The organism is Kitasatospora sp. NPDC088779 (assembly GCF_040685395.1).
Taxonomy (GTDB): Bacteria; Actinomycetota; Actinomycetes; order Streptomycetales; family Streptomycetaceae; genus Kitasatospora.
Window position 1 is genome coordinate 57,672 of the sequence record NZ_JBFBHW010000023.1, and the last position, 57,671, is coordinate 115,342.

Genomic DNA, 57,671 nt, shown 5'->3' on the forward strand with positions numbered 1-57,671 from the left:
GACCTCGCCCCCGCCGCCGCGATCGCCGGCACCGTCACCGACCTGGTCGCGTTCGCCCGGCTTCACCTGGACGACCGCGACGCCTCGCACGCCGCCCTGCTCGACCAGGAGGCCGTCCGGGAACTGGCCGAACCGCCCTTCGACACCCTGCCGTTCGGCCTGGCCGACGGCTGGGGCCACGGCTGGGCCCGGTACGGCAACGGCGCCGACCGCTGGCTCGGCCTCGACGGCGTGGGCGCGGGCGCCACCTGCTACCTGCGGATCCAGCCGGAACGCGGCACCGTGATCGCCCTCCAGGCCGACTCCGCGGCCGGCCTCGGCGCCTGGCAGGACCTGCTGGCCCAGCTCCGGGCCGAGGGCGTGGACGTCGCCGGCTACGCGCCGGGCCCCGCCGCCGGCGCCGCGCAGGACCTGTCGGACCGCGTCGGGCAGTGGGCCAACGGCGAGACCGTGTACCGGATCCGCCCCGGCGCCGACGCGGCGGACGGCGCGCACCCCGGCGCCACCGTCCTGGTCGACGACGACGGGATGGAGTACGACCTGACCGGCCGAGGCGAGCGCTTCTTCGCCGCCCGGCACCCGCGGCTGCCCGAGGTGGAACACCTCGGCCGCTTCCTGCTCGACCCGGAGACCGGGCGCGCGGACCACATGCAGTTCGGCGGCCGCGTCCTGCGACGCGTCGCCTGAACAGGCTGGAGAGCGAACGTGACGATCACCAACGACAGTGTCCTGTCGCCGGCGCAGCAGCGCCTGTGGTTCCTGAACCGCTTCCAGGAGGGCGCCGCCGGCCACACCCACACGGTGGCGCTGCGGCTGGCCGGCGGCCTGGGTCCGGAGCAGCTGCGCGCCGCGCTGGACGCCCTGGTCCGGCGGCATCCGCTGCTGGGCACCGTGCACCGCGAGGCCGAGGGCCGCTGCCGCCCCGAACCCGCCCCCGACGGCGGGGCGTTCGCCGGGCTGCGGCCCGAGCCGGTCGCCCCCGACGAGCTCGACGAGGCGCTGACCCGGGCGGCCGGCCAGGGCCTGGACCTCACCCGGGAGCCCCCGCTGCGGGCCCGGCTGCTCGCCACCGGGCCGGACGCCCACGTGCTGGTCCTGACGGTGCACGAGATCGCGGCCGACGAGCGCTCGCTCGCCGTGATCGTCGACGACCTGGCCCGGGCGTACGCGGCGGCCACCGCCCCGGCCGCCCCCGGCGCGCCCGAGCCCGCCCCGCAGTACGCCGCGGCCGCCGCCGCCGACCGGGAGCTGAACGGCGCCCCCGAGCGGCCCACCGAGTACGCCGCGGCTGAACTCGCCCACTGGCGCGCCACTTTGGACGGCGCGCCGGCGCAGCTCGACCTGCCCGTCGACCGGCCGCGCCCGGCCGTCACCCGCTACGCCGCCGACGAGTACCGCAACGAGCTGGACGGCCCGCTGACCGCGGCCCTCGCCGACCTGGCCGCCGACTGCGACGCAGGCGTCGAGGCGGTGCTGCACGCCGCCGTCGTGGCGCTGCTCGGCCGCTTCGGCGCCGGCGCCGACGTCCCGCTGATCGGCAGCCTGCCCGGCCGCGACGGCGGGCGGCGCGCCGCCGTGGTCGGCCCGCTGGCCAACCCGGTGGTGCTGCGGGTCGTCCGCCGCCCCGGCGCCTCCTTCCGCGAGCTGGTCGGCGACTGCGCGGCGGTCGCCGCCACGGCCCGGCGCCACGGTGGCGTCCCGTTCGAGACCGTGGTCGGCGAGCTGCGGCCCGAGCGCGCGCTCAACCGCCACCCGCTGGCCCAGGTGGCCTTCGACCTCGCCGAGGACCTGCCCGCCCGGCTCGGCTTCGGCCCGCTCGACGCCCAGGTGGCCCAACTGCCGCGCCAGCACTCCCCGTTCGACCTCCAGCTGCGCTTCCGCAGCGCGCCCGACGGCTCCGGGTTGCGGCTGGCCGCGACCTTCAGTACCGAGCTGTTCGACCCGGAGACCGTCCGGCGGCTCACCGACGCGCTGCCGCGCCTGCTGGCCGCCGCCGTCGCCGCGCCGGACGCCGACCCGGACGGTTACGAGGTGCTGGACCCGGCCGAGCGGCACGCCCTGCTGACCGCGTGGAACGCCACCGACCGGCCGGTGCCCGACTCCGACGTCTCCGCGCTGTTCCGGGCCCGGGCCGCCGCCCAGCCCGCGCGGACCGCCCTGATCGCCGGCGACACCGTGCTCAGCTACGCCGAACTCGACGACCGGGCCGAGCGGCTGGCCGGCGAGCTGCGCCGCCACGGCGCCGCCCCGGGCCGGCTCGTCGCCCTGGCGCTGCCGCGCTCCGCCGACCTCGTCGTCGCCCTGCTCGCGGTGGCCCGCACCGGCGCCGCCTACGTGCCGCTCGACCCCGACTACCCGGCCGACCGGATCGGCTACATCCTCGACCACGCCGCCCCCTCGGCGCTGGTCACCGACAGCGCGACGGCCGGGCGGCTGCCCGCCACCGCCGCCCACCGGGTGCTGCTGGACGACGAGCAGGTGCGCGCCAGGCTGGCGACGGAGCCCGCCGGGCCGCAGGGCCCCGCCGCGACCGCCGCCGACCCGGCCTACGTCATCTACACCTCCGGCTCCACCGGCCGGCCCAAGGGCGTCGTCATCAGCCGCCACGCGCTGACCAACTTCCTGGTCTCGATGGCCGACCTCTTCCCGCTCGCGGCCGAGGACGTCTGGACCTCCGTCACCACGATCGCCTTCGACATCGCCGCCCTGGAGCTCTACCTGCCGCTGGTCGGCGGCGCCACTGTGGTCCTCGCCGACCGCGCGACCGTCACCGACCCCGCCGGGCTGGGCGCCCTGGTCGGCCGCACCGGCACCACGATCATGCAGGCCACCCCCAGCCTCTGGCAGGCCCTGTGCGACGAAGTCCCGCAGGCGCTGCGCGGCCTGCGGATGCTGGTCGGCGGGGAGGCCCTGCCGGCCGCCCTCGCCGAGCGGATGCGCGCGCTCGGCAGCGAGGTCACCAACCTGTACGGGCCCACCGAGACCACCATCTGGTCCACCGCCGCCCGCCTGGACGACCGCCCCGGCGCGCCGACCATCGGCCGGCCGATCGGCAACACCCGGGTCCGGGTCCTCGACGAGGCGCTGCGCCTGGTGCCGATCGGCGCCGCCGGCGAGCTGTACATCGCCGGGGACGGCGTCGGCACCGGCTACCTGCACCGCGAGGACCTCACCCGGGACCGCTTCCTGCCCGACCCGTACGGCGCCGAGGGCGAGCGCATGTACCGCACCGGCGACATCGTCCGCTGGGCCGCCGACGGCAACCTGGAGTACGTCGGCCGCGCCGACTTCCAGCTGAAGGTCCGCGGCTTCCGGATCGAGCCCGGCGAGATCGACGCCGTCCTGGAGCAGCACCCCGCGGTGGCCCGCGCCGTCACCGTCGCCCGCGAGTACGCGGCCGGTGACACCCGGCTGGTCTCCTACGTGGTGCCGGCCGGCGAGGGCGGCGCCGACCCGGCCGAACTGCGCGCGCACGCCGCCGCCACGCTGCCCGGCTACATGGTCCCGGCCGTGGTGGTGCCGATCCCCGGGATCCCGCTGACCCCCAACGGCAAGACCGACCGGGCCGCGCTCCCGGACCCGGGCACCGCAGCGACCGGCAGCGGGCACGGGCCGCGCAGCGCCCGCGAGGAGCAGCTCTGCGACCTGTTCTGCGAGGTGCTCGGCGTCGCCTCGATCGGCGTCGACGACAGCTTCTTCGACCTCGGCGGCCACTCCCTGCTCGCCACCCGGCTGATCGGGCGCATCCGCTCGGTGCTGGACGTCGAGGTGCCGATCCGCACCCTGTTCGAGTCGCCCACCGTCGCCGGGCTGGCCGGCCGGCTGGGCAGCGAGCCCGCCCGCCGGGCCGGGCTGGTGCCGGTCGACCGCGACCGGCCGCTGCCGCTCTCCTACGGCCAGCAGCGGCTCTGGTTCCTGTACGACTACGAGTCCCAGGGCACCGAGTACAACTCGCCGCTCGGCCTGCGGCTGACCGGGCCGCTCGACCGGGACGCCCTCGGGCGCGCCGTCGACGCGCTGGTGGCCCGGCACGAGGCGCTGCGCACCACCTTCGCCACCGAGGGCGGCCAGGGCGTGCAGGTCGTCCACGCCCCCGCCCACCGGCCGGTGCGCTTCACCGACCTCGCGGCCGAGGGGCGCGTCGACGACCTCGACCAACTGCTGCGCACCGAGCTGAGCCGCTCCTTCGACCTGCGCGGCGGCCCGCTGCTGCGCCCCTGGCTGATCCGGCTGGCCGACGCCGAGTACCTGCTCGTCCTCGACATGCACCACGTCGTCACCGACGGCTGGTCCAAGGAGGTGATGGCCCGCGAGCTCGTCGCCCTGCTCGGCCAGGAGGCCACCGGCCGACCCGCCGCGTTGAGCGAACTTCCCCTTCAGTACGCCGACTTCGCCGTGCACCAGCACGGCGAGCGGGGCGCGCGGGAGGCCGCCGACCTCGCCTACTGGAAGCGCCGGCTGGACGGCGTGGTGCCGCTGGAGCTGCCGACCGACCGGCCCCGGCCCGCCACCCGCGCCACCCGGGGCGCCGGCCACTCCTTCGAGCTGAGCCCCGAGCTGGTGGCCGCCCTCACCCGGCTCTGCCGCCGGGAGGGCGTCACCCTGTTCACCGTCCTCACGGCGGGCGTCCAGCTGCTGCTGTCCCGGTACGCGCGCCAGCGCGACGTCGCCGTGGGCACCATCGTCTCCGGCCGCGAGCACAGCGAACTGGAGGACGTGCTCGGCTTCTTCGTCAACACGCTGGTGCTGCGCGCCCGGACCACCCCCGACACGACCGTCGGGGCCTTCCTGGCCGACGTCCGGCAGGGCGTGCTGGAGGCCTTCACCCACCAGCACCTGCCGTACGACCGGCTGATCGACGAGCTCAAGCCGGACCGCGACCCCAGCCGCACCCCGCTGATCCAGGCCGCGCTGATGCTCAAGCGGGCCCAGGACGCGCTGCCCGGCCCGGACGGCCTGCGGGTCGAGGAGAGCGCCCTGCCGCGGATGCACGCGCTGTTCGACATCGGCTTCGAGTTCGAGGAGCGCGACGGGCGGCTCGGCGGCCTGGTCGAGTACAGCACGGCGCTCTTCGACCCGGAGACCGTCGCCCGGATCGCCCGCCACCTCACCGTGCTGCTGGAGGGCATGGCGGCGGCCGACCCGGACCGGCTCGTCGACGAGCTGCCGCTGATGGACGAGCAGGAACGCCGGCTGGTCACCACCGGCTGGAACGCCACCGCGACCGGCGCCCGGTTCCACACGGCGACCATCCACGGGCTGGTCGCCGACCAGGCCCGGCGCACCCCGGACGCCGCGGCCGTCACCACCGAGGACCGCAGCCTGACCTTCGCCGAACTCGACGCGCTGACGGACGCGCTGGCCCACCGGCTGGCCGACCGCGGCGTCGGCCCGGGTACCGTCGTCGGCGTCCGCACCCGGCGCGCCGCCGAGATGACGATCGCCCAGCTCGCCGTGCTCAAGGCCGGCGGCGCCTACCTGCCGCTCGACCCCGAACTGCCCGACGACCGGACGGTCTACGTGCTCCAGGACGCCGGGGTGCCGGTGCTCCTCACCCAGCGCGACCTGCCCGGGCCCGAGGCGCCGGACGGCGTCGAGGTGCTGTACGTCGAGGACACCGGGCCCGGCACGCACGACGGGCCGCCCGAGGTCGCCGTCGGCCCGTCCGACCTCGCGTACGTGATCTACACCTCGGGCTCCACCGGCAAGGCCAAGGGCGTGCTGATCGAGCACCGCGGCGTGGTCAACCTGTGCGACTGGTACCGGGACTTCTTCGACGCCGGGCCCGGCGACCGGGCCACCCAGATGGTGCCGCCCGGCTTCGACCCGACGGTGCTGGAGCAGTGGGGCGCCCTCGCCTGCGGCGTGGAGGTCCGCTTCGCCTCCGACCGCGTCCTGGAGGACCCGCACCTGCTCGCCGGCTGGATCGTCGAGCAGGGGATCACCCTCATCCTCATCCCGGCGCCGCGCCTGGAGGCCCTGCTCGACCAGCCCGCACTGCACCAGGGCCGGGTGCGCCACATCCTCACCGGCGCCGACGTGGTGCGCCGCCGGCTGCCGCGCGGCTCGACGATGGCGCTGTCCAACCTGTACGGCCCGACCGAGACCACCGTGCTCACCACCGGCACGGTGCTGGAGGCGGAGGAGGACGCCCCGGTCGGGCGGCTGCCCTCGATCGGCCGGCCCATCGCCAACACCACCGGCTACGTGCTCGACGAGCACCGCGAGCCCGTCCCGGTGGGCGTGCCCGGCGAACTGTACGTCGGCGGCGCCGGGGTGGCCCGCGGCTACCTGGGCCGCCCGGAGCTCACCGAGGAGCGGTTCGTCCCGGACCACCTCGCCGCCACCGCCGGCGCGAGGCTCTACCGCACCGGCGACCTGGTCCGCTGGCTGCCCGACGGCACGCTCGAATTCCTCGGGCGGATCGACAACCAGGTCAAGGTGCGCGGCTACCGGATCGAGCTGGGCGAGATCGAGACCGCGCTGCTCGACGACGAGGGCGTCGAGCAGACCGCGGTGGTCGCCCGGACCCAGCCGTCCGGGCAGACCGTGCTGACCGGCTACGTGGTGCCCGCGGACGGCACCGCCGACCCGGAGAAGATCCGGGCCCGGCTCGCCGAGCGGCTGCCCGGCTACATGGTCCCGCCGGTCGTCATCGTCCTGGACGCGTTCCCGATGACCACGAGCGGCAAGATCGACCGGCGGGCCCTGCCGGAGCCGGAGGAGCAGCGGCCGGCCGCCGAGCCCACCGCGCCCCGGGACGAGACCGAGGCGGCGCTGGCCGGGATCTGGGCCGAGGTGCTGGGCGTGCCCGTCGTGGGAGCCGAGGACAACGTCTTCGACCACGGCGCCAACTCGGTGCTCACCCTCCAGGTCACCGCCCGGATCCGGGAGGTGTTCGGCGTCGGGGTCTCGGCCCGGCACGTGTTCGCCGCCCGCACCGTGGCGGCCCTCGCGGACCAGGTCCGCAAGCAAGTACTCGAAGACGTGCGCCGGACACCGGCGGACCGGACGACGACGCGCGGTGGCGCGCGGGGGAGCAACCGATGACAGACCAGCGACACAGCGAGGGCCAAGACGCCGACGAGATCCTGCGGCAGCGACTGGCGGCCGCCGGCGGCGGCGACCGCGACGCGATCCGGCCCGGCGGCGACGGCCCGGCCCCGCTCTCCTTCGGCCAGGAACGGCTCTGGTTCCTCCAGGAGTTCGAGACCGACGCGGTCGAGTACACCACCTCCTTCGGCCTCCGGCTGCGCGGCGGCCTCGACCTGGCCGCGCTGCGCACCGCGCTGACCGGCCTGGTCGAGCGGCACGAGCCGCTGCGCACCGTCTTCACCACCGAGGACGGCGTGGCCCGCCAGGAGGTCCGGCCCGCCTACGCCCCGGACACCGAGCCGGTGGACCTGAGCGCGCTGGGCGCCGAGGAGCGGGAGGCCGAGTTCGCCGCGCTGCTGCGCCGCGAACTCGCCACCCCCTTCGACCTCGCCAGCGGCCCGCTGCTGCGCTCCACGGTCGTGCGGCACGGCCCGGACGACCACGCGCTCTTCCTCAACCTGCACCACATCGCCGCCGACGGCTGGTCCAAGGGCCTGCTGACCGGCGAGCTCGGCGAGCTCTACCGGGCCGCCGTCGAGGGCCGCCCGCACACCCTCGCCCCGCTGCCGGTCAGCTACCGCGACTACTCCCGCTGGCAGCGCGAGCGCTGCACCGAAGACCGCCTGTCCGGGCAACTGGACTACTGGCGCGACGAGTTGGCGGACATCCAGCCGCTGGAGCTGCCCACCGACCGGCCCCGCCCGGCGGTGCGCACCACCGTCGGCGCCCTGCACGCCTTCCAGGTCGACGCCGAGGTCGCCGCCGGGCTCGACACGCTCGGTGCCGAACGCGGCACCACGCTCTTCGCCGTGCTCGCCGCCGCCACCCAGGTGCTGCTGGCCCGGCACACCGGCCAGCGCACCGTGGGCCTGGGCACCGTGTCGGTCGGCCGCGACCGCACCGAACTGGAGCCGCTGGTCGGCTTCTTCGTCAACACCCTGGTCCTGCACGGTCGGATCGACCTGGACGAGGCCTTCGGCGACCTGCTGGAGCGCACCACCGACCAGCTCTGGGACGCCCTCAGCAACCAGGACGTCCCCTTCCACCGCCTGGTGGACGAGATCCAGCCCGAGCGCGACCCGAGCCGCACCCCGCTGGTGCAGGCCGCCCTCGTGCTCCAGAACGACCCCGGCGCCCTGCCCGACTTCGGCGGCCCGGCCGTCGAGGAGTTCCGCGCGCCCTCGGTGTCCTCCATCTTCGACCTGACGCTGGAGTTCACTCCGGCCGCCGACGGCACGCTGGGCGGGACGGTGGAGTACAACACCGACCTGTTCGACGCCTCGACCATCGACGCGCTCTGCACCCGGCTGCTGCTCCTGCTGGCGGGCGTCGCCGCCGACGCCGACCGCCCGGTCGGCGACCTGCCGCTGCTCACCGCCGCCGAACTCGACACCGTCACCCGCGACTGGGCCGAGAACCGGGTGCCCTACCCGGCCGACCGGACCGTCCACTCGCTGGTCGCCGAGCAGGCCGCGGCCACCCCCGACGCCATCGCCGTCACCGCCGCCGAAGGTGAGCTGACCTACCGTCAACTTGACAAGCGGGCCGACCGGTTGGCCCGGCTGCTGCTCGACCACGGCGCCCGCCCCGGCCAGCACGTCGCGGTCTGCCTGCCCCGCGGCACCGGCCTGGTCGTCGCCCTGCTGGCCGTGCTCAAGGCCGGCTGCGCCTACGTGCCGCTGGACCCGGACTACCCGGCCGACCGGCTGGAGTTCATGCTCGCGGACACCGGGGCCGCTCTCTGCGTCACCGACCGGGAGCTGCTCGAACGGCTGCCCGACCTGGCCGTCCCGGCCCTGCTGCCCGCCGAGCGCACCGCCGAGCTGGCCGCCCTCCCGGCCGGTCCGCCGGCCACCGACGCGGGGCCGCGGAGCGCCGCCTACGTCATCTACACCTCCGGCTCCACCGGCCGACCCAAGGGCGTCGTGGTCGAGCACCGCTCCATCGTCCGGCTGGTCCGCGGCGCCGACTACGCCCCGCTGGCGGCCGACGACGTGGTGGCTCAGGTCGCCGACGCCACCTTCGACGCGGCGACCTTCGAGTTCTGGGGCCCGCTGGTGGCCGGGGCGCGGATCGCCGTCATCACCAAGGACGTCCTGCTCGACCCGCCGGCCTTCGCGGCCGCACTGCGCTCGACCGGCGCCACCGCGATGTTCCTCACCGCCGGCGTCTTCAACCAGGTCGTCGGCCTGGAGCCCACCGCCTTCGGCGGCATGCGCCACCTGCTGGTCGGCGGCGAGGCGCTCAACCCGCGCCGGATCGCCGAACTGCTGGCCGGCGGCGCCCCGCCGCAGCGGCTGGTCAACGGCTACGGCCCGACCGAGACCACCACCTTCGCCGTCTCCCACCTGATCCGCGAGACCGACGGCGTGCGCGCCATCCCGATCGGACGCCCGATCTCCAACACGGCGGTGTACGTCCTCGACGAGCGCCGCCGCCCCGTCCCGCCCGGCACGCCCGGCGAGCTCTGGATCGCCGGCCCCGGCGTCGCCCGCGGCTACCTGGGCCGCCCGGAACTGACCGAGGAGCGCTTCCAACCCTCGCCGTTCGCGGCGGAGCCCGGCGAGCGGATGTACCGCACCGGGGACGTGGTGCGCTGGGCCGACGGCCTGGTCGAGTACCTCGGCCGCGCCGACACCCAGGTCAAGGTCCGCGGCTACCGGATCGAGCCCGGCGAGGTCGAAGCCGTCCTGGAGGCCCACCCCGCGGTGGCCGAGGCCCTGGTGGTCGCCCTCGCGGACGGCGACCACAAGCGGCTGGTCGGCTACCTGCGCGCCGAGCCCGGCGCCGTCATCGCGCCGCAGGACCTGCGGGCCTTCGCCGAGCAGCGGCTGCCCTCCTACAGCGTTCCGACCGCCTTCGCCACCCTCGACACCTTCCCGCTCACGTCCAACGGCAAGGTCGACGTCCGGGCCCTGCCGGCGCCGGACGCCCCCCTGGAGCGGGAGGACTACCGGGCCCCCGAGGACCCGGCCGAGCAGGCGCTCGCCGAGGTCTGGTCGGAGGTGCTCGGCATCGGCAAGGTCGGCGTCGACGACAACTTCTTCGAACTCGGCGGCGACTCCATCCTGAGCATCCAGGTGGTCGCCCGGGCCCGCCGGGCCGGACTCGTCATCACCTCGAAGGACATCTTCTCCCGGCAGTCGCTCGCCGACCTCGCCCGCGCCGCCCGCCCGGTGGAGGAGGCCCCGGTCGTCCAGGCCGACGCCGACGACCACGAGCCGGCCCCGCTCGGCCCCGTCCAGGAGTGGTTCTTCGCCCACCACACCCGCGGCGCCCACCACTTCAACCAGTCCGTGCTGATCACCCTGGACGGCGCGGTCGACGAGCCCGCGCTGGCCCGCGCTCTGGCCGGCCTCGTCCGCCGGCACGAGGCCCTGCGCACCCGCTTCGCCACCGGCCCCGACGGCCGGCGGGTCCAGACCGTCAGCGCGCCGGACGCCGACGCCGTGCCGGCCGAGGCCCGGATCGAGCGGATCACCCTCGACCAGGCCGCCCCCGGGGAGCGCGCCGCCGCCATGCGCACCCTCGCCGAGGCCGCGCAGGCCTCGCTGGACCCGGCCGAAGGGCCGCTGGTGCGCACCCTGCTGTTCGACCACGGCGTCGGCGAGCCCGCGCGGCTGCTGCTCACCGTGCACCACCTGGCCGTGGACGGCGTCTCCTGGCGGATCCTCCTGGAGGACCTGGAGAGCGCCTACCGGCAGGCCGTCCGCGGCGAGGACGTCGACCTCGGCCCGGCCGGCACCTCGTACCGCGGCTGGGCGCGCCGCCTCGCCGCCTTCACCCAGGACGGCGGCCTGGACGACGAGCTGGCGCACTGGGCCCGCCCGGTGCCGGCCGGCTCCGCCGACCTGCCCACCGACCGGGAGGGCCGCAACAGCGTCGGCGACACCCTCGCCGTCAGCGCCGGCCTCGACGCCGAGCGCACCCGGCAACTGCTCCAGGACGTGCCCGCCGTCTACCGCACCCAGGTCAACGACGTCCTGCTGACCGCGCTCGGCCGCGCGCTCGCCCGCTTCACCGGCCGGGCCCGCACCCTGATCACCCTGGAGGGCCACGGCCGCGAGGAGATCCTGGACGGTACCGACGTCTCCCGGACGGTCGGCTGGTTCACCTCGATCTTCCCGGTGCTGCTGGAGTCCCCGGCCGACCGCCCGCTCGGCCGGCTCATCCGCGACACCAAGGAACTGCTGCGCGCCGTGCCCGGCCGCGGCGCCGGCTACGGTCCGCTGCGCTACCTGCGCGGCGACCAGCCGCAGGCCGCCGCCCTGGCCGCGGCGCCGCAGCCCCAGGTCAGCTTCAACTACCTCGGCCAGTGGAGCGACGCCGCGGCCGGGAGCGAGCTGTTCCGCGCCGTCGAACCCGACTACGGCCTGGACCACCACCCGGACGAGGAGCGGCCGCACCTGCTGGACATCGTCGGCGAGGTCCGGCACGGCGTGCTGACCTTCGACTTCCACTACGCGCCGCAGCGCCACGACCAGGCCACCGTGCAGCGGCTCGCCGACGACTTCGCGGCGGCCCTGACCGAACTCGTCGAGCACTGCCTGACCCCCGGCGCCGGCGGCGCCACCCCCGGCGACTTCCCGCTGCTCACCCTCGACCAGGCGACCGTCGACCGGCTGGTGCCGGCCGGCTCCACCGTCGAGGACATCCACCCCCTGACCCCGATGCAGAGCGGGATGCTCTTCCACACCCTCAACCAGGACGGCGTCGGTGCCTACTCCGACCACGTCGCCTTCCGGCTGGAGGGCGTCCGCGACGTCGACGCGCTGGCCGCCGCCTGGCAGCACGTGGTCGACCGCACCCCCGCGCTGCGCACCCGGCTGGTCTGGGACGGCGTCCCCGAGCCCGTCCAGGTGGTCGAGCGCTCCGCCCGGCTGACGGTGCGCCGCCTCGACTGGACCGGCCTGCCCGCCGCCGAACTGGACCGCCGGCTCAAGGCGCTGATCGACGAGGAGCGCGCCACCGGGATCGAGCTGTCCCGGGCGCCGCTGATGCGCCTCGCCCTCGCCCGCGAGGACGAGCGGACCGTCCGCGTCGTGTGGACCTTCCACCACGCCGTCCTGGACGGCTGGAGCACCTCGCACCTGTTCGCCGACCTCTTCGCCGCCTACCAGGCGCTCACCGACGGCAGGGGCAAGGCCCCGGCGCTGCCCGAGCGCCGGCCGTTCCGCGACTACGTCGCCTGGCTGGCCCGGCAGGACAAGGACGCGGCCGCCGCCCACTGGAGCGCCCTGCTGGGCGACCTGGACGCGCCGACCCAGCTGCCCTTCGGCCGCTCGGTGCCCCAGGGCCACGAGTCCCAGTCCGCCGGGCAGGTCCGGGTGGGCCTGTCCGGCGCCGAGACCGACGCGCTGGTCGCGATGGTCCGCCGCCACCGGCTCACCCTCAACACCGCCGTCCAGGGCGCCTGGGCGATCCTGCTGGCCCGCCACTCCGGGCAGCGCGACGTCTGCTTCGGCACCACCGTGGCCGGCCGCCCGACCGAGCTGCCCGGCGCCGACACCATGGTCGGCAACCTGCTCAACACCCTGCCGCTGCGCACCGAGGTCGACCAGGACGCCCCGCTGGTGGAGTGGCTGGCGGCCCTCCAGGCCGAGCAGGCCGAATCCCGGCGCTTCGAGTACTCCTCGATCGCCGAGATCCAGCGCAGCAGCAAGGTCCCGCGCGGCAGCGCGCTGTTCCAGACCCTGGTGGTGTTCGAGAACTACCCGGGCAACGGGGCCGCCGCCGAACGCCACGGACTGCGGCTCAGCGACGTCCGCGCCGTCGACACCACCAGCTTCACGCTGGACCTCACCGCCTACGACGACGACGGCTCGCTGACCCTGCTGCTCTCCTACGACCCGGCGCTCTACGACCGCGCCCAGGCCGAGGTGCTGGCCGACCAGCTCGCCGTCCTGCTCGGCAGCATGCCCACCGCCCCCGGCCAGCGGGTCGGCGACGTCCCGATGCTGTCGCTGCGCGCCCGCGACCGCGTCCTGTACGAGTGGAACGACACCGGCACCCCGGGCGCCGACGCCTGCCTGCACGAGCTGATCGCCGAGCAGGCGCAGCAGACCCCGGACGCCGAGGCGGTGGTCTTCGAGGAGACCGTGCTGACCTACGCGGAACTGGAAGCCCGGGCCAACCGGCTGGCCCAGCACCTCGTCGGCCAGGGCATCGGCCCGGAGACCGTCGTCGCCATCTGCCTGGACCGCGGCCCGGACACCGTCGTCGCCGCCCTCGGCGTCCTCAAGGCCGGCGCCGCCTACCTGCCGCTGGACCCCACCCACCCCGCCGAGCGGCTGCGCCTGGTGCTGGACGACAGCGCCGCCGCGATGCTCGTCACCCAGCGGGACCTCGCCGAGCGGCTCCCGCTGTGCGACGCGACCGTGCTCTGCCTGGACGCCGACCGCGAGGAGATCGACAGCTGGCCCGCCGAGGCGCCCAGCACCGAGGTGACCCCGGACAACCTCGCCTACGTCATCTACACCTCCGGCTCCACCGGCAAGCCCAAGGGCGTCACGGTCGAGCACCGCAGCGTCGCCCGGGCCGCCGCCGCCTGGCGCGAGGCCTACCGGCTCGACCGTGGCCCCGTCCGCCAGCTCAACCTCGCCAGCATGGCCTTCGACGTCTTCGTCTCCGACCTGACGCACGCGCTGACCACCGGCGGCGCCCTGGTGCTCTGCCCGAAGGACGCCACCACCGACCCGGTGCGCCTGCTCGACCTGATGGAGCGCCAGCGCGTCACCCACGTCGAGACGGTGCCCTCGCTGGCCAACGCGCTGGCCGACGAGGCCGCCCGCAGCGGCCGGGCCTTCCCGCCGCTGCGCTACCTGGCCGTCGGCTCGGACAACTGGCGCACCGACGACTGCCGGCGGCTGCTGAAGAGCGTCGCCCCCGGCACCGTCGTGCTCAACTCCTACGGCGTCACCGAGGCCACCGTCGAGTCCTCGTACTTCACCGTCACCCCGCAGAGCCTGCCGGACGTCGCGTCCGTGCCGATCGGCCGGCCCATCCCGGGCACCCGGATGTACGTCCTGGACGCGGACCTGGAGCCGCTGCCGGTCGGCGTCGTCGGCGAGCTCTTCCTCGGCGGCACCGGCGTCACCCGGGGCTACCTGGGCCGCCCCGACCTCACCGAGGAGCGCTTCTCCGCCGACCCGTTCACGCCCCACCCCGACGGCCGGCTCTACCGCACCGGCGACCAGGCCCGCTTCCTGCCCACCGGCGACGTCGAGTTCCTCGGCCGCGGCGACGACCAGGTCAAGATCCGCGGGTTCCGGGTGGAACTCGCCGAGATCGAGGCCGTCCTGCGCCGCCACCCCGACGTCCTGGAGGCCGTCGCGGCGCTGCGCTCCGAGCCGGGCGCCGTCCTGACCGGGTACGTCGTGCCCCGGCCCGGCACCGCACCGGAGAGCGCCGAACTGCGCCGCTACCTGGAGGGCTCGCTGCCCCGCCACATGGTGCCGCAGGCCTTCGTCCGGCTCGACCGGCTGCCGCTGAACGCCAACGGCAAGGTGGACCGGCGGGCGCTGCCGGCCGCGGCCGCCGACGACCGCCCGGTCACCACCAGGACGGCCCCCCGCAACCCCGCCGAGCAGGCGCTCGCCGGGCTCTGGGCGGAGGTCTTCCGGGTGCCCGAGGTCGGCGTCGACGACAACTTCTTCGACCTGGGCGGTGACTCGATCCTGAGCATCCAGGTCGTCTCCCGGGCGCGGCAGTTGGGACTGCGCCTCAGCTCGCAGGACATCTTCAGCCACCAGACCATCGCCGGGATCGCCGCGGCGATCTCGACCCACGAACCCGAGGAGCCGGCCGGCGTGAACACCGAACCCGTCACCGGAAGGGCGCCGCTGACCCCGATCCAGCGCGCCTTCTTCCACCACCACACCGAGGCCCCCCAGCACAGCACCATGTCCGTGCTGGCCGAGCTGCGCGAACTCCCCGACGAGGCGCACCTGCGCACCGCGCTCGACGCCCTCCTCACCCACCACGACGCCCTGCGCACCCGCTTCCGCACCGTCTACGGCCGCTGGCAGCAGGAGATCGCCGCCCCCGGCGACGGCTGGCCGCTGGAGCGGCTGGACCTCACCCTGGAGGCCGACCCGGAGGGCGCGCTGCTGGCCGCCGCCACCGCCGCCCAGTCCGGCTTCGACCTGGCCGAGGGCCCGCTGGTGCGGGCCGTGCTGGCCGACCTCGGCGGCACCGCCGGCGCCCGGCTCTTCCTCACCGCCCACCACCTGGTGGTCGACGCGGTCTCCTGGCAGACCCTGCTCGGCGACCTGGAGACGGCCTACCGGCAGGCCGCCGAGGGCCGGCCGGTCGACCTCGGCTCGCGCGGCACCTCCTTCCTCGACTGGTCCCGCCGGCTCTCCGAGCACACCGCGGTCGGCGGCTTCGACGAGGAGCTGGACCACTGGTTCGCGGCCGGCCGCGCCGGCGGCGAGCCGCTGCCCGCCGACCTCACCGGCACCCCGACCGTCGCCACCGCCGCCGCCGTCCGGGTCGGCCTGGACGCGGAGAGCACCGACGCGCTGCTGCGCGAGGTCCCCGCGGTCTACCGCACCCAGGTCAACGACGTCCTGCTGACCGCGCTCGCCCGGGTGCTCGCCGACTGGACCGGCCGCTCCGCCGTCCTGGTGGACCTGGAGGGCCACGGCCGCGAGGAGATCTTCGACGACGTCGACCTGAGCCGCACCACCGGCTGGTTCACCACCTCCTTCCCGGTCGCCCTGGACACCGCCGACGGCGCCGACTGGGGCGCCCGGCTCCGCTCCGTCAAGGAGCAGCTGCGGGCCGTCCCCCAGCGCGGCATCGGCTACGGCGCGCTGCGCCACCTCAGCCCGGCCGGGGCGCCCGGCGAGCTGCTCGCCGAAGGCCCCCGCGCCCAGGTCGGCTTCAACTACCTCGGCCGGGTCGTCGACGGCCACGACGGCGGCCTGCTGCACGACGTGCGGCTCGGCTACGGCACCGAGCAGGCGCCCGGGGAACTGCTGGAGTACCCGCTCGACATCGTGGCGTACGTGCGCGACGGCAAGCTCGGCTTCGAGCTGTTCCACTCCACCGCGACCCACACCACCGAGACCGTCCAGCGGGTCGGCGACCAGCTCGTCGAGGCCCTGCGCGGGATCGTCGCGCACTGCCGCGAGGCCGGCGCCGCCGCCTCCGGGGCCACCCCCTCGGACTTCCCGCTCGCCCGGGTCGACCAGCCGCTGCTGGACGAGCTGACCGCCCTGGGCCGGATCGCCGACCTCTACCCGGCCACGCCGATGCAGCACGGCCTGCTGTTCCACAGCCTCACCGAGGAGGGCGAGGGCGTCTACCTCGGCCAGCTGTCCTTCCTGCTGGAGGGCGGCGTGGACGCGGACGCCTTCGCCGAGGCCTGGCAGCGCCTCGCCGACCGGACCCCGATGCTGCGCACCGCCTTCGCCCGGGTCGACACCGACCAGCCGCTCCAGGTGGTCCGCGAGCACGTCACCGTGCCCGTCGAGCGGCTGGACTGGAGTGCCCTGCCGGCGGCCGAGCGCGAGCAGCGGTTCGCCGCGTACCTCGCCGAGGACCGCACCCGCGGCATCGACCTGGCCGTGGCGCCGCTGATGCGCCTGGCCCTGATCGACGAGCCGGACGGCGCCCTGCGGGTCGTCTGGACCTCGCACCACCTGCTCCTGGACGGCTGGAGCAGCGCCGAACTGGTCTCCGAGGTGGTCGACGACTACCTCCGGCTCACCGGCCACGACCGGCCCGGCCCGGCCGCCCGCCGCCCGTTCCGCGACTACGTCGCCTGGCTCGGCGAGCAGGACCTGGCCGACGCCGAGCGCTACTGGCGCGAACTGCTCGACGGCTTCACCGCCCCGACCGCGCTGCCGGCCGACCGGGCCGGCGAGGAGGCGGCCCGCCAGGGCAGCGAGGCGACCAGCGTCTTCCAGCTGGAGCCCGAGGTCACCGAGCGGCTCGCCGAGGTCGCCCGGCGCCACCGGCTCACCACCAACACGCTCGCCCAGGGCGCCTGGGCGCTGACGCTCTCGCGCTACGCGGGGGAGCGGGAGGTCTGCTTCGGCTCGGCCGTCTCCGGCCGCCCCGCCGACCTGCCCGACGTCGAGTCGATGATCGGCCTGTTCATCAACAACCTGCCGGTGCGGGTCGAGGTTCGCCCCGAGCAGCCCGTCCTCGACTGGCTGGGCGACCTCCAGCGCGACCAGGTCCAGGCCCGCAGCTACGAGTACGTCTCGCTGGCCCAGATCCGCGGCTGGACCGGGCTGCCCGCCGGGGTCGACCTGTTCGACAGCTACGTGGTCGTCGAGAACTACCCCTTCGACGGCGAACTGGGCTCCGACCAGGGCATCCGGATCCGCGACGTGCGCTCCCAGGAGCCCACCAGCTACGCCATGGTGCTCGCGGTCTTCGCCGGCGAGCAGCTCTCCTTCCGGCTCGCCTACGACCCCGGGCTCTTCGATGTCGACACCGCCGACCGGGTCACCGGCGACCTGCGCGCCCTGCTGGAGGAGATCGCGGCCGAGCCCGAGCGCACCCTCGCCGAGCTGCGCGCGCTGGCCCCCGCCCACCGGGAGCGGCTGCTCACCGGCCACAACGAGACCGCCACCGCGCTCACCACCGACGCCCTGGTGCCCGAGCGGTTCGCCCGCCAGGCCGCCGCCACCCCGCAGGCCGTCGCCCTGGTCCACGGCGGCGAGCGGATCACCTTCGCCGAGCTGGACGAGCGGGCCAACCGGCTCGCCCACCACCTCGCCGACCAGGGTGTCGGCCCCGAGGTGCCGGTCGCGGTCTGCCTGCGGCGCGGCCCCGGCCTGATCACCGCGCTGCTCGCGGTGCTCAAGGCGGGCGGCGTCTACACCCCGCTGGACCCGGCCGCCCCGGCCGAGCGCCTGCGGCTGCTGGTCGAGGACGTCAAGCCCCGGGTGGTGATCGCCGACGAGGCCGCGAGCACCACACTGGCGCTGCCCGCCGACGTCGCCCTGGTCGTCCCGGAGCGCGAGCGGGACGCGATCGCGGCCCGGCCCGCCACCGCCCCCGACCCGGACCTCGCCCCGGAGCACGCCGCCTACGTCATCCACACCTCCGGCTCCACCGGCAAGCCCAAGGGCGTGCTGGTCGAGCACGGCAGCCTGGCGAACCTGCTCGACAGCCACCTGCGGACGGTCTTCGAGCCGCTGCGCGAGGCCTGCGGCGACCGCCAGGTCCGGGTCGCCCACCTGGCGCCCGCGTCCTTCGACGCCTCCTGGAACCCGGTGCTGTGGATGGTCGCCGGCCACGAACTGCACCTGGTCGACGACGAGGTGCGGCGCGACGCGCACGCCCTGGTCGCCTACCGCGCCGAGCAGCGGATCGACTTCCTGCAGACCACCCCGTCCTGGTTCCGCCAGCTCGACGACGCCGGACTGCTCGCCCCCGGCAGCCACCCGCTGCGCGGCGCGGCGCTCGGCGGCGAGGCGATCGGCCAGGCCCAGTGGGACCGGCTGCGCGCCCAGTCCGACCTGATCGCCTACAACTTCTACGGGCCCACCGAGGCCACCGTGGACGCGCTGGTCTGCCGGGTCGCCGACAGCCCCCGGCCCGTCCTCGGCCTGCCCGTCCAGAACGTCCGGGCCTACGTCCTGGACCCGGAGCGCAACCTCGCCCCGGTCGGCGCGCCCGGCGAGCTGTACCTGGCCGGCGACGGCCTCGCCCGCGGCTACCTGGGCCGCCCCGACCTGACCGAACAGGCCTTCCTGGCCGCGCCGTTCGACCCCAAGGAGCGGCTGTACCGCACCGGCGACCGGGTCCGCCGGCTGTCCGACGGCCGGCTGGAGTTCCTCGGCCGGCTCGACGACCAGGTCAAGCTGCGCGGCTACCGGATCGAGCCGGGCGAGATCACCGCGGCCCTGGACGCCCACCCGGGCGTCGCCGAGTCCGTCGTCCTGGTCCGCGGCGAGGCCGAGCACGCCCGCCTGGTCGCCTACCTGCGGCCGGCCGCGGGCGGCGTCCCCGGCGCCGCCGAGCTCGCCGGCTACCTCGCCGAGCGGCTCCCGGCCCACCTGGTGCCGGCCGCCTTCGTCGAGGTGGAGTCCTTCCCGCTCACCCGGCACGGCAAGATCGACCGGGCCGCGCTGCCCGACCCCGCCGAGACGGTCGTCGAGGCCGCCGAGGAGTGGGTGGAGCCGCGCGACGAGACCGAGAAGCTGATCGCCGGGATCTGGTCCGAGACCCTGCACGTGGAGCGGGTCGGCGCGCACGACAGCTTCTTCGCCCTCGGCGGGCAGTCCCTGACCAGCGTGCAGGCGATCACCAGGATCAAGCAGACCTTCGGCATCCGGATCGCCTTCCGCAGCCTCCTGGAGAACCCCACCGTGGCGGGGGTGGCGCGACTCGTCGAGGACGCGCTGCTGGAGGAACTGGAGCGAGAGGCCGCGCGCCAGTCGGCGCCGGCGGCGGAGTAGGGGCAACCGACATGAGTGAGACCCAGACGTCCACGTCCCGCGAGGACCGCATCGCGGCCCTGCCCGAGCACCTGCGGGCCCTGCTGCGGGACCGCCTGGCGGGCGCCGAGGCGCCCGCCCCCGAGGCCGCCGCGAGCACCGCGCTGCGCCCCGCCGACCGTTCCCGCCCGCTGCCGATGTCCTTCGCCCAGCAGCGGATGTGGTTCCTGTACGAGTTCGACCCGGAGTCGGTCGGCTACAACTCCTCCTTCGCGCTGCGGCTGCGCGGCGACCTCGACCGCGCGGCGCTGCACGGCGCGCTGGCCGCCGTCGTCGACCGGCACGAGGCGCTGCGCACCACCTACGACCAGGTGGACGGCGTCCCGGTGCAGGTCCCGCACCCGAGCGTGGACATCCCGCTGCCGGTCGTGGAGGCCGGCGGCGGGACGCCCGAGGAGCGGGAGGAGGAACTGCTGCGGCTGGTCCGCGAGGAGGCCGGCCGGCCCTTCGACCTGCGCACCGGCCCGGTGCTGCGGACCCTCCTCGTCCGGCTCTCCGACCGCGAGCACGTGCTCGTCCTGAGCATCCACCACATCGCGCACGACGGCTGGTCGCTGTCGATCGTCACCCGCGAGCTGGGCCAGTACTACGCGGCCGCGCTCCAGGGGCGCGAACCCGACCTGCCCGCGCCGGGGCCGCAGTACGCGGACTACTCGGTGTGGCAGCGCGAGCGGGCCTCCGGCGGGCGGCTCGACGAGCAGCTCGACTACTGGCGCGAGCAGCTCGACGGCGTCCCTGTGCTGGAGCTGCCGACCGACCGGCAGCGCCCCGCCGTGCCCACCGGGGCGGGCGCCTTCCACGAGTTCAGCGTCCCGGCGGAGACCGTCGCCGGGCTGCGCGAGCTCACCGAGTCCGCCGCGGCGACGCTGTTCATGACGCTCACCGCGGCCACCCAGCTGCTGCTGGCCCGGCTCTCCCGGCAGGAGGACGTCGCGATCGGCACCCCGGTGGCCGGCCGCGACGAGCCCGAACTCGCCGACCTGGTCGGCCTGTTCCTCAACACCCTGGTGCTGCGCGCCCGGACCGAGCCGGGCCTGGGCTTCCGGGACTTCCTGGGCCAGGTCCGCGACACCGTGCTGGCCGGCTTCGACCACGCGGAGGTCCCGTTCGAGCGGGTGGTGGACGCCGTCCAGCCCGAGCGAGACCCCAGCCGGATGCCGCTCGCCCAGGTGCTCATCGTCCTGCAGAACGCCCCCGAGGCGGTCCTCGACCTGCCCGGGCTGACCATGGAGCAGCTGGCCCTGCCGCAGGCGAGCACCGGCTTCGACCTCGTGGTGGCCTTCGAGGAGCGCCCCGACGGCAGCCTCTGGTCCGCCCTGGAGTACAGCACCGACCTGTACGACGAGGCCACGGTGCGCCGCTTCGCCGGCCACCTGACCACCCTGCTCGGCTCGATCGCCGCCGACCCCGACCAGGAGCTGGGCCGGCTCGACCTGCTCGACCCGAAGCAGCACAACCGGCTCACCGTGGACTGGGCCCGCAACCCGGTGGCCTTCCCCGAACAGGACCCGGTGCACCTGCTGGTGGCCAAGCGGGCCGCCGAACGCCCCGACGGCCTCGCGGTGGTGCGCGGCGACGAGCGGCTCAGCTACGCCGAACTCGACCGCCGGGCCGGGCTGTTGGCCGAGGTGCTGCGCTCCCGCGGCACCCGCCCCGGCGACGTCGTCGGCGTCTGCTGCGAGCGCGGTCCCGACCAGGTGGCCGCCACCCTCGCGGTGCTCAAGGCCGGCGCCGCCTTCCTGCCGCTGAACCCGCGCTTCCCGGCCGCCCGCCGGGAGCTGATGCTGGCCGAGACCGGCGCCGGGTTCGTCTTCACCGAACGCGCGCTGGCCGCCGACGCGGGCGAGTCCGCCGCCGAGCCGCTGATCCTGGAGGACCTGCGCCCGCAGCTCGACGCGCACACCGGACCGGTGCCCGAGGGCGACCGGGTGGGGCCGGACGCGCTCGCCTACATCGTCTACACCTCCGGCTCCACCGGGACGCCCAAGGGCGTGCTGCTGGGCCACGGCGGCCTGACCAACGTGGTCAACGCCTCCCGGCTGATCGTCGGCACCGGCCCCGAGAACACGGTGACCCAGCTCTCCTCGCCCAGCTTCGACGGCGCGGTCTGGGAGACCTTCCTCGCCCTCGTCTCCGGCGCGGCGCTCGCCCTCCCGGCGAACGAGTCCGAGGCGCTGGGCAGCGAGCAGCTGCGCGCCATGGCGGGAGGCCGGCCCACCGTCCTCGCGCTGCCGCCCGCGGCCCTCGCGGCGGTCGAGCCCGAGGCACTGCCCGCCGGCTCGGTGGTGCTCGCCGTCGGCGACCGCTGCCCGGTCGGCCTGGCCCGCAGGTGGTCGCGGGTCCACCGCTTCATCAACGGCTACGGCCCGACCGAGAACACCGTCGGCGCCACCATGTTCGAGGTCCAGGACGAGGAGGCCGGCAGCCGGCTGTCGATCGGCCGGCCGCTGCCCAACACCGAGGTCTACCTGCTGGACCCGCACGGCAACCCGGTGCCGCCCGCCGTCACCGGCGAGATCCACCTCGGCGGCCGCGGCGTCGCCCAGGGCTACCTGGGCCGCCCGGAGCTGACCGAGCAGCGGTTCGTCCCGCACCCCTTCGCGGACGACCCCGGGGCCCGGCTCTACCGCACCGGCGACCTCGGCGCCTGGCTGCCCGACGGGCGGATCGACTTCCGCGGCCGCGCCGACGACCAGGTCAAGATCCGCGGCTTCCGGGTCGAGCCCGGCGAGATCGAGTCGGCGATGCAGCGCCACCCCGCGGTCGACCAGGCCGCCGTGGTGGTCCGCGAGAGCGACCGCGGCAAGCAGCTCGTCGGCTACCTGGTCGCCGCGCCCGGCCGCGACCGGGGCGAGGCGGTCCGCGAGGTCCGCGAGGCCCTGACCGAGGAACTGCCCGCCTTCATGGTGCCCGCCGCGCTGATCCCGATGGACGCGATGCCGCTCACCACCAACGGCAAGGTCGACCGGGACGCCCTGCCGGACGCCCGGGAGGCCCTGACCAGGGTCTCCACCCCGCCGACCGGCCCGGTGGAGACCGCGCTGGCCGAGGTGTTCCGCTCGGTGCTGGGCATCGAGGACGTCGGCGCCGAGGACGACTTCTTCCTGCTCGGCGGCGACTCCATCCTCTCCACCCAGGTGGTCGCCCGGGCTCGCCAGGAGGGCCTGCACTTCACCGCCCGGGACCTCTTCCAGCACAAGACCGTCGCCGCGCTCGCCAAGGCCGCCGGGACGGGGGAGAGCGGGCCGGCCGAGGAGGACCCGTACCGCACCGGGCCCGTGCCGCTGACCGCCGTGCAGCAGTGGTTCTTCGAGCACCACACCGTCAACCCGGGCCACTTCAACCAGTCGCTGCTGTTCGAACTCGTCCCGGGCACCGACGCCGAGGCCCTGCGTGCCGCCCTGGCCGCGCTGGTCGGGCAGCACGACATGCTGCGCGCCCGCTACACCCGCGACGCCGGGGGCGCCTGGTCCCAGGAGGTGGCGGCCGAGGCCGACGGCTGCTGGGACTTCCAGCGGCTCGACCTCGCCGGGGCGCAGGACGCCGAGGAGCGCGCCACCGAGGCGTTCCGGCAGGCCCAGAGCGGCCTGCGGCTGGCCGACGGGCCGTTGCTGTGCGCCGTCCTGGCCGACCTGGGACCGGACCGCCCGGCCCGGCTGTTCCTCACCGCGCACCACCTGGTGGTCGACGGCGTCTCCTGGCGCATCCTGCTCGACGACCTGCGCTCCGCCTACGCCGACCTGGCGGCCGGCCGGCCCGTGCGGCCCGCCCCGCGCTCCACCTCCTTCGGCCAGTGGTCCCGCCGACTGCGCGAGCACGCCCTGACCGGCGGCTTCGACGACGAGCTGGCGCACTGGCGGTCGCTGCCCGAGCCCGCCGGGGAGCACCTGGACACCGGCCGGTTCGGTGACCGCCGCACCGCGCGGCACACCCTGACCGGGGACGAGACGGAGGCGCTGTTGCGCCGGGTGCCCGGCGTGCTGCGCGCGCAGGTCCACGAGGTGCTGCTGACCGCCCTCGCCCAGGCGCTCGCCGCCCAGGGCCACGCCGGCGACGGCGGCACCGTGATCGACCTGGAGGGGCACGGCCGCGAGGAGATCCTGGACGGCGTCGACCTGTCCCGCACCGTCGGCTGGTTCACCACGATCTACCCGGTGCTGCTCGACGTGCCCGCGGACCTGGCGCCGACCGCCGCCGTCCGGGTGGCCAAGCGCCGGCTGCGGGCCGTCCCGCGCCGCGGCATCGGCCACGGCGTCCTGCGGCTGGCGGCGGCCGCCGAGGCCCGGGAGGACCTGCTGGTCCCGGTGCCCAGGGCCCGGATCGGCTTCAACTACCTCGGCCAGTGGGACAACCAGCTGCCCGAGGGGGACCGGCTGATCCTGCGCCACCTGGACCACGGCGGCGGCGACCACGAGCCGGGCGAGACCCGCACCTACGAGCTGGACGTCGCCGCCGCGGTCGAGGGCGGCCGGATGGAGCTGTCCTGCGTGTACGCGGGCGGCCGGTTCGACGAGGCGGCGGCCACCGCCCTGCTCCAGCGCATGCACGAGGCCCTGCGCGAGATCGTCCGGGCCTGCGGATGACCGGCCGGGCCGGTACGGACACGGCCCCGCGGGGCCGACGGAAGGAAGTGACCGTTTGAACGACGACCAACCCTGGCTGGTGATCCCCCGGCCGCGCCCGGAGGCGACCCGTCGGCTGGTCTGCCTGCCGCACGCCGGCGGCAGCGCGGGCTTCTACCGGCCCTGGGCCAACCACCTCTCGGCGGCCGTCGAACTCCAGCTCGTCCAGTACCCGGGGCGGGAGGAGCGGATCGAGGACCCCTTCGTCCAGGACGCCGCGACCCTGGTGGCCCAGCTGACGCGGGCGCTGCTGGAGACCGACCGCCCCGGCGTCGAGACGGTCGTCTTCGGCCACAGCATGGGCGCGCTGCTCGCGTACGAGACCGTGCAGTCGCTGCACGCGCAGGGCCTGCCGGTGGCCCGGCTGGTGCTCTCCGGCTACCCGCCGCCGCAGGCGCCGGCCGGCTCCGGCGACGGACCGGCCGGGCGGGCGCCGGCCCTGCCCCGTGGCGACGACGAGCTCCTCGCCACGGTCGCGGGCCACGGCGGGACCCAGATGTCGATCTTCGACGACCCGGACATCCGGGAGATGGTGCTGCCGATCCTGCGCAACGACTACCTGCTGATCGACTCCTACCGGCCCACCGCGCTGCGCCCGGTGGACTGCGGGGTCGTGGTGCTCACCGGGGACTCCGACGTCACGGTGAGCGTCGAGCGGGCCCGCGGCTGGGAGGCGCTGGCCGGCAAGGAGTTCGCGTTCCACGTGCTGCCCGGCGGGCACTTCTACCTGACCGCGCAGCGGGCCCGGGTCATCTCCTTGCTGCACGACTACCTGCTGGACGGGGGCTGAGCCGGCCCGGCCGGGCCGCGAACCCCCCGCCGAACCCCCGCCGAACCCCCGCCGAATTCCGGCGAGTTCCGGCGAGTTCCGCCGAACAGATGGCACCCCCAACCATCGGGTGTCATCTGTTCGGCATGTCGGAAAACCCCCGGCGAACGCCGGTACGCGCTGGAGTGCGTGTTTCCGCTGAGGCTTAAAAGCCTGTTTTCCGGAGGCTCCGCTGCCGCAGGATTTCGAGCCATGGGACAGCCCGGGGCTCCGGGTTGAACGACCGGCTGAGAGGGTCAGGAATGCTGGGCAACGTCGTCATCGTCGGTGGTGGGACATCCGGTTGGATGGCCGCCTCGTACCTGCGCGCCGCATTCGGCGATCGCATTTCCGTCACGCTGGTGGAATCCAAGCGAATCAAGTCCATCGGGGTCGGCGAGGCGACCTTCAGCACCGTCCGGCATTTCTTCAACTACCTGGGCCTGCCGGAGCACGTCTGGATGCCCAAGTGCAATGCCACCTACAAGCTCGGCATCCGATTCGAGAACTGGCGGCGCAAGGGCCACTACTTCTACCACCCCTTCGAGCGCCTCCGGGTCGTCGACGGCCTGCCGCTCACCGACTGGTGGCTGAACAGCCGCTCCGGCGACCGCTTCGACCAGGACGTGTTCCTGATGGCCGCGATCTGCGACGCCGAGAAGTCCCCGCGCTACCTCGACGGCACCCTCTTCGAGCAGGACTTCAAGGAGGGCGGCAACACGACCGAGCGCGACACCCTCACGGAGCAGGACACCCAGTTCCCGTACGCCTACCAGTTCGACGCCTCGCTGCTGGCCGACTTCCTCTCCGGGTACGCCACCGAGCGCGGCGCCAAGCACATCGAGGACGACGTCGTCGAGGTCGTCCAGGACGAGCGCGGCTGGATCAGCGGCGTGCGCACCAAGGAACACGGCCTGATCGAGGGCGACCTCTTCATCGACTGCACCGGCTTCCGCGGCCTGCTGATCAACCAGACCCTGGAGGAGCCGTTCACCTCCTTCCAGGACACCCTGCCCAACAACCGCGCGGTGGCGCTGCGCGTCCCGGTCGACATGGAGAAGCGCGGCCTGCGCCCCTGCACCACCGCCACCGCCTCGGACGCCGGCTGGATCTGGACCATCCCGCTGTTCGGCCGCATCGGCACCGGCTACGTCTACTCCGACGAGTACGCGACGCCCGAGGAGGCCGAGGCCACGCTGCGGGCCAAGGTCGGCCCGGAGGCGGAGGGCCTGGAGGCCAACCACATCAGGATGCGGATCGGCCGCACCCGCAACGCCTGGGTCAACAACTGCGTCGCCATCGGCCTGTCCAGCGGCTTCGTCGAGCCCCTCGAGTCGACCGGCATCTTCTTCATCCAGCAGGGCATCGAGGAACTGGTCAAGCACTTCCCGGACGCCGACTGGGACCCGGGGCTGCGCCGCTCCTACAACCGCATCGTCGGCAACACCATCGACGGCGTACGGGAGTTCCTCGTCCTGCACTACAAGGCCGCGGCCCGCGAGGACAACGCCTACTGGCGGGACGCCAAGACCCGGGTGATGCCCGACGGCCTGGCCGAGCGGATCGAGCTGTGGAAGGCCAAGCCTCCGACGGAGGCCACCATCTTCCCGCACTTCCACGGGTTCGAGTCCTACTCCTACCTGGCCATGCTGCTCGGCCTCGGCGGCATCGAGCTCAAGGCCCCGCCCGCGCTCGCCCTTCAGGACGGCAGCCGCGCGGAGAAGGAGTTCCAGTTGCTGAGCGACCAGTCCGCCGAGCTCCTGAAGCGCCTGCCCAGCCAGTACGAGTACCTCGCCCAGATGCACTGACCCTTCGGCGCCCCGAGAAAGGAGGCACCATGGACAGTCTTCCGTACGTACCGGCCGCGGTGACGCTCGCTCTGCTCGTCCCCGTGGCACTGCTCGGACGCCGGCTGGCGAAGCTGCTGCGGCAGCCGGAGATCGTCGGCGAGATCATGGCCTGCCTCCTGCTCGGTGCGCTGCTGGCGAGCCAGTGGCACTGGAAGCCGGCCACCATGGACGGCGGGGCCGTCCTGGAGAAGGCGGGCCACCTCGGCCTCGCGCTCTTCCTGGTGGGCGCCGTCCACGAGATCCGGGCCGGCGGCAGTCGGCTGGGCGGGCGCACCATCGCGATGACCGCCACCGGTTCGCTGCTGCTGCCGCTCGGCTGCGGCGTCGCGTTCGCCGCGTGGGTGCTGGCCGACGGCTCCCCGGCCCTGCGCGGCGGCGCCCCGGCCGGGGTGCTGGTCCTGATGCTGGCGATCGCGCTGGCGGTCACCGCCGTACCGGTGCTGGCCGGCATCCTGGACGACCGCGGCATGCTCAACACCGCGATCGGCCGGCTCTGCATGGCGGTCGCGGTCTCCATCGACGCCGTCACCTGGTCGCTGCTGGCGATCGCGGTCGGCCTGGCGCACGGCGGCGGGAAGATCACCCCGTACCTGGTGTTCGTCGTCGGCCTGCTGGGAGCCTGGCTGCTCCGCCGGGCCGGAGCCCTGCCCGGGCCCCGGGCCTGGGCCGAGCGGATCCCGGTGGCGGTGCCGATCGGGCTGACCGCCGCCGCGGCCGTGGCCGCCGCCCTGACCACCTCGCGGCTGGGCCTCACCGACGTGCTCGGCGCCGTCCTGGTCGCCCTGGCGCTGCCGGGCGACGACGGCGCCGGCCCCTGGACCAGGGCCGCCCACACCGTCGGCGGCTGGGGCCGGATCGTGCTGCCGCTGCTGTTCACGGTGACCGGCATGGGCCTCGCCTCGGCGCCGCTCAGCGTGTTCTCCTGGCAGGCCGTCGTCCTGTCCGTGGTGCTCGCGATCTTCGGCAAGCTGGTCGGCAGCTACTACGGCGCCCGGGCGGCCGGCCGGCCTCCGGTCGAGTCCATGCGGATCGCAGTGTTCCTCAACGCCCGCGGCCTGACGGAGCTCGCCGTCCTCCAGACGGGTTACCAGGCCGGGATCCTCACCCCGGCGCTCTTCCTCGCCCTCGTCGTGATGGCCCTGTTCACGACGGTGCTCAGCGGTCCGCTGCTGTGGGTCATCGACCGGCGCACGGCGAGCGTGGACGCGCCCCGGACCGCGGAGCCGGTCCCCTACCCAGTCGAGCGGTGAATCACGTGGAACTCGTCACCTCAACCCCCTCCGATTTCCGGACCTTCATGTCCGGCTTCCCGAGCGGCGTCGCCATCGTCACCTCGCTGGACGACGCGGGCCGGCCCTGGGGCATGACCTGCTCCGCCCTGTGCAGTGTCACCGTCGAACCGCCCACCCTGCTGGTCGGCATGCGGGCGGAGAGCCCGACCCTGAAGGCCGTGCTGCGCAGCGGCCAGTTCGCGGTGAACCTGCTGCACGCCGAGGGCCGCGGCACCGCCGAACTGTTCGCCTCCGGCGACCCGGACCGGTTCGACGCGACCACCTGGCGGCTGCCCCCCGGCGCCGGCGGACCCCACCTCGTCCACGACGCCCACGCGGTGGCCGACTGCCGGGTCAGCCAGCTGGTCCCCGTCGGCGGCCAGCGGATGGTCTTCGGCGAGGTCATCCGGATCACCGAGCTCAGCGACGCGTCGCCGCTGCTCTACGGGAGGAGACAGTTCAGCACCTGGCCCGCCTAGCAGAGCTAGCAGAGCGTCCCCACAAGACGCCCAGACCACCGTTGTGGAGGAGAGATGACCGCTCAACCCACCGACGCGGACACGCCGCAGGGCACACCCGCCCGCGACCAGGGCATCCAGCGCCACAGCGCGATGCCGGTCCGGAAGTACCAGCCGTACCAGGCGGTCGGGCTGCCCGACCGCGGCTGGCCGGGCCGCCGCGCGGAGCAGGCCCCGCTGTGGTGCAGCGTCGACCTGAGGGACGGCAACCAGGCCCTGACCGACCCCATGGACATCACCCGCAAGCGGCGGATGTTCGACCTGCTGGTCGCCATGGGGTTCAAGGAGATCGAGGTCGGCTTCCCCACCTCCTCGCAGGACGACCACGCCTTCCTCCGCCACCTCGTCGACACCGGCGCGATCCCGGACGACGTCGTCGTCCAGGTCATGACGCCGATCCGCGGCGACTTCATCGAACGCACCGTCAAGGCCCTGGAGGGCGTGCCGCGCGCCGTCCTCCAGATCTTCAACCCGACCTCGGAGGTCCAGCGCCGCCTGGTCTTCCGCAAGGACCGCCGGCAGACCACCGCCATGGCGCTCGACGGGGCCGAACAGGCCCTCAAACTCCAGGACTCGATCCCCGGCACGGAGATCTACCTCCAGTACGCGCCGGAGTCCTACACCCAGACCGAGCCGGACTACGCGCTCGAACTCTGCAACGCCGTCCTCGACTTCTGGGCCCCGCGGGCCGCGCACACGCTGCGGATCAACCTGCCCTCCACCGTCGAGGTGTTCCCGCCGCAGGAGTTCGCCGACCGGATCGAGTACACCCACCGCAACCTGCTCCACCGCGAGCGCACCATCCTCGGCGTGCACCCGCACAACGACCGCGGCAGCGGCGTCGCCGCCGCCGAACTCGCCGTCCTCGCCGGGGCGGACCGGGTCGAGGGCACCCTGTTCGGCAACGGCGAGCGCTCCGGCAACGTCTGTCTGGTCACCCTGGCCATGAACCTGTTCTCCCAGGGCGTCGACCCGATGCTGGACCTGAGCGACATCGACGGCATCCGCCGCATCGTCGAGAGCTGCAACCAGATGCCCGTCCACGCCCGCCATCCGTGGGCCGGCGACTTCGTCTACACCTCCTTCGCAGGCTCCCACCAGGACGCCATCGCCAAGGGCCTGCGCGCCCGCGAGGAGTCCGGGCAGGAGGTCTGGGACGTGCCGTACCTGCCGATCGACCCGCGCGACATCGGCCGCGACTACCAGGCGCTGATCCGGATCAACACCCAGTCCGGCAAGGGCGGCATCGCCCACCTGCTGCGCACCGAGTACGGCATCGAGCTGCCGCGCCGCCTCCAGATCGACTTCGCCGCCGAGATGCAGGCGGTCTGCGAGGAGATCGGCGGCGAGATCACCGGCGACCAGCTGTGGGAGCACTTCGTCGAGCGGTACGTGGCGCTGGGCACCGAGACCGTGCCCGGCCTGCCGGAGCCGGAGCCGCTGGTGGCGGAGCCCGGCGACACCCGCTGGAGCGGGGCCACCGCCGAGGCGGTGGCCGGCTACGGGCTCGACGCCGTCGTCCAGGGCCTCGTCGTGGAGCGGGCCGGCGCACCGCTGAACGCGGTCACCGCCGCCTTCGAGATCGTCGTGGACTCCCACTCCTACTGGGGAGTCGGCATCGCCGAGGAGGAGGGCGAGGCCGTCGGCCGGGCCGTCCGGGCCGCGTCCCTGCGGGCGCTGCTGGACACCGAGCGGTCCGGTCTGTCCGAGGCCCGCTAGGGCCACCGGGCTGACGGGCCGGGCAGGGCCGGGCCGACGGGCTGAACAGGTCCGGAGGGCTTTGACAGGGCCGCCGTGGGCGGGGGAGGGAGGAACCAAGCATGCCCTGGAACACCTTGATCGACGTGGCACGGGAGGACGTGCTCCCGCTGACCGCCCAGATCCGGGACGGCATCAAGCGGGAGATCGCCGAGGGGGCGCTGCACCCCGGCACCCGGCTGCCGTCGAGCCGTCAGCTCGCCGAGGACCTCCGGGTGTCCCGCAGCGTCGTCGTCGAGGCCTACGGGCAACTCGTCGCCGGCGGCTACCTGGAGGCGACCCGGGGGTCGGGCACCCGGGTCGCCACCCACCTGGACCGGGGCACCCGGATGCCGACCCTGCTCGGCGACGCCCGCCCCGCCCCGGTGATCCGCTGGGACCTGCGGGCCGGCGGCGCCGACGCCTCCGCCTTCCCCCAACGCGAGTGGCTGGCCGCCTACCAGCGGGCCGCGCGCCGGCTCGGCCCGCGCGACCTCGGGTACCCGCCGGTGTCCGGCGTCCCGGCGCTGCGCGCCGAACTCGCCCGCTACCTCGGGCGGGCGCGCGGCGTGCACACCACCCCCGAGCACGTCATGGTGGTGTCCGGGTTCGCCCAGACGCTCGGCCTGGTCTGCGCCACGCTGCCCCGCACCGGCCTCGGCGCGCTCGCCGTCGAGGACCCGTGCCACCCGCAGCAGCGCCAGTTCATCGTCGAGTCGGGCCTGGACTGCCCGTCCGTCCCGGTCGACGAGCAGGGCATCGACGTGGCCGCGCTGGCCCGCACCGGCGCCCGCGCGGTGCTGGTCACCCCCGCCCACCAGTTCCCCACCGGCGCCGTGCTCAGCGCCGAGCGGCGGGCCGCCCTGGTCCGCTGGGCGGAGGACGTGGACGGCTGGATCATCGAGGACGACTACGACGGCGACCTCTGGCTGGACCACGGCCGCCGGCCCACCGCGCTGCAACGGCTGTCCCCCTCCCGGGTGCTCTACGCGGGCACCGCGAGCAAGTCGCTGGCCTCCGGGATGCGGCTGGGCTGGCTGGTCGCCCCGCCCCGGCTGCGCCGCCGCCTGGAGGAGGTCCGCTCCCAACGGGACCTCGGCTGCGACGTGTTCACCCAGCACGCGTTCGCCGAACTGCTGGACGGCGGCGAACTCGACCGCCACCTGCGGCGCCAGCGCGAACGGCTGCGGGCCCGCCGCGAGGTCTTCCACGAGGCCGTGCGGCGCCGGCTGCCGGGGGCCCGGATCGTGGGCGCCTTCGCCGGGCTGCACGCCTACGTCCAGCTCCCGCACCGGGTGGACGAGGCCGCGCTGGTCGCCCGGGCGCTGCGCCGCTCGGTGCTGGTGCGCGGCGGCCGCTCGTACCACCACCGGTCCTGGCAGTCCGGGCCGGCCCTGGTGGTGGGGTACGCCGGGGTGCCCCGCAGCGGCGTCGCCGAGGCGGTGCGGGAACTGGGCGAGGCCTACGCCGAGTCGGCGGCGGACGGCTGCCTGCGCAGTGCCTGAGCCGCGCCCCGGCTCGGCCCGGAACGCGACCGTACGACACCGAGAGACGCCCGGACGGACAGTGGAGAGTCGAGGACACGGCATGGTGACGACGAGGACGGGCGGCGCCGCCGCGCCGCTCGCGGTGCGCGAGGCGGCCTGGCATCTGCCGGAGCAGCGGGTGCCGGTCGGCGAACTGCCCGAACTGGCGGGCCTGGACGGCGAGCGCCGAACCACGCTGGCCGGCCTGGGGATCGACACCGTGGCCGTCGACCGCGAACTCGGCCCGACCGGGCTGGCCGAGCGGGCGGCCCGCAGCGCGCTCGCCGGCGCCGGGCTCGCCGCCCAGGACCTGGACGCCCTGATCGTCGTCGACTCCCGGGCCCCCGAGACCCTGCTCAGCTCCGAGGCGACCAGGCTCCAGGCCCGGCTCGGCGCCGACCAGGCCGTCACCTTCGGCGTCGGCGGCCTCGGCTGCGTCTCGCTCGGCCCGGCCCTGCTCGCCGCCCGCGGACTGCTCGCCGCCGACCCGGACGTCCGGCACGTCCTGGTCGCGCACGCCTCCACCCCGGCCACTCCCGGCCGCTACCGGCACCCCGTCACCGTCAACGGGGACGCCGGGCAGGCCCTGCTGCTCGCCCGCACCGGCCCGGTGCGGGTGCTCGACCTGGTCCAGGAGACCAACGGCGCGTACTGGGACCTCTTCCGGGTGGACTACCGGGACCGCCCCTGGGAGCGCTGGCAGGAGGAGTGCCGGGACCTGCCCGGCTACTCCTTCCGGCTCGCGGTGGAGACCAGGAACCGGCTCACCGCGCTCCTGGAGCGGCTGCTCAAGCGGCACGGCCTCGACCGCGCCGACGTCGCCGGCTACGCCAGCCAGAACCTCTCGGCGGGCGGACTGCGCTTCCTGGCGGAGTCGCTGGGTGTCGAACTCCTGCCGGAGTGCCGGGAGAACCTGGCCCGGTACGGCCACCTGGGGCCGAACGACGTCTTCCTCAACCTCTGGACGGCGCTGGCGAACGGGCGGCTGGCCGAGGGCGACCGGGTCGTCCTGGTCAACGTCAGCCCGGTGGCGGCCTGGAACCTGCTGCTGGTGGAAATCGGACCCTGGGAGAGCACCGCGTGACCGACACGGCAATCGAGATACGGGAGTTCCTGACCGTCGCACTGCGCCGGCCGGTGGCGCCGGACGAGGACTACTTCGCACTGGGGCTCGCGGACTCGCTGTTCGCGCTGGAGCTGGTGGTCTTCGTCGAGGAGCGGTTCGACATCCGGATCGAGGTGGACGACCTCGACCTGGACTCCTTCCGCACCGCCGAGCGGATCGCCGCGCTGGTCGAGCGCAAGCGGGCCGGCCTGGGCGCGGGCGGGGAGACGGGGGCCGGCTGTGCCGCCCACGGCTAGCGAGACCCGTCCGTCCGCCCCGTCCGACCTGGGGGCTCCGGTGGTCGACGCCGCCGCCGAGCTGGCCGCCGCCGTCCGCGACGATGCCGCCCGCTGGGACGAGCAGGGCGCGCTGCCCGACGAGGCCGTCCGCGCGGTGGCCGCCGCCGGGCTGCTCGGCCTCGACCTGCCCGCCCGCCACGGCGGCGCCGGCGCCACCCCGGCCCAGCTGGGCGAGGCCGTCGCGCACCTGGGCGGCGTCTGTGGCGCCCTGCGCGCGCTGCTCACCGTCCAGGGCATGACGGCCGCGGCGCTGCTGCGCTGGGGCGGCGAGGAGCAGCGCGCGCGGTGGCTGCCCGCACTGGCCTCCGGCGAACGCCTCGCCGGCTTCGCCGCCACCGAACGGGAGGCCGGCAGCGCGCTCGCCGAGGTCGGGACGCGGATCGAGGACGACGGCGAACGGCTGGTCGTCACCGGCGCCAAGCGCTGGGTGACCTTCGGGCAGAGCGCCGACGTGTTCCTGGTGCTGGGGCGCACCGACGCCGGCCCGACGGCCGTCCTGGTAGAGGCCGACCGGCCCGGGATCGTCCGCGAGCCCGTCAGCGGCCAACTCGGCCTGCGCGCCGCGCGGATCGCCCACCTCACCTTCGACCGGGTGCGGGTGCCCCGGGAGAACCTGGTGGCGCCGCCCGGGCTGGGCCTGACCCACACCGCCGCCGTGGCGCTGGACCACGGCCGGTTCACGGTGGCCTGGGGCTGCGTCGGCATGGCGGAGGCCTGCCTGGCCGACGCCGCCGAGCACGCCGCGCGCCGGGTCCAGGGCGGCGTGCCGCTGGCCGGGCACCAGCTGGTGCGCTCGCTGCTCGCCCGCTCCGCCGTCGACACGGCGGCCGCCCGGGCGCTGGCCGAGCGGGCCGCCGAGGCCCGGGTCGGCTCGCCGCTGGGCGCCGCCACCGAGACCGTGGTCGCCAAGTACGCGGCGGCCGGGGCGGCGAAGGCGGTCGCCGACCGGGCCGTCCAGATCCTCGGGTCGGCGGGCTGCGAGCCCGGCGTCCGGGCCGGCCGGTTCTACCGGGACGCCAAGGTGATGGAGATCATCGAGGGCAGCCCGCAGGTCGCCGAACTGCACATCGCCGACCGCCTGTTGCGCCAGGGGGTGCGCCGATGACCGGGCCGCAGCAGAGCGGGGCGGAGCAGAGCAAGGCGGAGCAGGGCGGGGCGGAGCAGAGTAGGGCGGAGCCGACCGTCAAGGTCCTGGTCTGGGATCTCGACGACACGCTCTGGGACGGCACCGTGCTGGAGGGCGACGATCCGGTGCCGTTCCCCGCCGCGACTGCCGCCCTGCGGGCGCTGGACGAGCGCGGCGTCCTGCACGCCGTCGCCAGCCGGAGCGACCGGGCCGTCGCCACCGCGCACCTGGAACGGCTCGGACTGCACGAGCTGTTCACCGTGCTGGAGATCGGCTGGGGGCCCAAGTCGGGCGCGGTGCGCCGGATCGCCGAGACCATCGGCATCGGGCTGGACACCGTGGCCTTCGTCGACAACGACCCGGTCGAGCGCGCCGAAGTGGCCGCCGCCCACCCCGTGGTGCGCTGCTACCCGGCCGAGCAGGTCGCCGCACTGGCCGAACTGCCGGAGTTCCGGCCCGAGTTCGTCACCTCCGACGCCCGTGAACGCCGGTTGCGTTACCGCGGCGAGGCGCTCCGCACCCAGGCCCGGGAGGATCACCAGGGCACCCCCGAGGAGTTCCTCGCCTCACTGGGACTGGAGCTGACGGTCCGTCGGGCCGGGTCGGACGACCTCGCCCGCGCCCACGAACTCACCGTCCGCACCCACCAGCTCAACACCACCGGCCGGACCTGCGGCCTGCCGGAGCTGCGCGCGCTGTGCGACTCGCCCGACCACCGGGTGCTGGTGGCCGAACTGACCGACCGGTTCGGCGACTACGGCACCATCGGCCTCGCGCTGAGCGAGCGGACCGGGCACCGGGAGGGCGACGGCCCGGCCGGGCCGGCCGAGGTGCTGCGGCTGCTCCTGCTGTCCTGCCGGGTGATGTCCCGGGGCATCGGGCCGGCGCTGATCGGGCACGTCGTGCGCGCAGCCCTCGCCGAAGGGCGCCGCCCGCTGGCCGAGTTCGTGCCCACCGACGTCAACCGGGTGATGCTGGTGAACCTCCGGTTCGCCGGGTTCACCGTGGTGGGCCAGGAGGGGGAGGGTCGGCTGCTGCTCGGCTACCCGCCCGCCGCTCCGCCGCCCCCACCGCCGGGCCACCTGCGGCTGATCACCCCCGAGGCCCCCGCGGCGCCCAACGCCCCTGTCGCCCTCGAGGCCCCCGACGCCCCCGACGCCCGGAGCCGGCCGTGACCGGGCCGGAATCCGTCGTGACCAGGAAGGACACCGTGCACCCGCAAGACACCCAGAACCGCGAGGCAGGCGAGGCCCGGGCGGCCCGCACCGACCGGATCCCGGTCGGGATCGTCGGCGCCGGCACGATGGGCACCGCCGTCGCCCAGGTCTTCGCCGCGGCCGGGCACCCCGTGGTGGTGGTCGACCGGCAGCGGGCCGCCCTCGACGCCGGCCCCGGCCGGCTGCGGGACGGCCTGCGCGCCGCGCGGCTGCTCGGCCGCCGCCCGGCCCCCGGGGAGGCTCGTGCCGAGACCCCCGGCGAGGCCCGCCCCTCGGCGGCGGAGACCGTCGAACTGGTCGACTGGACGGACGAGTTCGGACGGCTCGCGGTGGCCGGCTTCGTGGTGGAGTGCGCCTCCGAGCGGCTGGCCGTCAAGGAGCGGGTCCTCCGGGAGCTCGACCGGGTCTGCGCCCCCGCCACGGTGTTCGCCTCCTGCACCTCGGCGATCCCGGTCGAGCGGCTCGCCTCCTACACCGACCGGGCCGACCGGGTGCTCGCCACGCACTTCATGAACCCCGCGTACCTCAAGGAGACGGTCGAGGTGGTGCGCGGCCCGGCCACCACCGCCCGGACGCTGGAGACCACCCTCGCCCTGCTCGCGGGGGTCGGCCGCCGCGCCCACGTCGTCCGCGACTCGCCGGGTTTCGTCTCCAACCGGGTGCTGATGCCGATGGTCAACGACGCGGCCGCCCGGGTGCAGGAGGGCGTGGCCGACGCGGAGACCGTCGACCTGATCTTCCAGGAGTGCTTCGGCCACGCCATGGGCCCGCTGCGCACGGCGGACCTGATCGGGCTCGACACCATCGTCGACACCCTCGACGTCCTGCTGGAGACCACCGGCGACGAGCGGTTCCGGCCCTGCGACCTGCTGCTCGACCTGGTGCGGCGAGGACACTTCGGCCGCAAGACCGGGCTGGGCTTCTACGCCTACGGGACCCGCCCGTGACCGCCGGCCGTCCTGCCCCCGACGTGCTCGACCTGATGCGCGAGCGGTTCCGTACGCTGCCCGACCGGACCGCCGTGACGGTCGGCGAGCAGAGCCTGACGTATCGTCAACTCGATCTCGAAGCAGGCGTGTTGGCCGATCGGCTGGCCGCCGTCGGGGTCGCCCCCGGTCGGCTCGTCCTGATCCACCGCCGCCAGGGCGTGCGCACCGTCGTCGGCATGCTGGCCGCGCTGCGGCTGGGCGCCGCCTGGTGCGTCCTGGAACCCGAGCGCCCCGCCGCGATGGTGCGCGCCCTGCTGCGCGACAGCGGCTGCGCGGTCCTGGTGTACGACGACGGCGACCCGGCCACCCCGCCCGCCGCCGTACGGGAGTTGACGGCCGGCTGCGGACAGCCCGTCACGGTGGTGGCCGAGAGCGGACCGGCCCCGGCCCCGGCCGTGTCTCCGGACGCAGGCCGGTCGGACGCCGTGGTGCCCCCGACCGCACCGGCCTACGCCGTCACCACCTCCGGGACCACCGGGGAGCCCAAGGCCGTCCTGGTCTCCCGCGGCGCGCTCGCCCACCTGGTCGCCTCCCGCGCCGAGGGCCCCGCCGCGACCACCTTCACCGCCTCCCGGCTCTCCTGGGACGCGCCGCTGCTGATGCTGTTCCACACGCTCTGCGGCGGCGGCACGGCGGTGCTGCCCGACGAACGGGCCCTGCCCGACCCGGAGGCCGCCGCCGCGCTGATCCGCCGCCACCGGGTCGAGGTGGCGGTCAGCCCGCCCTCGTTCCACGTGCTGGTGCTGCCCCACCTGGCCGGCGCCGACGCCCACCTGCGGCAGTGGATCGTCGGCGGGGAGGCGCTGTCGGCCGCGCAGGCCGAGCGGCACCGGGCCGTCCTGCCCGGCACCCGGCTGGTCAACGAGTACGGCGCCACCGAGACCACTGTCACCGTGCTCGCCCAGCCGGTCGCGTCCGCGCCGCTCGACCCCGTCCCGATCGGGCGGTCCACCCCGGGCAACCGGATCCACCTGCTGGACGAACGGCTCGCCCCGGTCGGGCCCGGGCGGACCGGTGAGCTGTACGTGGCCGGGCCGCAGGTCGCCGAGGGCTACGTCGGGCGCCCGGCCGAGACCGCGCTGCGCTTCCTCCCCGACCCCTTCGCCACCACCCCCGGCGCCCGGATGTACCGCACCGGGGACCTCGCCTCCGCCGACCCCACCGGGGCGCTGGTGTTCCGCGGCCGGGCCGACGGGCAGCTCAAGGTGCGCGGCGTCCGGGTCGAACGCGAGGCCGTCGAAGCGGCGCTGGAACGCCACCCCGCCGTCCGGCAGGCTGCCGTCCTCGCCGTGACCGGCCCCGACGGCACCACCGCGCTGGCCGCGTGCTGGCTCCCCGCCGACCCCGCCGCCCCCGCGCCGGACACCGCCGAACTGCTGGCGCACTGCACCGCCCTGCTCGGCGGCCAGGCCCGGCCGGAGCGCTTCGTCCGGGTGGCCGGCTTCCCGCTCGCGCCGTCCGGCAAGACCGACCTCCAGGCGCTGCACGCCCTGCTCGCCGAGGACCCCGGCGAGACCGGCGACCCCGGCGACCCCGGCGAGACCGGCGGGCCGGACGGCCTCGGCGGACGCGACGAGCCCGTCGAGGCGGACGGCGCCCCGCGGCTCGTGACGCGCTACTGGACCGAGGTCCTCGGGCACGGCGACTTCGGACCGGACGACGACTTCTTCGCCGTCGGCGGCAACTCGCACCGGATCGTCGAACTCCACCTGCGCCTCGAAGGCCGCTGGCCCGGCGCCGTCCGCGTCGGCCGGCTCTTCGACCTGCGCACCGTCGCCGAGCAGGCCGCGGCCGTCGCCCCGGAGCCCGCCACCCCGGAGCCCGCCACCCCGGAGCCCGCCACCCCGGAGCCCGTCGCCCCGGCGGCCGGAGCGCCCACGGGCGGCGCCCGGCCCGACGCTGCGTACGAAGTCTGACGAACGGGAGAGAGCAGCAGTGACCAGGACCTCAGCGACGGCCCCCGCCGACACCGACATCGCCGTCGTCGGCATCGGCGCCCGCTTCCCCGACGCCGACGACCTGGCGGCCTTCCGGGCCAACCTCGCCGCCGGCCGGGACTCCGTCGGGGACATGCCCGCCGCCCGGGCCGCTGCCACCGGACTCGACCCGGACGCGGGCTACCTGCCGATGGGCCACCTCGCCGACGTCCACACCTTCGACCACGCCTTCTTCGGCCTCTCCCGGCGCGAGGCCGCCCTGATGGACCCCCAGCAGCGGATCGCGCTGGTCCTCGCCCACCAGGCCGTCGAGGACGCCGGCTACGCCGCGAGCGCCCTGCGCGGACGCCAGGTCGCCGTGGTGCTCAGCGCCGCCGCCTCCGGCTACCTCGGCGCCGCCACCGAGCCCGGCCCGCTCAGCGCCCTCGGCAACGTGCCCTTCGCGCTGCCCGCCCGGATCGCCCACGTGCTCGGCTTCGAAGGCCCCTGCTACGCCGTCGACACCGGCTGCAACGGCTCGCTCGTCGCCGTCCACCAGGCCTGCCGCGAACTGCGCGACGGCGAGGCCGAGTACGCGCTCGCCGGCGGCTTCAGCCTGCGCCCCGGCGGCCTGCCCGCCCGGCAGACCGAAGGCATGACCGAACTCGTCTCCCCGAGCGGCCGCTGCCGGGCCTTCGACGCCGACGCCGACGGCACCGCCAGCGGCGAGGGCGGCGCCGTCCTGCTGCTCACCACCCTCGGCCGGGCCCGCGCCGACGGCACGCCCGTCCACGCCGTGATCCGCGGCAGCGCCGTCCGGCACAACGGCCGCGCGGCCGCCACCATCAGCACCCCGAGCGCACCCGCGCACGCGGCGGTGATCGGCGCGGCCTGGCGCGCCGCCGGGCTCGACCCCGCCCTGGCCGGCTACCTGGAGGCGCACGGCTCCGGCACCCGGCTCGGCGACGCCGTCGAACTGGAGGGCCTGGCCCAGGTGTTCGGGCCGCGCGGGTTCGGGGCGCGGGGCCGGCGGCTGCCGATCGGCTCGGTGAAGACCAACGTCGGCCACCTCGACCACGCGGCTGGGATCGCCGGCCTGGTCAAGGCCGTCCTCGCGGTCGGCCACGGCGAGCTGTACCCGTCCCTGCACTTCCGCCGGCCCGTCGACGAGGCCGCCCTCGAACCCGTCGAGGTGGTCACCGCGCTGCGCCCCTGGGAGGGCGAGGAGCGGATCGCCGGCGTCAGCTCGTACAGCCTCGGCGGCATCAACGCCCACTGCGTGGTCCAGCGGCCGCCCGTGCCCCCGCGCGCCGACCGGCCGGGCACCCCCCGGCTCGTCGGCGTCTCCGCGCGCAGCCGCACCGCGCTCGCCCGGCTCTGCGCCGACCTCGGCGCCGCGCTGACCGGCCCGGCCGCCCGCGACACCGACCTCGACGACGTCGCCCTCACCCTCAACTCCGGGCGCACCCACTACGGACACCGGGTGGCGGTGCGGGCCCGCGACACCGCCGAGCTCGGCCGGGCCCTGCTCGAACGGGCGGCCCGGCTCGACGCCTCGGCACCGGCCGGCGGCGCCCCGCGCGGCGGCCGGACCAGGCCGCCCGCCGTCTGCCTGCTGCTCTCCCCGGACGCCGCGCCCGACGCCCCCGGCCCGGCGGAGCTGCCCGACACGCTGCCCGCCACCGGCCCGGCGGCCCGGCTGCTCGCCGGCCAACTCGCCCTCCACCGCGAGCTGTCGCGCTGCGGCGTGCCCGTGGAGACCGTGCTGAGCAGCGGCGTCTCCCGGTACGCCGCCCGGTACCTGCTCGGCACCCTCACCGCCGAGGACACCCGCGAACTCGCCACCGCCACCGGCACCGGTGCCGAGGCCGCGCCGCCCGACCGGGACCGGCTCGTCGCGGCGGCCGAACGGCTCGCCGCCGCCGGACCGGTGGTGTTCCTCGACCCCGGCCCCGGCGGGGTCCTCGGCCGGCTGCTCGCCGAGCGGTTCGGCCCGGAGGGGCAGGACGGCGCCCGGCTGGTCACGGCCGCCGACGACGGGTTCGCCGCGCTGCTCGGCCGGCTGTACGAATGCGGCCTGGACCTGGACTGGACGGCGCTCGGCCCCGAGCCCGGCACCGCCCGCCGGCTGCGCCTGCCCGGACACCCGCTGGCCGCCACCCCCTGCTGGATCCGGCCCGCACCGGCGGCCCCCGCGCTGCCCGCCGTGCCCACCGCGCCCGTCGCGTCCGCGGCACCCGCCGTCGAGCGCACCGGGACCGGCCCCGCCGAGGACCCCGAACGCTGGCTCGCCGAAGTCCTGGGAGAACTCCTGCACAGCGAGCAGCCGCCCGGCCCGGAGGCCGACTACTTCGAACTCGGCGGCAACTCGATCATCGCCCTCCAGCTCGCCGACCGGATCCAGACCCGCTTCGGCTTCCGCCCCCGGCTGCTCGACGTCTACGAACACCCCGCCGTCGGCGCGTTCGCCGACCTCATCCGCCGCCGGGCCGGCGCCCCCGCGGCCCCCGCCCTGCCGCCGATCACCCCGCGCGACACGCCCCCGGTCACCTCCTTCGGCCAGGACCGGATCTGGTTCCACCACCAGCTCGACCCCGGCACCACGCTCTACAACCTCCCGATGGTCAGCCTGATCAGCGGCCCGCTCGACGTCGACGCCGTCCGCGGCATGTGGCACGACCTGATGCTGCGCCACGAGGTGCTGCGCTCCAACTTCGCCGAGGAGGACGACGAGCCGGTGCTGCGCATCCGCCCGGAGCCCGGCGACTTCTTCACCTTCCATGACGTCTCCGCGGATCCGGACCCGCTCGCCGCCGCCCGCGAACTCGTCCGGCAGGCCGCCGAGCACCGCTTCGACCTCGCCCACGACCCCCTGGTGCGGGTGCTCGTGGTCCGGACGGCCCCCGAGCAGCACGTGCTCCAGGTGACCATGCACCACGCCGTCAACGACGGCGCCTCACCGCGGATCTTCGAACGCGAGCTGCCCGAGCTGTACGCCGCCCGCCGCGAGGGCCGCCCGCACCGGCTCGCACCGCTGCCGGTCCAGTTCGCCGACTACGCGGCCTGGCAGCGCGAACTGGTGGCCGGCCCGGCCCTGGACCGCGAACTCGCCTACTGGTGCGAGACCCTGCGGGACGCGCCGGTGCTGCGGCTGCCCACCGACCACCCGCGCCCGGCCCGCAAGGACCACGTCGGCGACCTCGCGGTGTTCACCGTGGACGCCGCCCTGATGCGGGAGCTGCGGCGGCTCGCGGCCGACCGCTCCGTCACCCTCTTCGTGGTCCTGCTCGCCGGTCTCTACCTGCTGCTGGCCCGCCGCAGCGAGCAGGACGACCTGGTCGTCGGCATCCCGACCACCGGGCGCAACCGGCCCGAACTCGAAGGCCTGATCGGCTTCTTCAACAGCACCGTGGCGCTGCGCGCCGACCTGTCCGGCGCCCCGTCGGTGACCGCCTTCCTGCACCGGGTGCGCGCCGTGGTGCTGGAGGCCCTGGAGCACCAGGAGATCCCCTTCGACCGGGTCGTCCAGGCGCTGACGGACGAGCGCGATCCGGGCCGGAGCCCGCTGTTCGACGTGTTCTACGTGCACCAGGAGCTGCCGCCGATCCAGCAGATCGAGGGCACCTCGACCGGGTACTTCGACATCGGCCACAGCGCCGGCAACCTGTTCGGCGGCCTGCCAGCGGGCACCGCCAAGTTCGACCTCACCCTGATCACCTCCGACCGGGTCGGCGACGACGCCATGACCGCCTGCCTGGAGTTCAGCACCCAGTTGTTCACGAGCGAGACGGCGGCCGCGTTCGTCGAGGAGTACACCGAGCTGCTCCGTGAACTCGCCGCCGCCGATGGCGAGTTGCCGATCTCCCGGCTGTGGGCCGGGGCGCCGGCGGCCGTCTCCGCCGCCGCGGTCCCGACCGCCCCCGCCGAGGTGCCGGCGGCCGGCCCGCCCGGGCCCGTCCGGCTCGACGTCCCCACCGACCGCCCCCGCCCGGGCCGCCCCGACTACACCGAGCGCAGCGTCACCGTCCCGGTCGACGAGTCGCTGCGCGGCGCGATCGCCAGGTCCGGCCCGCACCCCGACCGGGTGCTGCGGGCCGGCTGGCTGGTGCTGCTCTCGTGGATCTCCGGCCAGGACGAGGTGGCGGTCGGCCTGCCCGGCGGCGCCCTGCTGCGGGCCGACCTCGCCGACGAACCCGCCTTCACCGACCTGCTCGGACGGACCACCCCCGACGGGACGGCCGGCCCCGGAGTCGAGCCCCCGGTCCGCTCCCGGGGCGACAGCGACGGCGGTGGCGGTGGCGGTGGCGGTGGCCACGGCGTCGGCCCGCGCGGGGCCGAACTCGACCTGGGGTGGCGGGCGGAGAACGGCGCCGCCCCCACGGCGCTGACCGTGCACTACGCCCCCGAACTCTTCGATCCGCCGACCGCGACCGGCTTCGCCACCGGCCTGCGCGAGCTGCTGCGCGGCCTGCTCGCCGAGCCCGACCGCCCGGTCCACGACGTGGCGGCCGACTACGCCGACTACGCGGGCCAGGCCGACTGCGCGGACCACGCCGACCACGGCGACGCGCCCGAGACCGTGACCCCGCACTCCGACGACGACACCGTGAGGGCCCTGTGAGCAGCTTCACCGCCACCCCGCTCGACGCCGCCCGGCGTGCCGTCCTGCGGGACACCCCGTCCCTGCCCGCCGACTGCGTGGCGCGCCTGGTCCGCTTCGAGGGCCCGGTCGGGTCGGACCGGCTGCGCCGCGCCGTGGCCCGGGCCCTGGCCGAGCGCCCGGACCTGCACACCGGCTACCGCGCCGCCGCCGGGGGCGGCCCCGGCTTGCTCCGCCCGGCCGACCCGGCCCAGCCGCCCGCCGTCGCGGTGATCGACCTCGACCCGGAGGAACTGGACGGCTGGCTCGCCGCCGAGCTCGTCCGCCCGCTCGACCTGCTCGGCGGGCCGCTGCTGCGCCACGTGCTGATCCGCCGCTCCGACGGCGGGCTCAGCTGGTTCCTGCGCCACCACCGGCTGGTCGACGACGACGCCGGGCTGGCCGCGCTCGTCCGCCGGGCCGGCGCGCTGTACGCCGAGGACGGCGGGACGGCCCCCGCCTCCCTCGGCACCCCGGCCCCCGCCCCGGACCCGGACGCCGACCGGCCCGCCGACCGGGCGTACTGGCGGGAGGTCCTGGGGGCCGCCGGCCCCGAGCCCGCCGCCGCCCGCCCGGCCGGTGCCGTCGCGCCGCCGGCCGAACTGCCCTGGTTGCCGGTGGCCGACCCGGCCGCACTGGCCCGGGTCGCCCGGGCCGGCGGCGCGGGCCCCGCCGCGGTGCTGCTCGCCGCCGCCGCCGTCCACGCGCACCGGCTGACCGGCACCCGGGAGCTGCTGCTCGGACATTGGAGCCCGGCGCCCGGCCCGGGCGGCCGCGGCCTGGTCGTCCCGGTGCGCCTCGCCCCGGCCCCCGGGCTCAGCTTCACCGCCGTCCTCCGGCAGGCGGGCCGCGCCCTGCGCGCGGCCCGCCGCCACGGCCACCGGCCGGACCTCGACCTGCCCTGGGGCCCGTCCTCCGGGTACGGCCTGGTCACCGGGATCGCCGACAGCGCCGAGCGGGTGGCGTACGGCCCCGGTACGGTCGCCGTCCTGGCCCGCGCCTGGGGCGAGCCGCTGCCCGGCCTGTTCCTGCGCGCCGACCCCACCCCCGGCCCGGCGGACCCGGACGGGGCGTGGCGGGTCGCCGCCGGCGGCCACGGCGCCGACCCGGCGGCCCACCGCCGACTGGTCCGGCTGCTGGCGCGGCTGGCGGCCCGGCCCGACGAGCCGATCCACTCCTTCGACCTCGCCGGCGAGGACGAGCTCGCCCTGCTGCGGAAGGCCAACGCCACCGGACACGCGGTGCCCGAGACCACCGTGCCCGCGGCGTTCGCCGCCCAGCTGGCGCGGACCCCGTCCGCCGTCGCGGTGCGCGGCGGGGGCGAGGTGCTGGACTACGCCGAACTGGACGGGCGCTCCGAGCGGATCGCCCGGTTGCTCGCCGGCCTCGGCGTCGGCCGCGAGGACGTCGTCGCGGTGCTGCTGCCCCGCACGCCCGCCCTGGTCGCGGCCGTGCTGGGCGTGCTGAAGGCCGGCGCCGCCTACCTCCCGGTCGACCCGGGCCACCCGCGCGGCCGGGTGGAGTTCGTGCTGGCGGACGCCCGTCCCCGGGTGGTCCTGACCACGGCGCAGCTGGCCGCCGCCGTGCTTCCGGAGCCGGCCGCCGACGGCCCGTCCGTCGTCCTGCTGGACGAGCCCGCCGCCGTCGAGCCCGCTCCCGTCGAGCCCGCCGGCACCGCTCCCGCCGAGGCGAAGCCCACCGGCCCGCTGCCCGGCAACGCGGCGTACGTCATCCACACCTCCGGCTCCACCGGGACGCCGAAGGGCGTGGTGGTCACCCACCGGGCCGTGGCCAACCTCGCCGCCTGGGCGGCGGCCGAGCTCGGCCCCCAGGCCCTCTCCCGGGTGCTCGGCTCCACCTCGCTCTCCTTCGACCTGTCGGTCTTCGAGCTCCTGGTGCCGCTGTTCGTCGGCGGCAGCGTCGACCTGGTGGACAACCTGCTCACGCTGCTGGAACGCCCGGACTGGTCCGGCAGCCTGGTCAACACCGTCCCGTCGGTGTACCAGCAGGTCGCCCGGGCCGAGTGGGTGCGCGAGCGGGCGACGACCTACGTGTTCTGCGGCGAGCCGCTGCCCGCCGCGCTGGTCCGCCAGGTGCACGCCCGCAACCCGGACGCCCGGGTGCTCAACCTCTACGGCCCCACCGAGGCCATCGTGTACGCCACGGCCGGGGCGTGCCCGCCCGGCGCGGACGGGGAACCGTCGATCGGCGTGCCGATCGGCAACGTGCGCGCCCACGTCCTCGACCCGGCCCTGCGGCCCGCGCCGGTCGGCGTCACCGGCGAGCTCTACCTGGCCGGCGACTACCTGGCCCGGGGCTACGCCCACCGGCCGGGGGCCACCGCCGAGCGCTTCCTGCCCGACCCGTTCGGCCCGCCCGGCGCCCGGATGTACCGCACCGGGGACCTCGCCCGCTGGACCGCCGCCGGGGAGCTGGAGTACGCCGGCCGCACCGACCACCAGGTGAAGATCCGCGGCCACCGGATCGAACTCGGCGAGATCGAGGCCCGGTTGACGGAGCTGGACGGCGTCCGGCGGGCCGTGGTGGTCGCCACCGACGACGGCGAGGGCGACCGCCGCACGACGGCCTTCCTGGTCGCCGCCGAGGGTCGCCCGGCCGATCCGGAGGCCGTCCGGGCGGCGCTGCGCGAGGTGCTGCCCGCACCGGTCGTCCCGGCCGCCCTGATCTTCCTCGACGACCTCCCGACCAACGCCAACGGCAAGACCGACCGCGGCGCGCTCGCCGCCCTGGCCGCCGGAGCCGCGCCGGGGACCACGCCCGAGCCCCCCGCCGTCCCGGCCGCCGGCCCCGTCGAGGTGCTGCGCGAGCTCTTCGCCGGCGTTCTCGGCCTGCCCGAAGTCGGCCCGGACGACAGCTTCTTCGCCCTCGGCGGCGACAGCATCCGCTCCATCAAGCTGCTCCGCCGGGCCCGGCGGGCCGGGCTGGCGCTCGCCCCGGAGGACGTGTTCGCGCACCCGACCCCGGCCGGACTCGCGGCCGTCGCCACCGTGCTCGACCCCGCCGACCAAGGCGCCGGCCGGCCCGCCGACGGCGAACTGCTCCCGCTGGACGCCGCCGAACGCGCCTGGTTGCGGGCCCGGTTCCCGGGCCACCGGGACGTGCTGCCGCTGACACCGCTCCAGGAGCGGCTGCTCTTCCCCACCCAGCACAGCCAGGGCGGCGGCGGGGCCTACGTGATGCGGCTGTGGATGCTCTTCGACGGGCGGCTCGACCCGGTGGCGCTGCGCCGCGCCGTCGAGGCGCTCTGCCGCCGCCACCCGAACCTGGCGGCCGGGTTCGTCCGCCTCCCCGACGGCCGACCCGTCCAGGTCGTCCCGGACCGCCTGCCGCCGTTCACGGAGCTGGACCTCAGCGGCCTCACGGCGGCCGAACAGGAGGCGGAGACCGAGCGGTTGGCCGCCGAGGCCAGGACCACCCGGTTCGACCCGGCCGACCCGCCGCTGATCCGCTTCACCCTGCTGCGGCTGGGCCCCGGAGAGGGCGTGGGAGCGCAGCGGTACCGGCTGGAGGTGGTCGCCCACCACACCCTGATCGACGGCTGGTCCAACCAGCTCCTCCTGCCGGAGCTGTTCGCCCTGTACCGCGACCCGGCCGGACTGCCCGAGCCGGTGCCGCTGCGCTCCCACCTGGCCTGGCTGGCCGGCCGGGACCACGAGGCCGCCCGCCGGGCGTGGCGCGAGGCCCTGGCCGCGCCGATCGAACCCACCCTGGTGACGCCGCCCGGGCTGCCGCCCGCCGACGGGTGGCCGGGCCGCCGCTACCGGCCCCTGGGCGAGGAGCGCACCGAACGGCTCGGCGCCCTCGCCGCCGGGCTGGGCATCACGCTCAACACCGTGCTCCAGGCCACCTGGGCGCTGCTGCTGGCCGAGCGGACCGGCCGCCCCGACACCGTGTTCGGGATCATCGTCAACGGCCGCTCGCCGGAGCTGCCGGGCTCCGAGTCCGTCATGGGCTTCCTGATCAACACCCTGCCGCTGCGGATCACCCTGCGGCCGGAGGAGCCGCTGGCCGGGCTGCTGACCCGGGTCCAGCGCGAGCAGGTCCGGATGATCGCCCACCAGCACCTGGGAATCCCCGCGATCCAGCGGGCGACCGGCCTCGGCGAACTCTTCGACACCGTCATGGTGTACGAGAACTTCCCGCAGTCCGGCGACCAGGGCGACGCGCTCCCGGGGGTGCGGATCACCGGCTCGGGCAGCGAGACGGCCGCGCACTACCCGCTGTCGCTGATGGCCATCCCGAGGGACGGCGGACTGGAACTCGACATCCTGCACCGGGAGGACGCCGTCGACGCCGAGGCCGCCGACGCCCTGCTCGCCCGGCTGCTGGGGCTGCTCGACACCCTCGTCGCCGAGCCGGACACCACCGTCGGCGCCCTCGGCCTGCTCGACTCCTGGCCCGCGACCGCCGGGCCCGCCCGCACCCCGCTCCCCGCCGACGCCGCCGAGCCCGCCCCGCCCGCGGACGGCCTGGAGCCCATGCTGGCCACCCTGCTGCCGCTGCGCTCGACCGGCACCGGCGCGCCGCTGTTCTGCGTGCACCCGGCCGCCGGGATCGGCTGGACGTACGCGGCGCTGCTGGGGCCGCTCGGCGACCGGCCGCTCTACGTCCTGCAGTCCCGCGGCCTCGACGGCCGGGGGCCGCTGCCGGCCAGCCTGGAGGAGGTGGCCGAGGACTGCGTGCGGGAGATCCGCGCCGTCCAGCCCGACGGGCCCTACCACCTGCTCGGCTGGTCGTTCGGCGGCCTGGTCGCCTACGCCGTGGCCGCCCGGTTGCAGGAGCAGGGCGCGGAGGTGGGCCTGCTCGCGATGCTCGACAGCTACGTGCTCGCCGACCTGCCCGCCCGCTCGGAGGCCGAGGTGCTCGCCGAGCAGGGCCACGTCCGCAACGCCCTGCTGCGGCTGACCGGCGTCGACCGCCCCGCCGACGCGCCCGCGCCGACCGCCGAGGAGTTCCTCGCCCTCGCCAAGGACTCCGACTCGCCGCTCTCCGTCTTCTCCGAACACCACCTGACCGCGCTCGCCGAGGTCTACGACAACAACGTCCGGCTCGGCCGGGCCTTCCGCCCCGGCGGGTACCGCGGCGACCTGCTCCTCATCGAGGCCGTCCCCGAGACCAGCGGGCCCGTCCAGGACCCGGAGAGCTGGCTGCCCCACCTCGACGGCGGCCGGCTGCTGCGGCACCGGACCGACCACGGCCACCAGGAACTCGGCGGCCCGGCCGCCCTCGTCGACCTCGCCCCGGCGCTGCTCGACCGGCTCGGCGACCCGGCCGGGCCACAGGGTCCGCAGGGGCCGCACCAGCCGCACGAGCCGGAGAGGAGCTGAACCGGATGTCCGCCATGCCCGCCACGCCCGCCACGCCCGCCCGACGACGGCCGCTCACGGCCCCGCAGTCGGGAATCTGGTTCGGCCACGAGGCCGACCCCACCCGGCGGCGGTTCACCGCCGGCCAGTACGTCCAGTTCCACGGCGCGATCGACGAGGAGCTGTTCGAACGCGCGCTGCGGGGCGTGGTGGCCGGCAGCGAGAGCCTGCGGGCGCGCTTCGAGCCGACCGCCGACGGCGCCGTCCAGATCATCGAGGACGCCGCCGACTGGCCGCTGCACCGGCAGGACCTGCGCCACCACGAGGACCCGGCCGCCGCCGCCCGCGCCTTCCTCGCCGCCGAACTCGCCCACCCCTACGACCTGACCGCCCGCCCGCCCTTCGACCACTTCCTGCTGCGGACCGGCGAGGCGGAGTACCTCTGGTACCTCCGGATCCACCACATCCTGTGCGACGGCGTGGGCGGGGCCGGGCTGATGCGCCGGGTGGCGGCCGAGTACACGGCGCTGCACGCGGGCGAGCCGCCCTCCACCGGCGTGCACGACCCGCTCCAGGCCCTGCTGGACGACGACGCCGCCTACCGCTCCTCCGCCCGGTTCCGCACCGACGCCGCGTTCTGGGCCGAGGAGTCGGCCGGCCTCGGCGACCCGCCCCGCCTCGCGGGCGGACGCAGCGCCCCGACCGGCTCGGGCCCGCGCCCGCCGGTCGCCGTCCGGACGGAGCTGTCCGCCGAACGCTGGGCCGCTGTCCGCGAGCGCGTCGGCGCGGGCTGGACGGCGCTGTTCCCGGCGGCGCTCGCCGTCGCGCTGCACGCCGACACCGGCGAGGGCACGGCGGTGATCGGCCTCGGCGTCCGTGGCCGGGACGCCGCGCTGGCCCGGCGGGCCCTCGGCATGACGGCGAACGTCGTCCCGCTGCGGCTCGCCGTCGACCCGGCCGCCACCGTCGGCGGCCTGGTGGCGGCCACGGCGGACCGGGTCCGGGCCGCGCTGCGCCGCCAGCGGTACCGCTTCGAGGACCTGCTCCGCGACACCGCCGCCGCCCGGGGCGACCGGCCGCTGATCGGCCCCACCCTGAACCTGCTGCCGCTCGACCTGGGCCTGCGGTTCGGCGGGATCCCGGCCACCGTGCACGAGGTCTCGCCGGGCCTGCCCGAGGACTTCGCGCTCGGCGTCTACGACAACGGCCGCGCCACCCTGCCGGTGTTCGCCGACGCGGTCGGCGACTACCCCGAGGACACCGTCCGGGCCCACCTGGACCGGGTGCTCGACCTCGTGACGGCGCTGGCCGAAGCCCCCGAGGGGCTCCCGGTCGGCCGGCTGCGCACCGGCAGCGCCGTCGCCCTGCCAGCGCCGCGGCCTGCCCCCGCGCCGGCGCCGGACCGGACCGGCCAGGACGGCGACACCCTGGTCTCGCTGTTCGAGCAGCAGGCCGCCACCCGCCCGCGGGCACCGGCCGTGGTGCTGGGGGAAACCGTCCTCACCTACCGCGAACTCGACCTGCGCGCCGACCGGTTGGCCCGCCGGCTCGCCGCCCGGGGCGTGCGCCGCGGCGACCTGGTGGGCGTCGCCCTGCCTCGCTCGCCGGACCTGGTGGTCGCGCTGCTCGGAGTCCAGAAGGCCGGCGCCGGCTACCTGCCGCTGGATCCGGACTACCCGGTCGAGCGGCTGCGCGCGACCATCGAGGACGCCGCGCCCCGGCTCGTGGTGACGGACGACTCCGCCCGGGCGGCGCTGCCCGACGGCGTCGAGACCCTGCCCGTCGACGGCGCGGACGAGCCCGCCGACCGGACGCGGCCGCAGCGCTCCGGCCCGGACGGTGTCGCCTACGTCATCCACACCTCCGGTTCCACCGGCCGCCCCAAGGGCGTCCTGGTCACCCACCGCAACGTCACCCGGCTGCTCGCCACCACCGCCGACCGGTTCGGCTTCGGACCGGACGACACCTGGACCCTGTTCCACTCCTACGCCTTCGACTTCTCGGTCTGGGAGCTGTGGGGAGCCCTGCTGCACGGCGGCCGCCTGGTCGTCGTCCCCCGGGACACCGCCCGCTCGCCCGAGGAGTTCCTGCGCCTGCTCGCCGACGAGCGCGTCACGGTGCTCAACCAGACCCCCTCGGCGTTCACCCAGCTGGCCGCCGCCGACGCCGCCCACCCCGGCCCGAGCGCCCGGCTCGCCCTGCGGTACGTCATCTTCGGCGGTGAGCAGCTCGAACCCTGGCGGCTCGCGGACTGGTACCTGCGGCACCCGCAGGACGCGCCCCGGCTCGTCAACATGTACGGCATCACCGAGACCACCGTGCACGTCACGGCCGGCGACCTCGACGCCGCCGCCGTGGCCTCGGGCGCCGCCACCATCGGCCGCCCGCTGCCCGACCTGCGGGCGTACCTGCTGGACGCCGCCCTGCGGCCGGTGCCCGACGGCCTGCCCGGCGAGCTGTACGTGGCCGGCCCCGGCCTGGCCCGCGGCTACCTCGGCCGCCCCGCGCTGACCGCCGCCCGCTTCACCGCCGACCCGTACGGCCCGCCCGGCAGCCGGATGTACCGCAGCGGGGACCGCGCCCGCCGCCGCCCCGACGGCGAACTCGAACACCTCGGCCGCACCGACCGGCAGGTGAAGATCCGCGGCTACCGCATCGAGCCGGGGGAGATCGAGGCCGTGCTCGCCGCGCTGCCCGGCATCTCCGGCGCCGCCGTCCTCGCCACCGAACGGGAGCCCGGGCACAAGGCGCTGACCGCCTACCTGCTCGGCACCGAGGAGGCCGTCCGCGCGGCCGCCGACCACGCCCGCGCGTCGCTCCCGGACCACCTGGTGCCCGCGGCCTTCGTCGCCGTCGAGGCCTTCCCGCTGACCGCCAACGGCAAGCTCGACGAGCACCGGCTGCGGGCCCTGGAGGCCAGGGCGGCGGACGGCCGGGGCCGGGCGCCCAGCGGCGAGCACGAGACCCGGCTGCACCGGCTGTTCGGCGAACTCCTCGGGGCCGAGGGCTTCGGCGCGGACGAGAGCTTCTTCGCCCTCGGCGGCGACTCCCTCTCGGCGAACCGGCTGGTGGTCCGTGCCCGGGCCGAGCTGCCCGCCGAGCTGTCCGCCGGACTGACCATCCGGGACGTCTTCGCGGCCCCCACCGTGGCCGGCCTGGCCGCCCGGATCGGCGCCCGTGGCGCCGCCCGCAGGGGTGAGGCGGCGGCCGGCCGGGAACTCCCGCAGCGCCCGCAGGCCGGCCCCCGGCCGGAGCGCATCCCGCTCTCCCACGCCCAGCGCGGCCTGTGGTTCCTGCACCGGCTCGGCGAGCAGGCGTCGACCTACCACATCCCGCTCGCCGCCCGGCTGACCGGGCCGCTCGACCTGGCCGCGCTACGGGCCGCCGCCGGCGACGTCCAGCAGCGGCACGAGAGCCTGCGCACCGTGTTCCCGGCCACCGACGGGCAGCCGTACCAGCGGATCCTCGACGACCCGCCCCTCCCGCTGACCGTCCGGCAGCTGGACCCCGCCGGCCTGGACGCGGCGGTGCACGAGGAGGTCCACCGGCCCTTCGACCTCGAACAGGGCCTGCCCTGGCGGCTGGTGGTGTTCACCGCCGGGCCCGGCACCCACCTGCTGCTGATCGTCCTGCACCACATCACCGCCGACGAGCAGTCGCTGGGCCCGCTGACCCGCGACCTCGCCGTCGGCTACGCCGCCCGGGCCCGCGGCCGGGCCCCCGAGTGGCCCCGACTGCCGCTCCAGTACGCCGACTTCACGCTCTGGCAGGGTCGGGAGCTCGGCCCGGCCGACGAGCCCGACAGCCCGCTGGCCACCGAACTGGCGCACTGGCGCGAGACCTTGCGCGGCGCACCGGAGCGCACCGCGCTGCCGGTGGACCATGAGCCGCCGCCCGGCGCGGCCCTGCGCGGGGCCGCTGCCGAGTTCCAGTGGGACGCCGAACTGGTCGCCGCAGCAGCTGAGTTGGCGGCCGGCCGGGGAGCCACCCTGTTCATGGTGCTGCACGCGGCCGTCGCCTGCCTGCTGGCCCGCTCCGGAGCGGGCACCGACCTCGTCCTCGGCACGGTCACCGCCGGCCGCGCCGACCCGGCCCTGGACGACCTGGTCGGCTACTTCGCCCAGCCGCTCGCCCTGCGCACCGACCTCTCGGGCCGCCCGGGCTTCGCGGAGCTCGTCGACCGCGTCCGGCACGCCGACCTCACCGCCTTCGCCCACGACCAGGCGCCCTTCGACCGGGTGGTGGACGCCCTCGCACCCGACCGGGAACTCGGCCGCCACCCGCTGTTCCAGGTGATGATCACCCTGCACGGCGGACGCCAACCCGCGCTCACCCTGCCCGGACTGTCCGGCGCACCGCACCGATTCGAGCGGGTGATGGCCAAGTTCCCGCTGCTCTTCGAGTTCGCCGAACAGCCGGACGGCACGGTGCGTGGCGTCCTGGAGTACAGCACCGGCCACTTCCGTCCCGAGACCGCCGACCGCCTGGCGCAGGGCCTCGGCCGCCTGCTGGCGGCCGTCCTGGCCGACCCGGCGGCACCCGTCGACGCCCTTGGCAGCCTCGACCTGCCCGGCACCCTCGACCTGTCCGACACCCCGGGCCCGGCCGGCCGCCCGCTCCCGGCGTCCGCCGCCGCCCGCCCGCAGCCTGTCACCCGCCCGGAGGGCGGCTCGCCCGCCGAGGAGCAGCTGCGGACCCTGTTCGGCAGCGTCCTCGGCCGGGCGCGGCCCGGGCCGTCGGAGGGGTTCTTCCGGCTCGGCGGGGACAGCATCCTGGCGATCCAACTGGCCACCCGGGCCCGGTCGGCGGGCGTGCTGATCACGCCGAAGGACGTGTTCACCCACCAGACCCCGCGCGCCCTCGCGGCCGCCGCGGCCGTCGTCCCGGACCGTGTCCGTGCCCCGGCCGCCCGCCCGGCGGTGCCCGCGCCCCCGGGCGGGGTGCTGCCGCCCACCCCGATCGCGGACTGGCTGGCGGCCCGCGGCGGACCGATCCACGGCTACGCTCAGTCCCTGCTGTGCGAGGTGCCGCCCGGCGCCACCGAACACACCCTGAGCGCCGCCCTCCAGCAGCTCGTCGACCACCACGACGCGCTGCGGACCCGCCTGACCGGGGCCCCGGGCGAGCCGCTCGCCTTCGAGATCCGGCCCGCCGGGACCGTCCCGGCGGCCCCGCTGCTGCACCGGATCGACCTCGCCCGCGAGGGCCTCGCCACCGCCCCCGGCCGCGACCCGGCGCCCGCCCTGCTGGAACTCGTCGCGGAACAGCGGCACGACGCCCGCCGCCGCCTCGACCCCTACCGGGGCGAACTGCTGCGGGCGGTCTGGTTCGACGGCGACCAGGGCGGCCTGCTGCTGATGGTGATCCACCACCTCGCCGTCGACGGCGTCTCCTGGCGGATCCTGCTCGACGACCTCGCCCGGGCCCACCGGGCCGCCGCCGACGGCCACCCGGCCGACCTCGCCGCCGTCCCCGTCACGGCCGCCGACTGGGCCCGTGCGCTGCGGGCCGCCGAGGCCGACCCGGCGGTCGCCGCCGACCGCGACCACTGGCACGGCCTGCTGACCGCCGGCACCGGGACCATCGGCACCCGGCCGCTGGACCGCACCCGGGACACCGTGGCCGGGGCCGCGACCCTGCGCACCACCCTGGGCGGCGGCCCGACCGCCGCCCTGCTGACCGACCTGCCCGACCGACTCGGCGCCGCCGTACCGGAGATCCTCCTCGGCGCGCTCGCCGCCGCCCTGCGCGGCTGGCGCGCCCGCGGCGCCGACGGTCCGCTCCTGGTGGACGTCGAGGGCCACGGCCGCGACCCGGAACTCGCGGCCCTCGACGGCCTTGACCTCTCCCGGACGCTGGGCTGGTTCACGGTCATCCACCCCGTCCTGCTGGACACCGGCCCGGCCGGACCCGACACCGGGGGAGCGGCCCGCGCCGACGACCTCGCCCCCGCCGACGACCCGGCCCCCGCCGACGAACTGGCCCGCGCCGTCGCGGCCGCGCGGCGGCGCCTGCGTGCCACCCCCCACCGGGGCCTGACGTACGGGCTGCTCCAGCGGTCCGGCGCGCTGCCCGACCGCCCGGCCCCGATCGCCTTCAACTACCTGGGCCGCTTCGACACCACCCGACGCGGCCCCTGGCAGCCCGTCCCCGGCACCCTGCGGGGCGAGGCCGACCCCACCCTGCCGCTCGCCCACACCCTCTCGGTCGACGCCTTCGTGGAGACCGGCCCGGACGGCCCGCGGCTGCGGGTCGAATGGGCCTGGCCGGCCGGCGTGCTGGCCGCCGACGCGGTGGCCGAACTCGCCGCCCGCTGGGAGCAGGCCCTCACCACCCTGTCGTCCGTCGGCCCGCCCCGGGCCGGGGGGCCCGCAGCCGCCGCCCAGCCCGAGGCGCCCGCCGAGGCGCCCGCCGAGGCCGCCGTCCTGCTGCCCGCCACGCCGCTCCAGGCCGGCCTGCTGTTCCACTCCCGTTACGCCGCCCACGACGGCCGCCGCGACCCGTACCTCGTGCAGCTCGTCCTCGACCTCACCGGCGCGATCGACCCGGAGCGGCTCCAGGACGCCGCCCGGCGGCTGCTCGCGCGCCATCCGCAGCTCGCCGGGGCCTTCACCAGCGGCGAGTCCGGCCCGCCGCGGCAGGTCGTGCCGGTCGAGGTGACGCTGCCCTGGCGCACCGTGGACCTCACCGGACGGGCGGAGGGGGAGCAGTCCGCCGACGCCCGGCGGCTCGTGGCGGAGGACCGCCGGCCGTTCGCGGTCGACACCCCGCCGCTGATCCGGTTCACCCTGCTGCGGCTGGCCGCCGACCGGTGGCGGCTCGTCTTCACCCACCACCACCTGCTGCTGGACGGCTGGTCGGTGCCGATCGTGCTGCGCGAGCTGCTCGCGCTGCACCAGGGCGTCGACCTGCCCCCGGCGCCGTCCTACCGCCGCTACCTCGACTGGCTGGCCGGGCGCGACGACGCGGCCGCGCGCGGCGCCTGGCGCGTCGCCCTCGCCGGGGCCGAGCCCACCCGGGTCGGCCGGCCCGCGCCGGCCGGCGGCGAGGGCGCCGACGACGGCCCGTCGACGAGCGTCTTCACCCTGCCCGCCGGGCTCACCGCCGGGCTGCGGGCGCGCGCCGCGCAGTGGGAGGTGACCCTCGGCTCCCTGGTGACGACGGCGTGGGCGCTGGTGCTCTCCCACCTCACCGGCCGCGACGACGTCCTGTTCGGCACCACCGTCGCCCAGCGCCCGGCCGAACTGCCGGAGGCGGACCGGCTCGTGGGCCTGCTGATCAACACCGTGCCGGTCCGGGCCCGGCTGCACCCGGGCGAGCCGCTGCGCGAGCTCGCCGCCCGGCTCCAGCGGGAGCGCACCGCGTTGCTGGACCACGAGCACCTGGGCCTCACCGAGGTGGAGGAGGCCGCCGGTGCCGGGCGGCTCTTCGACAGCTCACTGGTGTTCGAGAACTACCCGCTGGACGAGGCCGGGTTCGTCGAGCCCGCGCCGGGCCTGCGGATCGGTGCCGTCGAACCGTTCGACGGCACCCACTACCCGCTCTCGCTGGTGGTGCTGCCGCGCCGGGGCGGCCTGGACGTGCGGCTCCAGCTGCGGCCCGCCGAACTGGACCGGTACCTCGACGCGGACCGGCTGCGCACCTTGCTGACGGCCGCCTGCGCCGCCCTGGCTGGCTCTGGCGCGGACGCGCTGACCACCGGCCGGGTCGACCTGCTGCCGCCCGTCCAGCGGGCGGGGCTGCGGGCCTGGGGCACCGGCCCGGCGGCCGACGCCGAACCGGTGTCGGTGGGCGCGCGGTTCGAGCGGCTGGCGGCCGACCACCCGGAGCGGATCGCCCTGCGCCACGTCGACGGCGCCACCGCGAACGCCACGGGTACCGCCACCACCACGTACGGCGCGCTCAACGCCGACGCCAACCGGCTGGCCCACCACCTGGCCGGCCTCGGGGTGCGGCCCGGCACCCGGGTCGCCGTACGGCTGCCGCGCTGCCCGGAGGTGCCGGTGGCGATGCTGGCGCTGGCCAAGCTCGGCGCCGTCTGCGTCCCGCTGCACCCGGGGTTCCCGGCCGAGCGGCTGCGCGCGCTCGCCGCCGAGGCGGGCGCCGAACTGCTGCTGGACGCCCAGGTGTTGGCGGCGGTCCGGCGGGCGGGCGGGAGCGCGGGCAACCCCGGCGTGGAGGTGCCGCCCGGGCAGGTCGCCCAGTTGCTGTACACCTCGGGCTCGACCGGCCGCCCCAAGGGCGTGGCGGTCACCCACCGCAACATCCTCGCCCTGGCCGACGACCCGCTGTGGCACGGCCCCGACCACGACCGGGTGCTGTTCCACTCGCCGCAGGCCTGGGACGCCATGGTGTACGAGCTGCTCATGCCGCTGCTGACCGGCCGTCAGGTGGTGGTGGCCCCGCCGGGAGAGCTGACCCCGGCGGACTACGCCCGGGCCGTCGAGCGCGGCGGTGCCACCGCGGCCTGGCTGACGGCGGGCCTGTTCGACCTGCTGACCGAGCAGATCCCGGCGGCCCTGGCCCGGTTGCGCCTGATCTGCACCGGCGGCGACGTCGTCCCCCCGGCGGCGCTCGCCCGGGCCCGGCGGGCCGCGCCCGGCCAGCGGCTGCTGGACCTGTACGGGCCGGTGGAGAGCACGACCTTCGCCCTGGGCCACGAAGTCCCGGCGGGCCCGGTCCGCGAGGGCGAGGCCGTCCCGATCGGCCGCCCGCTCGCGGGGACGAGGGTGCTGCTGCTGGACGCCGCGCTGCGCCCGGTGCCGCCGGGCGTCCCCGGCGAGATCCACCTGGGCGGCGAGGGCCTGGCCGCGGGCTACCACGGCGCCCCGGCCCGGACGGCCGAGCGCTTCGTCGCCGACCCGTACGGCCCGCCGGGCGGCCGGCTGTACCGCACCGGGGACCTGGGCCGGTGGGACACCGAGGGCCGGCTGCACTTCCTGGGGCGCGTGGACCGGCAGGTGAAGATCAACGGGTTCCGGATCGAGCCGGGAGAGATCGAGGCCGCGCTGTGCGCCGAGCCGGAGGTCACCGCCGCCCGGGTGGTGCCGCACGGGGCGGGCCCGGCGGGCCGCTCGCTGGTCGGGTACGTGGTCGCCGACCGGCCGGTGGCCGCCGGCGAACTGCGCCGCCGGCTCGCCGGGCGGCTGCCGCGCCACCTGGTGC

Annotated in this window: 19 protein-coding genes (2 of these 19 cut by a window edge); all 19 read left to right on the top strand. The window is 76.1% G+C overall.

Going from position 1 to position 57,671, the window contains the following annotated elements:
- Positions 1-687, top strand: the 3' portion of a protein-coding gene (locus tag AB0P03_RS22430; protein WP_363630419.1) for a serine hydrolase domain-containing protein. The gene continues 528 nt to the left of window position 1, outside the view; 687 of the gene's 1,215 nt are visible here — the last part of the coding sequence; the start codon falls outside the window, past its left edge; it ends in the stop codon at positions 685-687.
- Between the two features lie 18 nt (positions 688-705).
- A complete protein-coding gene (locus AB0P03_RS22435; protein WP_363630421.1) occupies positions 706-7,050 on the top strand; it encodes an amino acid adenylation domain-containing protein in 6,345 nt (2,114 codons plus the stop codon).
- Positions 7,047-19,517 carry an amino acid adenylation domain-containing protein gene (locus AB0P03_RS22440; protein WP_363630423.1) on the top strand — a complete coding sequence of 4,157 codons (12,471 nt, stop codon included), beginning with the start codon at positions 7,047-7,049 and terminating at the stop codon, positions 19,515-19,517. Before AB0P03_RS22435 ends, AB0P03_RS22440 begins: the two co-directional genes overlap by 4 nt.
- An 11-nt stretch (positions 19,518-19,528) precedes the next feature.
- A complete protein-coding gene (locus tag AB0P03_RS22445; protein WP_363630425.1) occupies positions 19,529-24,139 on the top strand; it encodes an amino acid adenylation domain-containing protein in 4,611 nt (1,536 codons plus the stop codon).
- Positions 24,140-24,194: 55 nt separating this feature from the next.
- The gene (locus AB0P03_RS22450; RefSeq protein WP_363630427.1) at positions 24,195-24,968 is read left to right on the top strand and encodes an alpha/beta fold hydrolase; all 774 of its coding nucleotides are present in this window, start codon (positions 24,195-24,197) and stop codon (positions 24,966-24,968) included.
- 281 nt (positions 24,969-25,249) lie between these two features.
- Entirely contained in the window at positions 25,250-26,794 is a 1,545-nt protein-coding gene (locus AB0P03_RS22455) for a tryptophan halogenase family protein (protein ID WP_363585120.1), read from the top strand.
- Between the two features lie 29 nt (positions 26,795-26,823).
- Entirely contained in the window at positions 26,824-28,086 is a 1,263-nt protein-coding gene (locus AB0P03_RS22460; RefSeq protein WP_363585118.1) for a cation:proton antiporter, read from the top strand.
- Positions 28,087-28,133: 47 nt separating this feature from the next.
- Positions 28,134-28,586 carry a flavin reductase family protein gene (locus tag AB0P03_RS22465; protein WP_363585116.1) on the top strand — a complete coding sequence of 151 codons (453 nt, stop codon included), beginning with the start codon at positions 28,134-28,136 and terminating at the stop codon, positions 28,584-28,586.
- Positions 28,587-28,640: 54 nt separating this feature from the next.
- A complete protein-coding gene (locus AB0P03_RS22470) occupies positions 28,641-30,344 on the top strand; it encodes a 2-isopropylmalate synthase (RefSeq protein ID WP_363585114.1) in 1,704 nt (567 codons plus the stop codon).
- Positions 30,345-30,445: 101 nt separating this feature from the next.
- Entirely contained in the window at positions 30,446-31,867 is a 1,422-nt protein-coding gene (locus tag AB0P03_RS22475) for a PLP-dependent aminotransferase family protein (protein WP_363585112.1), read from the top strand.
- Between the two features lie 82 nt (positions 31,868-31,949).
- Complete coding sequence (locus AB0P03_RS22480) at positions 31,950-32,972, top strand: 3-oxoacyl-[acyl-carrier-protein] synthase III C-terminal domain-containing protein (protein ID WP_363630429.1); 1,023 nt, start codon at positions 31,950-31,952, stop codon at positions 32,970-32,972.
- Complete coding sequence (locus AB0P03_RS22485; RefSeq protein WP_363585108.1) at positions 32,969-33,250, top strand: phosphopantetheine-binding protein; 282 nt, start codon at positions 32,969-32,971, stop codon at positions 33,248-33,250. Before AB0P03_RS22480 ends, AB0P03_RS22485 begins: the two co-directional genes overlap by 4 nt.
- Positions 33,234-34,397, top strand: a complete 1,164-nt coding sequence (locus tag AB0P03_RS22490; RefSeq protein ID WP_363630431.1) for an acyl-CoA dehydrogenase family protein — start codon at positions 33,234-33,236, stop codon at positions 34,395-34,397. The genes AB0P03_RS22485 and AB0P03_RS22490 overlap by 17 nt, the downstream gene beginning before the upstream one ends.
- Positions 34,394-35,593, top strand: a complete 1,200-nt coding sequence (locus AB0P03_RS22495) for an HAD-IIIC family phosphatase (protein ID WP_363630433.1) — start codon at positions 34,394-34,396, stop codon at positions 35,591-35,593. Before AB0P03_RS22490 ends, AB0P03_RS22495 begins: the two co-directional genes overlap by 4 nt.
- A gap of 17 nt (positions 35,594-35,610) precedes the next feature.
- On the top strand, positions 35,611-36,582 hold the full coding sequence (locus AB0P03_RS22500; RefSeq protein ID WP_363623369.1) for a 3-hydroxyacyl-CoA dehydrogenase family protein: 972 nt from the start codon (positions 35,611-35,613) through the stop codon (positions 36,580-36,582).
- Positions 36,579-38,540 (top strand): amino acid adenylation domain-containing protein, encoded by a 1,962-nt coding sequence (locus AB0P03_RS22505; protein WP_363630435.1) that lies wholly within the window; start codon positions 36,579-36,581, stop codon positions 38,538-38,540. Before AB0P03_RS22500 ends, AB0P03_RS22505 begins: the two co-directional genes overlap by 4 nt.
- A gap of 19 nt (positions 38,541-38,559) precedes the next feature.
- Positions 38,560-43,161 carry a condensation domain-containing protein gene (locus tag AB0P03_RS22510; protein WP_363630437.1) on the top strand — a complete coding sequence of 1,534 codons (4,602 nt, stop codon included), beginning with the start codon at positions 38,560-38,562 and terminating at the stop codon, positions 43,159-43,161.
- Positions 43,158-48,527 (top strand): amino acid adenylation domain-containing protein, encoded by a 5,370-nt coding sequence (locus AB0P03_RS22515; RefSeq protein ID WP_363630439.1) that lies wholly within the window; start codon positions 43,158-43,160, stop codon positions 48,525-48,527. Before AB0P03_RS22510 ends, AB0P03_RS22515 begins: the two co-directional genes overlap by 4 nt.
- 5 nt (positions 48,528-48,532) lie before the next feature.
- Positions 48,533-57,671 carry the 5' portion of an amino acid adenylation domain-containing protein gene (locus AB0P03_RS22520; protein ID WP_363630441.1) on the top strand. Its footprint extends 1,898 nt past the window's final position, so 9,139 of the gene's 11,037 nt are visible here — the first part of the coding sequence; the start codon lies at positions 48,533-48,535; its stop codon lies beyond the right edge, outside the window.

What these genes read in the sequence shown, in the direction of transcription:
- AB0P03_RS22475 (WP_363585112.1), top strand. Translation starts at nt 30,446, where the DNA reads ATGCCCTGGAACACCTTGATCGACGTGGCACGGGAGGACGTGCTCCCG.
- AB0P03_RS22440 (WP_363630423.1), top strand. Translation starts at nt 7,047, where the DNA reads ATGACAGACCAGCGACACAGCGAGGGCCAAGACGCCGACGAGATCCTG.
- AB0P03_RS22495 (WP_363630433.1), top strand. Translation starts at nt 34,394, where the DNA reads ATGACCGGGCCGCAGCAGAGCGGGGCGGAGCAGAGCAAGGCGGAGCAG.
- AB0P03_RS22480 (WP_363630429.1), top strand. Translation starts at nt 31,950, where the DNA reads ATGGTGACGACGAGGACGGGCGGCGCCGCCGCGCCGCTCGCGGTGCGC.
- AB0P03_RS22460 (WP_363585118.1), top strand. Translation starts at nt 26,824, where the DNA reads ATGGACAGTCTTCCGTACGTACCGGCCGCGGTGACGCTCGCTCTGCTC.
- AB0P03_RS22445 (WP_363630425.1), top strand. Translation starts at nt 19,529, where the DNA reads ATGAGTGAGACCCAGACGTCCACGTCCCGCGAGGACCGCATCGCGGCC.
- AB0P03_RS22470 (WP_363585114.1), top strand. Translation starts at nt 28,641, where the DNA reads ATGACCGCTCAACCCACCGACGCGGACACGCCGCAGGGCACACCCGCC.
- AB0P03_RS22465 (WP_363585116.1), top strand. Translation starts at nt 28,134, where the DNA reads ATGTCCGGCTTCCCGAGCGGCGTCGCCATCGTCACCTCGCTGGACGAC.
- AB0P03_RS22455 (WP_363585120.1), top strand. Translation starts at nt 25,250, where the DNA reads ATGCTGGGCAACGTCGTCATCGTCGGTGGTGGGACATCCGGTTGGATG.